Origin of the sequence: Phenylobacterium sp., assembly GCF_020402505.1 — a bacterium.
Classification (GTDB): Bacteria; Pseudomonadota; Alphaproteobacteria; order Caulobacterales; family Caulobacteraceae; genus Phenylobacterium.
In genome coordinates this window covers 1-41,412 of the sequence record NZ_JADBZL010000024.1, presented here as the reverse complement: position 1 = coordinate 41,412, position 41,412 = coordinate 1, and the positions used below count along the sequence as shown (strand labels likewise).

The following is a 41,412-nucleotide window of genomic DNA, read 5'->3' as shown; positions in this document are numbered from 1 at the left end:
TTGTGCTGGGGTCGGCTCTTGGGCGGGCGAAGTCAAGATGTCGCCCTTGCGCGGTCCCCCGCGGGCTTTGCTGTGCGGCGCCGGCGCCCTAGATAGGGCTCACACGCAGGAGCCCCGACGTGGAGGAATACGACCTCACGACGCCGAATGGGCGGCGCAGAGCATAGTTCGAGTATCTGTTGAATGACCATGCCTTCCTGCGCCTGCGGTTTTCCAACGCCCATGCGGTGTCAGAAGAGCTGTTCCGAGCCAACCAGCCCTGGCCGTTCCAGCTCGAGGCCTGGAAGGCGAAGGGGATCCGCACCATCGTCAACCTGCGGGGGGGCTTCGACGCCAGCTTCTACCCCCTGGAAAAGGACGCCTGCGCGCGCCTGGGCCTCAACCTGGTGGACTTTACCATCACCTCCCGTGAGGTCCCCAGCCGCGCCCGGGTGCATGGCGCCAAGGCCCTCTTCGAGCGCCTGGAGTACCCCGCCCTCATGCACTGCAAGTCCGGGGCGGATCGGGCGGGGATCATGAGCGTCCTCTACCTGCACTTCCGGAAAGGCGTCCCGATCCGCCAGGCCCTGTCCCAGCTCAGCCTGAAGTACCTGCACATCAAGGCCGGCAAGACGGGGGTGCTTGACTACACCTTCGAGCGCTACCTGGCCGAGGGAGAGCCGGTCGGCCTGACCTTTCTGGAATGGGTCGATAGCCCGGCCTACGACCCCGACGCGATCAAGGCGGACTTTCAGTCCAACATGTGGGGTCGGGCCCTGACCGAGACCCTCCTCCGCCGAGAGTAGGTCACGGCTCGTGGCTGTCGGTGTCGGGGTTCAGCAGCTTGTGCGCGTGGATGATGAAGTACCGCATCAGGGCGTTGTCCACCGTTGACTGGGCCTTGGCGCGCCAGGCGTCCACCGCCTCCTGGTAGCTGGCGTAGGCGCCTACCAGGTCGATCTTGGACAGGTCTCTGAATTCGACCGTGTCGACATCGACGAGCTCGCCGCCGATGACGAGGTGAAGAAGCTGACGATGGGGCATGTCTACGCCTCCTGGAATTCACACCTGGACCGAGGCGATAGTCCCCGGGAGGTTAAGGATCAATGGACCCTGCCCATCTGCGCGCCAAACCGGGGCGACTCCGTGCTATATTGGGCCTGATCGGGCAAGGACCACCTCGAGAACAGCCAATGCCTGGGGACTACTTGCCGGCGATGGACAGGCTGTCGACCAGCAGGGAGGGCGAATTGGCCGAGCCCCGAGACTCCAGGTCCGAACCGGGGACCAGACGGGCGTAGATGTCGGGCAACGCACCCGCCACGGTGATCTCCGAGACCGGATAGGCGATCTCCCCGTTCTCGAACCAGAAGCCCGAGCAACCGACGGACCAGTCGCCCGTGTTGGCGTTCAGCGAGGGACCAAACATGGAGGTCACCAGGAGCCCGGTCCCGGCGTCTGACATCAGGCCGGCCAGGTCCCGGTCCCCGGGCTCGAGGGTCAGGTTGGAGGTCCCCACGCCTGCGGGTCCAGCGGAGCCACGGGAGGCATGCCCGGTGAGCGCCATCCCCAGCTGCCGCGCCGAGGCGGCGTTGTGCAGCCAGGTGGTCACGACGCCCTTGTCCACCAGGGCGATGCGGCGGTTGACCGCGCCCTCGTCGTCAAAGGGGGAGGAGCCGAGTCCCCGTGGCCGGTGGGGGTCATCCACCAGGGTCACGCAGGAAGAGAAGACGGCCTCGCCCAGACGATCCTTCAGGAAGGACACCCCGCGGGCCACAGAGGGGCCGCTGATGGCCCCGAGGAAGGGGCCGATGAGTGAAGTGGCGATCCGGTTCTCGAAGATGACGGGCGCCATGGTCGAGGCGATCTTGCGGGCGCCGAGGCGGGACGCGGCCCGGCGGGCGGCCTCCCGGCCGACCTTTTCAGGTGCGGGCAGGTCTGCGAACCAGCGACGGGACAGGCCGTCATAGCCGCTCTCCATGCCTTCGCCCTCGCCGGCGATGACGGCGGCGCCGACGTGGAAGCCGGTCGCGCGATGCTCGCCAAAGAAACCGTTAGACGTCGCCAGACGCCAGGCGGACCTCGACGAAGAGGCCGATCCCCCATCGGAATTGGCGATGCGGGGCATGTCCAGGGCGGCCGCCTCGGCCTCTCGGGCCAGGGCCTCGAGTGTCTCGGGATCGGGGTCGGCGGGATCGAACAGGTCAAGGACCGGGCGGGGTCCGCCCGCCAGGGCGTCCGCCTCGACAAGCCCCGACCAGGGATCCTCCGGCGCCAGACGCGCCATGGCGACCGCCCGCTCCACCAGCCGGGCCCGGCCGTCGGCGGTGATATCCGAGCCGGAGACCGTGGCGTGGCGCTTGCCGATGAAGACCCGCAGGCTGAGGTCCCGGGACTCCTCGCGCTCGACCTCTTCCAGACCGCCATGTCTGACGGTGACCGACAAGGACTGATGTTCGGCTTCGATGGCCTCGGCGGCGTCCGCACCCGCCCTGAGGGCGGCGGCGACGAGGTCTGCAGACATTTCGGTGCTCATTCACACCATATGGCCGCCCGGCGCCGTGGGGGCAAGCCGCCGGGGCCCGGCGTCACGGCAGGGCGTCAGGGCAGGGCGTAGAAGAGGAGCGCAACCGCCAGGTAGATGTAGGCGCCCCAGGTGACCGCCACTCCGGCGGCCCTCAGGGGGGAGGCCTCTCCGGACCGGGACAGGACGATGGCGTGGGTCAGCCGGCCACCGAACAGGACGAGGCCCGCCGGATGGACCGCAAGGGCCGGGGCGCCGGCCAGGGTCAGGGCGGCAAGACCGACCAGCCCCATCGGGATGTACTCCGTGGCGTTGCCGAAGGCGCGGATGGCGCAGGCCAGTTCCGGCACGCCGCCGTCGCCGAGGGCCACGCCGTGGCGACGGCGTTGGCGCACCACAAGAAGGGACAGGCCCAGCAGCAACAAGAGATGCAGAGCGGTCCAGAGGGCCAGGGCGTGGCCGGCGGGGATCGGGTCCATGAGCATCGCCTCCGGGTTCACCACCGATGATTGTCGCCTCTTCCCGCCTCCGCGTCCACGTCCGAAGCGACGATCGCCCGGCCGGGGTGCACGGTCCTGCCCCGACCTGCCGTCTTGCCGACGGCCCGGGCCGGTCTAGAGTGGGGTGCGATGAAGCAGATCGACCTCGACGACCTGCCGCCCCGGGCGGCCCAGATTCTCGCCGGCCTCGCCGCCGGAGAGCCCCTGCTGCTCGTCCAGAACGGCCTGGTCATGGGTCGGCTGACCGGCGGCGGGGCGGAGCCTGGCGTCGACGCGGACGCCGCCGCTGGGCCGCCCCCCGCCGGAGAGGCCCGGGCGGCTGAGATCTTCGAGCATTTCCGCTCGCTTATGGAAGACGACTTCTAGGCAAGGAAAGCCCCGGAACCGCTACCAGGCCAGGGCGACCCCGTCCTTGCGCATCTCGGTGGCCGCAGCGTACCGGCCGGGCCAGCGCTCGATGGCCTGATAGCCCCCGAACCCGCCGTCGCTCTCGCCGATCGACCAGCCCAGGCCGGCGAGCGCAGCGCGGGTCGCCTGCGGGACGCCGCGCTCCAGCCGAAGCAGCCCCGCGCCGGGGCGAGCGGCCTCGCCGGTGGGTTCAGGGGAGCCCTCATGGCGCCAGCGTGGGGCGTCGCCGGCCTCCTGCACGCCGAGGCCGAAGTCGACCATGTTGGAGATGATCTGGGCCTGTCCCTGGGGCTGCATGTCCCCGCCCATGACGCCGAAGGCCAGCCAGGGCGCGCCCTCGCGCACCGCAAAGCCGGGAATGATGGTCTGGAAGGGCCGCTTGCCCGGGGCGTAGAGGTTGGGGTGGCCGTCCTGGAGGGCGAAGAGCTCGCCGCGGTTCTGGAACATGAAGCCGAGGCCGTCGGGCGCCAGTCCGGATCCCATGCCCCGGTAGTTGGACTGGATGAAGGAGACCATCATCCCGTCAGAGTCGGCGGTGCAGAAGTAGGTGGTGTCGCCTCGGGAAGGCGCCTGGCCCGGGTGCAGGTCGGAGAGGATGGCGTCGGGCCGGATGCGCCGCGCCCGCTCTGCGGCATAGGTCTTGGACAGGAGCCAGTCAGTGGGAATCCTGGCGAAGTCCGGATCGGCGAAGTACCGGGCGCGATCCTCGAACGCCAGGCGCTTGGCCTCGACCCCATGATGGATGGCGGCGGCGGACTGGAAGCCCATGCCGGCGATGTCGAAGGTCTCCATCATGTTGAGAATCTGCAGGGTGGACAGGCCCTGGCTGTTGGGCGACAGGCCGAAGACTTCGACCCCGCGGTAGAGGGTCTTGCGGGGCGGATCCCAACGGGTGCGATGTGTGGCGAGGTCGGACCGGGTCATCCAGCCGCCGATCCGCTTGAAGTAGCCTTCGATCCGTTCGGCGATTTCGCCCTCGTAGAAGGCCTCGCGCCCGCCTGCGGCGATGAGGTCGTAGGTCCGGGCCAGGTCCGGATTGGCGAAGATCTCGCCTTCCACGGGCGTCCGCCCTCCAGGCGCCCAGGTCCGGCGGAAGTTCTCGACTTCCTCGATGCCGGCGCCGGGCCGGGTGAAACCCCTCAGCGATCTGGCCAGGTAGTAGGCGACGTTCTGGCTGACCGGGGCGCCTTCCCGGGCGAGGGTTGCGGCCGGCGCCAGAAGGTCCTTCCAGGGCAGCTTCCCGTAGCGCTGGTGCAGGGTCCACCAGGCGTCCACCGCGCCGGGGACGCTGACGGAGATCGCGCCGAAGGAGGGGATCAGTCCCTTGACCGCCCGGGAGCGCACGGTCTCCAGGCTCAGCCCCTTCGGGCTGCGCCCCGATCCATTCAGGCCCTCGACCCGTCGCGTCCGCGGGTCCCAGAGCATGGCGAAGGCGTCGCCGCCGATTCCGCAGGCGATGGGCTCGACGAACCCCAGGACGGCGTTCGCAGCGATGGCGGCGTCCACGGCCGAGCCCCCCCGGCGGAGGATGTCTATGGCGGTCTGGGTGGCCAGGGGATGGGCTGTCGCCGCTGCGCCATGGACGCCCCAGGCCGCGCTCCGGCTGGCGAAGGTGGCGCCGTCGATCCGGTCCCCGGGGCCGACGTCCGGGCGGTTACGGTTGGGATTGGCCTCCCGGCTCTGGGCGATGGCGCCGCCAGCGGCGGCCAGGCCGGGCAGGGTGGCGAGGAAGGTGCGTCTCAGCATGGGCCGGGTTCCGGGTCTCAATGCGGGCAGGCAGGCCCGGCGGCGTCGCCTGAGGACTAGCGCGGCTCGAAGGTCAGGGCCAGAAAGCTGAGGGCGTCGTCGATGGGAATGAAGAAGTTCAGGCCCTGGGTGCGGTCCGCGGGTTCCGAGGCGTACCTCGACACCGTCACGGCCACGACCCTGCCGGATTCGTCGAGGAGGGGGCCGCCGCTATTGCCGGGATTGACCGCCGTATCGCTCTGTATGAACCGGTATCCGGCCAGGGTCCGGCTGGCCGAGATCACGCCGCGGGTCAGAGTGCCCTGAAGCCGCGTCTCCATGGGCGTACCGATGGCGAAGACGGTTTCGCCCTGCCGCACCGGCTCGCTCCGCAGGCGCAGGACGGGCCCCGTCCGGGGGTCGGTGCGGATCAGGGCCACATCGCGCCCGGCGTCCGAGCGGATGACCTCGCCGATGCTTTCCGAGCCATCGGACCAGCGAAGTTTGAGGAGGCGGGTGGAGCCCACCACGTGGCGGTTGGTCAGCAGATACCCCTGCTCCGAGACCAGGAAGGCGGTGCCCAGGCTGGCGCCGGTCACTACAGCGGCCACCGCCTGATGCGCCTCGGGCACGCTCGCCAGCGTCTTGCCTGACGTGAGCCGGAGGGGTTCGCCGGGCTGGGGCTCCACAAGGCCCGAAGCGGCTCGGATGGGGGTGGTGACCGCCTTCCGGAAACCGTCGTCGGCGGCGAGGGCGCGCAGGCTGTCCCGCATGAGGGCCTGGTGGATCGCCTCGGGAACATTGATGACCGGGGTGGCGGTCTCGACCCTGACCGTGGTGCGAATCCTGGCGATGGTCCGGGACAGGGCCGGGACGTAGATCTGCCATTCCACGGTCATCTGCCCCACCCCGGTGCCGATGGCCGTCTCCATGTCCAGTTTCTGCTCGCCCGGCATGAAGCCGCCGCAGGCCGAGAAACTGTAGTCGGTGATCAGGCCGCCGACCTGGAGGTCGCCTGCCGGGGCCTCGGCGTCCCGGAACAGGTCGGTGGGATCCCCCGCCACACGGAAGCCGAGGCCGGTCAAAGTCTCGTGGAAGATCCGGTCATCCACCTCGGTCTTCTCGAACGCGTCATTGGCTTCGTCCCAGGTCACAAGGCTGTCCGGGGCGCACTTCCTGCCCCAGAGCACGAGTGCGTATGAGGCGCCATGCCGGATCGACGAGGAGATCCGGGCCAGGCCGAGGGTCTGGCTGGGCCTGTCCGCCTCCAGGGGCCGGTCGACGACGGCCGCCGGCGGCGGCTTGGAGAACACCGACAGGTCGGGCAGTTCGGCGGCGATGACGGGCCCTGCAAGGCTGAAGGTTGCAATGGCGAGGAAGGCGCCGAGCCAGGACGGACGCATCGGAGGGGAGGCTGCCGGCGCGCGCCGCCCACAGGGCTGGTCCGGGGCAGTGGGCAGGAGGTTCATGGCGGCATGCCTTCCGATTGTTCCTTTTATGTTCACACTGGATCAGCCGGGCGGGAATGTCCAGACCGCTGTGCGCTTCACTTCCATGTCTTCGAGTTCGCGGGTCGTGTGCACCTGGTACTCGGCCAGGCGGACCAAACCCTCTCGTGGAAAGTAGGATCGCCCCGGGTCGCCGATCAGCACTCGGGCCCCGCGCCGTGCGCGCGCTTCCAGCCAGGCCATGACCCGGGCCGCCAGCGGTTTCTCGTAGCAGATGTCCCCCGCGAGGATGACGTCGGCCTCTGGCGGCGGGTGATTCAGCAGGTCCTGATCGGTGAAGTCTGCGGAGACGCCGTTGGCCTCGGCGTTGAGGGCCAGGGCCGCGCCGCAGAACCCGTCGATGTCCGCCGCCAGGACGCTTCGGGCGCCCGCCCGCGCCGCGGCGATGGCGACGATCCCCGACCCGGAGGCGAAGTCCACCACTCGAAGTCCGGCGACGGTCTGCGGCGCATCAAGGATATAGCGGGCCAGGGCCTGCCCCCCTGCCCAGGCGAAGGCCCAGAAGGGCGGCGGCAGGCCGATCTCCTCCAGGGCCTCCTCCGTCATGCGCCAGATGGGCGTGATCTCGTCGGCGAGGTGCAGAGACAGTTCGGGGGTGTGGGGTGGGGACTGGAGCCGGGTGTTCGTCAGGATGAAGGCCCGTCGGCTTTCGGGATCTGCGCCGATCATCAGACGGCTGCGGCGGTCGCGGCGGGCGTCTCCGGGCGGGAGGTGGCGCGGGCCAGGACGACACGGTAGCCGCCCGGCTCATGCAGCATGGCGTCCAGCACGCCCTTCTGCGCCAGCAGGCGGTGCGCCCGGGGCAGGTTGTAGCAGGGCAGGTGCATGAACATGTGGTGCTCGCAGTGATAGTTGACCCAGTAGGGGGCGAGCACCGCCCGCGCGACCCAGCCGGCCCGGGTGGTCCGCGCGTGGCGCAGGGGATCAGGCTCGCCTCGGGCGATGCAGGCATGTTCGGCGATGTTGCGCAGCCGGGTGATGACCGGGAACCAGGTCGCCTGGGGCAGGACCCAGAAGACCGGCCAGGCCCACCAGACGCCGAACGCCCCGCCTATGAGGGTGATGATCAGGCCGCCGAGCAGCCACCGGCGCTTGCGCCGAACCTCTTCGACCAGGATCGGCAGGACCGGCTGGCCCGGCGCGCGGTCCTTCAGTCTCCGGACGAGGTCCCCGAACCTCTGTTTGAAGAAGGTCTGTCCGGTAAGGTCCCGCCACATCTTCCGCTTCAGGGAGGTGCGGGTGATGGGGAAGGGCGCCGAAAGGCCGATATCCGGATCCTCGTCCTGCTGGGCGTACTTGTGGTGACCCAGGTGATAGGTCCTGTAGCGGACCAGGCCGCCGCCGGTCAGCCACTCGCCCGCCAGGTCGTTGACCTTCGGGTCCGGATGCAGGGCGCCGTGGGCGGCGTCGTGCATCAGGATCGACAGTCCCAGCTGGCGCCCGCCGATGGTCATCACCGCGAGGGGAAGGGTCAAAGGCCAGATCACCGCCATCGCCGCGGCCGCGAAGATCACGCCCCAGGCGTGCGCCATGAGGGCCAGGCCCTTCCAGCGCGAGCGGCGGGCGAGGGCCGCCCATTCCGGGGGGCTGAAATAGGCCTTGGGGTCGACGCGGGCGGCGGCGGGCATGACAGACAGGCCCGGATCAGCCGGTGATCGGCTTCAGGATGACCTCGACCCGGCGGTTCTTGGCCCGGCCGTCCGGTGTGCTGTTATCGGCGATGGGCGCGCTGGAGCCCCGGCCCATGACGAAAAGGCGCTCACGCATCACGCCACCGGCGGTGACGAGATACTCAGCGACCGACCCGGCGCGCCGCTCGGAGAGTCCCTGATTGTAGTCAGCGGCCCCTGTGGAGTCTGCGTGCCCGATCACGTCCACGGTCGTCTGGGGATACTTGTTGAGGGTGCCGGCCACATCGTTCAGCACGACGTAGAACTGCGGTTTGATCTCCGAGCGGTTGGTGTCGAAGGTCACGTCGCCGGGCATCTGCAGGACGATGTTGTCGCCCTGACGCTCGACGTTGACGCCGGTGCCGGCCAGCTCCCGGCGGAGCTCGGCCTGCTGCCTGTCCATGTAGCTGCCGACCGCTGTGCCGGCCAAGGCCCCGAGGCCGGCGCCGATCAGGGCGTTCTTCCGACCCTGATCGGCGTTGTTGGTGTTGGTCAGGTAGCCAAGGGCGGCCCCGGCGAGGGCTCCGGTCAGGGCGCCCGTCTTGGTGTTGCTGCGCACCGTCTCGCCGGTGGTGGCGTCGATGGTGGTGCAGGCGGTGAGAGCCAGGGCGCCGGCGAGGCAGGCGGCGAGAGAGAGGACCTTGCGCATGAAACGGTCTCCGGTTGCGATGAGGCGGGGTTGCCGCGGGAGAGGTCGAGTGTGGCGGTCGGGTGTGACGGGATTCAGGCGCCGGTCCGGACGCGAAGGGTTTCCAGTCCACGGAAGAAGGGCAGCTTCCTCCAGGCCGGTTCCTCCGTCGGGTCGGCGAGGGCGAGGTCCGGGTAGCGGGCGAACAGGCGCGGCAGGGCGACCTGGGCCTCCAGGCGGGCAAGAGGCGCGCCGATGCAGATGTGCGCGCCGCCGCCGAAGGACATGTGCGGAACCTTCTTCCGGGTGATGTCGAAGACGTCCGGGTTCTCGAAGGCGTCAGGATCTCGGTTGGCCCCCCTCAGGAGGAGGTTGACGCTTCGGGTCTTCGCGATGGGGCAGCCGCTGATCTCGAGGTCGCGGGAGGCGACCCTGGAGGTGGCGTCGACGGGCGGGTCAAAGCGGAGCACCTCCTCCACCAGGGCGGCGGCGAGACCGGGATCGGCCATCAGCTTGGCCTTCTCCGACGGGTTCAGCATCAGAAGCCGGGCGCCGTTGCCGATCAGGTCGGTGGTGGTCAGGTTGCCGCCCACAAGAAGGGCAGTGAGGTTGATCCGCAGTTCGGTGTCGCTGATCGGCGTTCCTTCGCCCTGCAGGCGGACCATGTCCGAGATCAGGTCGTCGCGCGGGTGGGCGCGCCGGTCGGCGAGGGCCTCGGTGAAGTAGGCGGTGAGGGCCAGGCTGGACCGCTCCATGTGGGCGGTCTGGTCGGGGTTGCGGAAGGGATTCAGGCCCTGGATCAGTCCCTCTGACCAGTCCCGAAAGTCCTCCAGCCGGTCATGCGGCACGCCCAGGATGGAGGCGATCACGTCGATGGGGATGGGCACGCAGAACAGGTCCATCAGGTCGACCTCGGCCTGGTCGCCGATGCGGTCGAGGGCCTCGTCGACGATCCGCTCGACCTCGGGCTTGAACTTGGCGACCCGGGCGTAGAGGGCCCGGGAAAGGGGCCCGCGGATCCGCGCGTGGTCCGGGTCATCCAGGGTCAGGATGCTGAAGGTCTCGCTGCGCGGCAGGTTCAGGTCCGGCGGATCGAAGCGCTGGAGGCGACGGCTCTCGGGATCGGCGCGCAAGGGATCGCGCCAGAGAGTCAGGTCAGTGGCCACGCCCCGGACGTCGGAATAGCGCGATACGAAGGTGGCTCCGCTGAAGGCGTCATGGTGGACGGGGCAGGCGCTGCGCAGCTTGGCCAGGACCGCCGCCGGGTCGCGGCGGTAGTCCTCGTCCAGAGGCGTCAACTGCAGGATCGTCGGAAGAGCGTCGTCGGCCATGTCTGCCTCCCTGGCGTGTCCAGAGACTATCGGGTTCCGCCGGCTGGTCTACAAGCCCCCGCCGCCCCAAAGTCCCTGGCCGAACTGACCGGCGACCAGGGCCGCAAACAGGATCAGGCCGGCAAGGGCGTTGGAGCGGAAGAGGCTGAGGGCGCCGGCCGGGTCGTCGAGGTCAAGCCGGGCGGCCTGCCGGGACAGCTGCACGCCGTAGCCGGCGGCCAGGGGCAGGAACAGGGGGCCCAGGCGCGCGGCGAAGGCGCAGGCCAGGGTGAGGGCGAAGGCCAGGACATAGAAGCCCAGAACCGCCCGGGGCGCCCGTCGCCCGAGCCTGCGCGCCGAGGACCGAATGCCGGCCAGGGCGTCGTCCTCCATGTCCTGCACGGCGTAGATGGTGTCGTAGCCGAGGGTCCAGAACAGGCCTGCCGCATAGAGCAGGTAGGCCGGGAGTTCGAGACTTCCAGTCGCCGCGGCGAAGCCGAGGAGGGCGCCCCAGTTGAAGGTCAGGCCCAGCCAGGCCTGCGGCCACCAGGTGATCCGCTTCATGAAGGGATAGGCCGCCACGAGCAGAAGGGAGGCGATCCCCAGGGCGATCGCCAGGGGCGGCAGGGTGAAGAGGATCAGGGCCGCCGCCAGGCTGCAGGCGACGACGAAGGCCCAGGCCTGCCGCACGGAGATCCGCCCCGAGGCGACGGGCCGGCCAGCCGTGCGGGCGACCTTGGCGTCCAGGTCACGGTCGACGATGTCGTTGTAGGCGCACCCCGCCGCCCGCATCAGGGCGGCGCCGGCGAAGATCTTGGCCAGCAGAAGGAGGTCCGGCCACGTCCCCGCCATCGAGGCGGCCAGGGCGGCGCCCTGCCAACCGGGCAGCATGAGCAGCCAGATTCCTGTCGGCCGGTCAAAGCGTCCCAGCTTCAGCCAGGGCCGCATGCGGTCCGGGGCGTAACGGTCCACCCAGTTGTCGGGCCGGGCGTCCGGCAGGATGTCGTTGGCGCGCGCATCGGGCATGGCCGGGTTTTACCAGACTGTGACCGGCTCGCATCAGTCGAAAAGGATAAGCCTGCACACCTGTTGACCGAGGCGTTCCCCTCGGTCATGACCGCGTCTTCCCCAGCAGCAGGAAAGGAGGGGCAGAATGACAGCATCAGTCGCCAAACCCCTCCGCAAGCCGAAGCGCCAGAGGGGCTGAGCCCCGAACGCCTCCGCGTCCCTCCGGCGATCACCGCCGGACTCCTTCCCTGATCCCGCCGCGCCCCTTCGCGGGCCCGCGCCGACCCTGCTGCAGACATGACCGAACACTATGAAGACGAGGACGAGGCGCCTCGTGAGCGCGCCCTGAGCAATCTCCAGGTGATGGGCTTCATCGCCGGCTACTGGCGGCGTCGGCCCTGGAGGCTGGCCTGGGTCATCGCATTTGGGTTGATCGCCATCGGGCTGGACATGGCCATGCCCTGGGCAGCCGGACGCCTGGTCGACACCCTGACGCGCGGCGCCGACGCTGCGCCCGACGCCTGGCGGTGGTGGGGGGTCTTTGTCGGCGTCAGCGTGGCGCTCGCCTTTGTCCGGAACATCCGCGACAAGCCATGGTGCCGCCTGGCCGCCTTCAACATGAAGGAGATGACGGATGAAGGGTTCGCCCGCGTCCAGGCCTATTCGGCCGACTGGCACGCCGACTCCTTCGCGGGGGCGACGGTCCGCAAGCTGAGCCGGGCCATGTGGGCCTATGACCAGGTCTCGGACGCGATCTTCATGTGGATTGGCCCCGCCCTCCTTGTCCTGCTGGGCCTGACGGTGATGATGCTGCTCAGATGGCCTGCTGTCGGCCTGTTCGCACTGTTCGCCGTCGTCCTCTTCATCGCCTCGAACATGTATCTGATCGCCCGCTTCGCCCGGCCGCTGAACCAGAGGTCCGTGGCCCTGGACACCCGGGTCGGCGGCGCCCTGGCCGACTCGGTCACCGGCAACGCCGCCGTCCGCAGTTTCGGCGCGGAGGCGAGGGAGGAGGCCCGGATCGCGGGTGTCACCGCCCTCTGGCGGGACGCCGCCATGCGGACCTGGTACCGGTTCACCGACCTGTGGCTGGTGCAGAGCCTGATCCTGGCCTTCCTCCAGGCCGGGCTGACCGGTCTCCTGATCCATCTGTGGATGCAGGGGCGCGCCACTCCCGGGGACGTGGTGTTCGGCGTCACCGCCTTCATGGTGATGAGCGGCTATCTGCGGAACCTGGGCGAGAACATCCGCATGCTTCAGAAGGGCCTCGACGACGCCGAGGACCTGGCCCGCTACATGCGCACCGAGCCCCAGGTTCCGGATCGCCCGGACGCCCGGCCTTTTGCGCCCGGCGCGGGGGAGATAGTCTTCGACCGGGCGGGCTTCGGATACGCCAAGGCGGGGCGTCGGCTCTTCAGCGACTTCTCCCTGCGGATCCAGCCCGGAGAGCGGGTGGCCCTGGTCGGCCCCACGGGCTCGGGCAAGTCGACCTTCGTCAAGCTGATCCAGCGGCTCTACGACGTGGACTCCGGCGTGATCCGGGTGGACGGGCAGGACGTGGGCGAAGTGACCCAGGCCAGCCTGCGCCGAGCCATCGCCGTGGTTCCGCAGGATCCGGCCCTGTTCCACCGCAGCATTGCCGAGAACATCGCCTACGGCCGGCCGGATGCGACCCTCGAAGAAATCCGGACGGCGGCCCGGCGGGCTCGCGCCCACGACTTCATCGCCCGCCTGCCCCTGGGGTATGACACCCTTGTGGGTGAGCGGGGGGTCAAGCTCTCGGGCGGCGAGCGCCAGCGCGTGGCCATCGCCCGCGCCTTCCTGGCGGATGCGCCCATCCTGGTCCTCGACGAGGCCACTTCGTCCCTCGACGTGGAGACCGAGCGCGAGGTTCAGGCGGCCATGGAAGAGCTGATGGCGGGTCGCACCACCGTGATCATCGCCCACCGGCTTTCGACCGTGCGCACCGCCGACCGGATCCTTGTCTTCGAGGATGGCCGCATCCTCGAGGAGGGAGCTCACGAGGAGCTGGTCCGGCGGGGAGGAGCCTATGCCCGGCTTCACGCCGTGACCCTTGGCGCCGCGTGAGGAGAGCTTGAGCCCACCCGTCCAGGGGAGCAAGGTGACTCCAAAGCCCCGGAGGGCGGATGGCCAGTTATCTTGAGACGGTCCGGGAATGGTTCCGCGCCCGGCTGGACGGACCCGGCGGCCTGTCGACGCCGGAGGGCGCGACCCTGGGCTTGCGGGTTCTGGCCATCTGGCGTTCCCGGATGATCGCCCAGGCGCTCAGGGCCCAGTCCGGGGGTCTGGTCCTGGGCGGGCCCTTCGCGGGCATGGCCTACCTGGAGTCCGCCACCGAGGGCGCCCTCGCCCCGCGGCTGATCGGGACCTACGAGGACGAGCTGCATCCCCACCTGAGCACCGCCTTGGCGGAGGAGCCCGAGGTCATCCTCGATATCGGCTGTGCGGAAGGCTATTACGCCGTCGGCCTGGCGCGGATCGCGCCGCGGGCCGAGGTCTTCGCGCACGACACGGCTGCAGCCGCCCTGCAGGCCTGCCGCACAATGGCGGAGATGAACGGCGTCTCAGAGAGGGTCCACACGGGCGGCCTCTTCCAGCCGGTAGACTTCCAGCGCTTCCAGGGGCGCCGCTGCCTGGTCATTATCGACATCGAGGGCGCGGAGGATGACCTTCTGCGTCCCGACCTCGCTCCGGCCCTGGCGGGCATGCGGTTGATCGTCGAGACCCATGACGTCTACCGTCCGGGGGTGATGGACCGGGTCCGGGAGCGCTTCGAGGCGACCCATGAGATCACCGAGGTCCACCCGGCCCCGAAGACGGCGCCGCTGCCCGACATTCTGCGCAACCGCAGCCACCTGGACCAGCTGCTCGCCGTCTGGGAGTTCCGCGCCGCGCCGACCCCCTGGCTGGTGATGAAGCCCAGGCGGTCAGCCTAGCTGGGCCACCTCACCCGCCAGGCGACTGGCCAGGTCGCCCCGCGGTGCGACGACCACCGTGTCCAGGCCCAGCCATCCCGCCATGCGCTTCAGAGACCGGGCGAGGGCCTCCGGGGTCTGCCGGCCCGCGGCGGGCTCGGCATGGGCGGCCTGGACGAGGAGCCTGCCGCCCTGCCTGTCGGCCTTCAGGTCCACCCGGGCGGTGATCGCCTCGCCCTCCAGGAAGGGCAGGACATAGTAGCCGTGCACCCTGCGGTGGGCGGGGGTGTAGATCTCCAGCCGGATGCGCACGCCAAACAGGCGCTCTGCACGCTCGCGGAACCAGATCAGGTTGTCGAATGGGCTGAGGAGGGCCTCGGCCTCGGCCTTTCGCGGCGCGCCCGCGTCTGGCGACAGGTAGGCCTGCGCCCGCCAGCCCTCGACCCGAACGGGGGTCAGGTCGCCCAGCTCCACGAGTTCCGCCACCCGCAGCCGGGCGTCGGCGGCGGTCAGGCGGAAATAGTCCCTCAGGTCCGCCTCGGTCGCCACGCCCTGGGCCCGGGCGGCGATCCGGACCAGTTCCCGCTGGGCCTCGGCCCTGGCCGGGGTCGGCGCCGTCAGGAGCCCGGACGGATGCACCTGGTCCGGCAGACCGTAGATGCGCTCGAAGGCGCCGCTGCGGGTAGAGGTGGTCAGCCTTCCCGTCCAGAACAGGCACTCCAAGGCCCGCTTGCCCTCGCTCCAGCCCCACCAGCCGCCGGCCCCCCGCGCGCCCATGCCGAGTTCTGAAGCCGGGAGGGGGCCCCGTCGCGCGATCTCCTCCAGGACCTGGTCGATGAAGTCGCCGTGGCTCCGCAGGAAGGTCGCCACGCCGCGCCAGACACCGACGCCCTCGGCCGCGTCCTGCATCCGCCAGCGCAGAAGGGGCTGGAGCTCCAGCGGCGCCAGCGAAGCCTCGTGCATCCAGTACTCGAAGAGCTCCGGCCGGGCGCCCCAGGCGAGGTCTTCAAGCCGTTCCCGGGGATAGGCGCCGAGGCGGGAGAAGAGCGGAAGGTAGTGTGAGCGGGCGAGGACATTGACCGAGTCCATCTGCACGACGCCCAGCCGGCGCACCGTCTGCAAAACGTCCCGACGCGTCGGGGCGGCGGGGGGCGCGCGCCCGAACCCCTGGGCGCGAAGCGCCAGCCGGCGGGCCTGGGCGGCGGAAAGGTCAGCCCTCACCGGGCGAGGCGACCGTCCGAAAGGGCGCCCAGGTCAAATTCGAACAGCACGTCCGGGTCCGGCGCCTCGATCTCCCGAGCGATGGATTGCGGCGCCAGGGTGCGGACCAGGTGGCGCAGGATGGCCAGCCGGGCGGGCTTCTTCTGGTCCGACCGAACGCAGGTCCAAGGCGCCTTGTCGGAATGGGTGCGCCGGAGCATGCCGTCCCGGGCGGCGGTGTAGTCGTCGAAGCGCGACTGGGCGGCCTCGTCGAGGGGGCTGGACTTGAGAACCTTCAGGGGATCGGTGCGGCGCTCCTCGAGCCGCTTTTTCTGCTCCTTCCGGCTGACATCAAGCCAGAGCTTGACCAGCCGGACGCCGCTGTCGACCAGCATGCCCTCGAAGGCCGGGACCTCGCGCAGGAAGTGCTCATGCTCGTCGGCGGTGCAGAAGCCCATGACCGGTTCCACCCCGCCCCGGTTGTACCAGGAACGGTTGAAGATGACGGTCTCGCCGGCCGCCGGAAGCCACTGGACGTAGCGCTGGAAGAACCACTGGCTCCGCTCGCGATCCGATGGTTTGGGCGGGGCGATGACCCGGGTCGCCCGGGTAGACAGGTGCTCGGTGATCCTCTGAATCGAACCATCCTTGCCGGCCGCATCGCGACCCTCGAAGATGATCAGCACCTTTTCGCCGGCGGCGATGGCGTGCTGCTGGTAGCGGACCAGGGCCAGCTGGAGCCTCTGGAGGTCCTGCTCATAGGCGTCGCCTGTCGGGGTCTTTCCACTCATCCTTAGAGCCTAGGCGGGGGGCGGCTTCGGGTCTAGGAGGAAGCATGATCCGCCTCCATGTCGAAGTTGATCTCGCTGATGACCAGGACCTGGTCCTTCCTGATGCTCAGGCCCGCTACCTGACCCAGGTCATGCGGCGCGGCCCGGGGGAGGAGCTCCTGGTTTTCAACGGCCGCGACGGGGAGTGGCTCGCGGCTGTCGCGGAAGCGAGCCGCCGTGCGACGCGGTTAACGCTCCTGCGCAGGACCCGGTCCCAGCCCCCCCGTGGGAACCTGGTCCTCGTCATGGCGCTTGTGAAGCGGACGGCCCTGGAGACCGTGGTCGCCAAGGCCGTCGAGCTGGGGGTCAGCGAGATTCACCTGGTCACGACCGAAAGGACCAATTCGGACCACACCCGAATCGACCGGCTCGAGGCTATCGCGACAGAGGCCGCCGAGCAGACAGGACGGCTTGATGTCCCGGAGATTCATGCGCCGGAGCCCCTCTCCCGGGCGCTGGACGCCCGGCTGGGCGAAGGACGGCTGGTCTTCTGTGATGAGGCCGGTGACGCGCCGCCTCTGCTGGAGGCCCTCGACGGCCAGCCCCCCGGCCCCCTGGCCGTACTCATTGGTCCGGAGGGCGGATTCTCGACCTCCGAAAGGGCGAGTCTGAGATCGCGGAAGGGCGTCATCGCCGTGTCGCTTGGGCCCCGCATTCTGAGGGCGGATACGGCCGCCCTCTCCGCCCTGACCGTCGTCCAGGCGGTGCTCGGGGACTGGCGGACCTGAATTCCTGACAGTGATCGAGAATTCCTGATTTGCGCGCGGGTGACTTAACGGCGTAAAGATCGCCCCCGCCGGAATGCGGGGCCGGGAAGGGAACCTACGGGAAGAGTGGCATGGCCGACTCCAAGGTCGATGATCGACCGCTGGATTTCTCCGACATCGTCGGTTGGCTGCAGGCGGGCGAGACGCCCCCAGCCGACTGGCGCGTGGGTGCGGAGCACGAGAAGTTCGTCTTTCGCAAGGCCGATCACGCCCCCGTAGCCTATGACGGCGACACAGGCATCCTGGCCCTCATGGAGGGCCTGAAGGCCTACGGCTGGAGCGGAGTCTTCGAAGGGGAGACCCTGATCGGACTGGAGCGAGGCAAGGCGAATGTGAGCCTCGAGCCCGGCGGACAGTTCGAACTGTCGGGCGCCCCCCTCGCCGACATGCACCAGATCGCCGCAGAGACCGCGGGCCACCTGGACGAAGTCCGGGCCGTTGGCGAGCGTCTCGGCCTGGGGTTCCTCGGCCTGGGCTTCACCCCGGAATGGACGCGCGCTCAGGTCCCGGTCATGCCCAAGGGCCGCTACAGGATCATGCGCGCCTACATGCCGAAGGTCGGCGGCCTGGGCCTGGACATGATGTTCCGCACCTGCACCGTGCAGGCCAACCTCGACTTCGCCGACGAAGACGACATGCGGCTGAAGTTCCGCACCAGCCTGGCCCTGCAGCCTGTGGTCACCGCCCTCTTCGCCAATTCCCCGTTTGTTGAGGGGCGACCCTCAGGCTTCCTCACCGCCCGGGCCAATGTCTGGACCGACACGGACCCCGACCGGACAGGGATGCTGGGCTTTGTCTTCGACAAGGGGTTCGGCTATGAGGCGTATGCGAACTATCTTCTTGATGTTCCTATGTATTTCGTCAAGCGGAAGGGCGCTTATGTGGATCTTTCCGGGCGTTCCTTCCGGCAGTTCCTGACCCGGGGCTTCGATGATCTGCCCGGCGACCGCCCGAGCCTGAAGGACTTCGCAGATCACGCCACGACCGCCTTCCCGGAGGTGCGGCTCAAGCAGTACCTGGAGATGCGCGGGGCCGATGTCGGTCCTCAGCCCATGCTGGACGCCCTGCCGTCGCTCTGGACCGGCGTGCTTTACGATGCCGCAGCGCTCGCCGCGGCCTGGGACCTGTGTCGTGACTGGCCGCTGGAGTCGCACGAGCGCCTGCGAGCGGACGTGACCCGTCTGGGCCTGAAGGCGAGGATCGGCTCGCGAACCGTCCAGGATGTGGCCCGGGACCTGGTGGCGATCGCCGCGGGCGGCCTTCGGCGACGGGCGCGCCTCGACGCGTCGGGCGCCGACGAAAGCCGCTACCTGGAGCCCCTGGCTGAGATCGCCGAGAGCGGCCTGACCCGCGCCGACCGGTTGCTGGAGCGCTTCCACGGCGAATGGGGCGGCCGGATTGATCCCGTCTGGCGGGAACTGGCCTTCTGAACCCCGGTGCGGGCCTGCTTGCCTGAACCCGCGGCGCATGGTCTGTTGTGATCACTGGCTCTATGCGGGTGCGTTGCGCCCGCCCCGCGACGGGACTCCCCTTAGATGAACATTGTCATTCTGCTTGGTCTTCTCGTCACCCTGGCCACAGGCATACCGGTTCTGCGCCAGTTACTGAGCGGGCATCCTCGCGGACTGCTTGTCCTCTTCTTCACGGAGATGTGGGAGCGTTTTTCCTATTATGGAATGCGCGGTATCCTGATCTTCTATCTGACCCAGCACCTGATGTTCGACAGGAGCGAGGCGAGCGCCCTCTACGCGTCCTACACCGCCCTGGTGTACCTCCTCCCCCTGTTGGGGGGGTTCATCGCCGACCGCTGGCTGGGGTCACGCAAGGCGGTGGCGTTCGGGGCCCTGCTTCTGGTCGCCGGCCACATCTCCATGGGCTTCGAGGGGCGGCCTTCACAGCAGGACCTGATCTACGGCGGCGCCGTCTATCCCATTGTTTCCGAGGGCCGGATGGACGACCGGGTGGCCCACATCCTGGTCGACGACAAGAAATATGAGTTCCAGGCCCGTGAAGGCGGCGGGATTGAGATACCCGGCGTACCGATCGCCTCCGGCCTTCCGACGTCCATTCCCGCAGGAGACTATGAGCTCCGCACCCTCATCGACAACGGCTCGGCGAGCATGTTCTATTTCGCCGTGTCCCTGATCATCCTGGGGGTCGGTTTCCTCAAGCCCAACATCTCCGCCGTGGTGGGCGACCTCTACGCCCAGGGCGATCCGCGAAGGGATTCCGGCTTCACCCTCTACTATTACGGGATCAACCTCGGCGCCTTCTGGGCGGCCATCCTGTGCGGCCTGCTGGGCCAGCACTTCGGCTGGTGGGCGGGCTTCGGTCTCGCCGGGGTCGGCATGTTCGTCGGCTGGATCGTCTTCGTGCTGGGCAAGCCCCTGCTGCAAGGCAAGGGCGAGCCGCCCGATCCCGTCATGCTGAGCGAACCCTTCGCCGGGTCCATCAGCCGTGAGTGGATGACCTATTTCATGTCGATCCTGGCTATCGGCATCGTCTTCCTGACCGTCCAGAACAGCCGGCTCGTGGGCATAGCCCTCATCGCCGCGATTGCGCTGTCCCTCCTGGCCCTGGCCTGGATCATCGTCCGCGTCTGTCAGACCCGGGTGGAACGTCAGCGCATGGGGCTGGCGGTGATTCTGATCCTGGGGTCGGTCATCTTCTTCACCCTGTTCGAACAGGCCGGCTCGTCCCTCAACCTGTTCGCCTCGACCAATGTCGATCTGTCGCTGACGCCAGAGGCCGGGCGCTTCCTTGGTATTCCCTACGGGACGCCGGAGCAGCTCGCCGCCGCCGGGATCCAACCTTCGGCCTGGTGGAGCTGGATCGATACCTCAGTGGGCGCTGCGCAGACCCAGTCTTTCAACGCCGGCTTCATCCTGATCTTCGCGCCGCTCCTGGCGGCCCTCTGGACCTGGCTGGGGCGTCGCGGGAAGGATCCGAACCCGACCCTGAAGTTCGGTCTCGGCCTGATTCAGGTGGGACTGGGCTTCCTGATCGTGGTCTGGGGCGCTGGCCTGCATGACAGCGCCTTCCGCGTACCCCTGGTCCTCCTGGGACTGCTCTACCTGCTCCACACCACGGGTGAGCTCTTCCTCTCTCCCGTGGGCCTGTCGGAGATCACCAAGCTGACCCTGCCCGGCGTCGTCTCGTTTATGATGGCGGTCTGGTTCCTGGCCTCTTCCATCGCCCAGTATGTGGGCGGCTGGATCGCCGGCTTCCTGGTCACGGAATCGGTGGGTGGAGAGGTGCTGGACCCGGAGCTCGCGCTGAACACGGCGATCAACGGCTTCCGGACACTGGGTTGGGCCGGCGTGGTCTGCGGGGTCGCTTACATCGGGATCAGCTTCCTCGTCCGCACCTGGGCGCACGCGGACAAGCCGGTACGTGGCGAGCCCGAGACGCCAGCCGCCTGATCCGGGTCGCCGGGGTCAGCCGCCGGCGCCGCCCACCGTAAGGCCGGTGATCTTGAGTGAGGGCTGGCCGACGCCGACAGGGACCGACTGGCCGGACTTGCCGCAGACCCCGACGCCGGGGTCGAAGTCGAAATCGTCGCCGATCATGGTGACCCGGGTCAGGGCCGTAGGACCGTCGCCGATGAGGGTTGCGCCCTTCACCGGGCGGGTGATCCGACCGTCCTCGATCAGGTAGGCCTCGGTGCACTGGAAGACGAACTTGCCATTGGTGATGTCCACCTGACCGCCGCCGAAGTTGGCGCAGTAGAGGCCGCGCTTGGTGGAGGCGATCATCTCCTCGCGCGGCGTGTTCCCGCCCTCCATCGCGGTATTGGTCATGCGCGGCATGGGAATGTGGGCGTAGGACTGGCGGCGGCCGTTGCCCGTGGCGGTCAGGCCCATGAGCCGGGCGCTCATCCGGTCGTGCATGTAGCCCACCAGGACGCCATCCTCGATCAGGACGGTGCGGCTCGTGGGGGTGCCCTCGTCGTCCACGGTCAGCGAGCCCCTGCGCCCCGGCAGGGCGCCGTCGTCATAGACCGTGACGCCCCGCGCGGCGACCTGCTCGCCGATGCGGCCGGCGAAGGCGGACGAACCCTTCCGGTTGAAGTCGCCCTCGAGCCCGTGGCCCACCGCCTCGTGGAGCAGCACGCCGTTCCAGCCCGGACCCAGGACCACGTCCATTTCACCGGCGGGGCAGGGACCCGCCTCCAGGTTGACCAGGGCCTGGCGAAGGGCCTCCTCCGCCTGGGCGCGCCAGCGGTCCGGGGCGATCCAGGCCTCGAATCCGGCCCGTCCGCCGGCGCCGGCGAAGCCGGTCTCGCGCCGCCCGTCGCGCTCGACGGTGATCTGGACGTTGATTCGCGCCAGCGGGCGCACGTCGCGGATGAGCCGGCCGTCGGCCCGCAGAATCTCGACCGTCCTCTGCTCGCCGGAGAGGGACGCCATAACCTGGACGACCCGGGGGTCCCGCTCACGGCACCAGGCGTCGATCTCCTGCAGCAGGGCGACCTTGGCCTCGAAGTCGGGGGAGTCGGTGGGGTCGATGTCGTCGTAGAGGCGCAGGTTGGTCGGGCGTGGCCCCTCATCGGCCGTGCCGGAATAGCCGCGGCGGGCCAGGGCTGCAGACCCCGCGGCGCGCTTCAGGGCCGCTTCCGAAACTTCGCTGGAGTGCGCGTAGCCCGCCGACTCGCCGGCCACGACGCGCAGACCGAACCCGTCGGAGGTGTCAAAGGCGGCGGACTTCAGCCGTCCGTCGTCGAAGAGGAAGGACTCGCTGCGTGACCGCTCCAGGAAGATCTCGCCGTCGTCGGCGTCCCCGATCGCCTCGGCGAGCACGCGCCTGGCGGTTTCCGGGGCCAGGCCGTGGGTCTCAAGGAGGGCGGCGGATTCGGGGGGGCGGGACATGAAGGACTCCGGCTGAGAGCGTCGGGAGACAGATAGGACCTGCAGGCCCTTACGTCACCCTGTGGAGGGGCCTTCGAAAGGCGTTCGGGGCGCTTGGCAAGTCGGACGCGAGCGCGTATGGACGCCTCCGAGGGACCCGCTTTCGGCCATCCGGCGGCGCGGCCCACGAAGACGTCGGCGGGGCCGCCCTCCCGGGTCGGAGCCGCCCGTAAGCAATGACCGAGGGGACATGCAGTCTAGGGTTCAAGGCATTCGGGCGTGGCTGGCAGGCGCCGCCGCAGCCGCCATGGCGACGGTCTGGGCGCTTCCCGCCCTGGCCGACGAGGTTCTGGTCGGGCAACCGACGCCCGGGGCCATCGGGCTTCAGCCGGGGGTCACCCCGCTGAAACATGACGCCGCCTTCTTCCATGACGTCATCCTGCTGCCGATCATCACGGTCATCACGCTCTTCGTGCTGGCCCTGCTGGTCTGGGTCATGGTGCGCTACAACAAGAAGGCGAACCCCACGCCAGCGAAGTGGAGCCACAACACGACGATCGAGGTGATCTGGACCGTCGTGCCGGTCCTGATCCTGATGTTCATCGCCATCTTCTCGTTCCGGCTTCTTTACGCCTACCACGACATGCCCAAGCCCTACATGACCGTGAAGGCCACGGGCTATCAGTGGTACTGGGGTTACGAGTACCCCGACAACGGGATCAGCGAATTCATCTCCAACGTACTTCCCGAGGACCAGGCCAAGGCAAAGAACGTGCCCTATCTCCTTGCCGCCACCGAGCCCTTGGTGGTGCCTGTCGGAAAGCCCGTGCGGGTGATCGTCACGGGCGCCGACGTTATCCATGCCTTCGCCGTGCCAGCCTTCGGCATCATTAGCGACGCCATCCCCGGTCGGTTGAATGAGACCTGGTTCAAGGTTGAGAAACCGGGCGTCTACTACGGGAATTGCCGGGAACTCTGCGGCGTGGACCACGCCTACATGCCGATCGAGGTTCACGCTGTGAGCCAGGCCGAGTTTGACGCCTGGGTCGCCTCCAAGGGCGGCTACAAGGTGGGCGCCGCCCCGGCGCCGGCCCCCGCCGCGGCTCCCGCCCCTGCAGTCCTTCCGGCCGCGGCGTCCGACGCTGCGGTCCCGCCTTCCGCCACGCCTGCGCCAGCCTCGGCGCCGGCGTCGAATTGAGGTCAGGATAAGTTCAATGGCCCACGCTTCCACCGCTGATCACGATCACGATCACAAGCCCCCCTTCCTGGTTCGCTGGCTCTTTTCCACAAACCACAAGGACATCGGCACCCTCTACATCCTCTTCGCCATCATGGCGGGGCTGGTGGGCGGCGCCCTTTCGGGCCTCATCAGGCTCGAACTCGCTGAACCGGGCCTGCAGATCTTCGTCAAGGGCGGCTGGCTCGACCAGCTTGGCGTGGTTGAGGCCTCCAAGCACGGTTACAATGTGGTGGTCACTGCCCACGCCCTGATCATGATCTTCTTCATGGTCATGCCCGCCATGATTGGCGGCTTCGGCAACTGGTTCGTCCCGATCATGATCGGCGCGCCGGACATGGCCTTCCCGCGGATGAACAACATCTCGTTCTGGCTGCTCGTGGCGGCCTGGGTCCTTCTTTGCCTGTCCTTGTTCGTCGATGGCGGTCCCGGCAAGGGTTTCGGCGGGGGCTGGACGATCTATCCCCCGCTCTCGACCTCTGGACATGTCGGCCCGTCCATGGACCTGGCCATTCTGTCCCTGCACCTGGCTGGCGCGAGCTCGATCCTGGGCGCGATCAATTTCATCACCACCATCTTCAACATGCGTGCGCCGGGCATGACCCTGCACAATATGCCGCTGTTCGCCTGGTCGGTGCTGGTGACCGCCTTCCTCCTGCTCCTGTCCCTGCCGGTTCTGGCCGGGGCCATCACCATGTTGCTGACGGACCGGAACTTTAACACCCACTTCTTCGATCCGGCCGGTGGCGGCGATCCGGTGATGTTCCAGCACCTGTTCTGGTTCTTCGGGCACCCCGAGGTGTACATCCTGATCCTGCCGGGCTTCGGCATCATCAGCCACATCGTTTCGACCTTCTCTCGCAAGCCTGTGTTCGGCTACCTCGCCATGGCCTACGCCATGGTGGCCATCGGCTTCGTCGGCTTCATCGTCTGGGCCCACCACATGTACACCGTGGGCATGCCGGTCGACTTGAGGGCCTATTTCGTGGCGGCCACCATGGTGATCGCCGTGCCGACGGGCGTGAAGGTCTTTTCCTGGATCGCCACCATGTGGGGCGGCTCCCTGGACTTCAAGACGCCCATGCTCTGGGCGATCGGCTTCATCTTCCTCTTCACGGTAGGCGGCGTCACCGGGGTGGTTCTGGCCAATGCGGGCATCGACTACACCCTGCATGACACCTACTACGTGGTGGCCCACTTCCACTATGTGCTGAGCCTGGGCGCTGTGTTCGCTATCTTCGCGGGCTTCTACTACTGGTTCGAGAAGATGTGGGGCGTGAAGTACAACGAGTTCCTCGGCGTGGTGCACTTCTGGATCACCTTCGTCGGCGTGAACCTGATCTTCTTCCCGCAGCACTTCCTGGGCCTGCAGGGGATGCCCCGCCGCTATGTCGACTACCCTGAGGCGCTGACCTTCTGGAACCAGGTGTCCACCCAGGGCTACCTGATCACTGTGGTTGGCGTCGGGGTCTTCCTCCTGATCCTGGTCGAGGCCGCTGTGCGCCGTCGCAAGGCCGAGGCCAATCCGTGGGGCGAGGGCGCCACGACCCTGGAGTGGACACTTTCGTCTCCCCCGCCCTTCCACCAGTTCAGCGATCCCCCGGTCTTCAAGCCGGATTCGCACCGCTAATCGCGCCGGCCTGGTTCAACAGGCCGGACTTCGTAACCAAATGGGGGGCGCGGGCCGGTCTGATCCGGTGCGCGCCCCTCTCTGTGTCAGGTAACCCGGTCAGATGACCCCGCCCGCCGCCGTTCCGACCGCAACGCCCGCCCGGTGGCAGGACTTCGTCCAGCTGCTGAAGCCCCGGGTCATGTCCCTGGTGGTCTTTACAGCAGCGACCGGGCTGATCTGCGCCGGGGCGCCTATCCACCCCGTCATGGGTGCGATCGCGATCCTGTGCATCGCGGTGGGGGCGGGCGCCTCAGCGTCGCTGAACATGTGGTACGACGCCGATATCGACGCCCGGATGCGCCGGACCCGCGGTCGTCCGGTTCCGGCCGGTCGGGTCCAGTCCGCGGATGCGCTCGCGCTCGGGATCGTCCTCTCCCTGTTCTCCGTCATGCTTCTGGGCCTGGCCCTCAACTGGCTGGCCGCAGGCCTCCTCGCCTTCACCATCTTCTTCTATGCGGTGGTCTACACCATCTGGCTGAAGCGCTGGACGGCGCAGAACATCGTGATCGGCGGCCTCGCCGGCGCCCTCCCGCCGGTGATCGGCTGGGCCGCTGCAACGGGACAGGCGCCCTTGGACGCCTGGATCCTCTGCGCCATCATCTTCATGTGGACGCCGCCCCACTTCTGGGCACTGTCCCTCTACACCAGCGAGGACTACGCCGCCGCCGGGGTGCCCATGCTTCCGGTGACCGCCGGCGCCGCCGTCACCCGCCGTCAGATCTGGATCTACAGTCTTTTTCTGATCCCCGTCTGCCTCGCGCCCGTCGCCACCGGACTGGGTGGAGCCGCCTATCTGGCGGTCGCCGCCCTGGGGGGAGCCGTTTTCCTTTTGCTCGCCTGGCGGGTCCGTCAGGGGCGCGCCGGAGACGCCGCCGATCCCCGGGTGACAGACGGCCTCTACGACGTGAAGGCGGCGGCGCGGGACGCCCGCAACCTCTTCGCCTACTCCATCCTTTACCTGACCCTTCTCTTCGCCACCCTCCTTGGGGAACACCTCCTCGGCGGGGCGGCCCCCGGACTCCCAGGAGGTCTGACATGACAGAGCCTGACGCCGAAACGACGCCCTTGGCGCCGGTTGCGGACGATGCCGCTAACCGGGCCCGCCGCGGAAGGAATCTGGCCATCGCCCTGGGGCTGGTCGGGTTTGTAGTGCTGGTCTACCTCGTTACAGTCTTCAGGATGGGTGGAAATGTCCTCGACCGACCCCTTTGACGTCTCCCGCCGCAACGCCCGGGTGGCCGCCTGGTGCGCTGCGGGCTTCGTGGCCATGATCGGCGCCGCTTATGCGTCGGTGCCCCTCTACCGGGCCTTCTGCCAGCTGACCGGCTTCGACGGGACGCCCCGGCGGGCCGAGCAGGCGTCCACGACGACCCTCGAGCGGAGCCTTGTTGTGCGCTTCGACGCCAATGTCCGGGATCTGCCCTGGAGCTTCCGGGCGCAGCAGACCTCCCAGACCCTCCGGATCGGCCAGACCGGCCTTGCCTATTTCACGGTGACCAACAATAGCGACCGTCCGGTCACCGGCCATGCGGTCTACAACGTGACCCCCCAACTCGCGGGGGCCTACTTCCAGAAGCTGGAGTGCTTCTGCTTCTCGAACCAGACCATTCCCGCGGGCAAGACGATCGAGTTCCCGGTGGTCTACTTCGTCGATCCGAAGTTCGCGGAGGACTTCGACACCCGGGGCAAGTCGGAGGTGACCCTGTCGTACACCTTCTTCCCGGCCCAGGACGCAGCGCCCAAGTCGGCTCAGGCGCCATCCGCGCTTGGCGGAACGCCGAAAGCAGGGCTATAGGGACACAACCAGAAGGGCCTGCCGGGTCTGCGACTCACCGGGCGGGCTGAGGCAGTAAGAGGAACAGGGGCGCAATGTCTGCGGGCGACGTCAAACACGACTACCATCTCGTCAATCCCAGCCCCTGGCCGCTGGTGGGCTCCATCGCCGCCTGCGTCATGGCGGTCGGAGGCGTCATCGCCATGAGGGGGCTGTTCGGCCTGCCCAAGGGCGACCTGACGGTTCTGCTGGCGGGCTTTGCCGGCGTACTCCTGACCATGGCGGGCTGGTGGCGCGATGTCACCGTCGAGGCCAATCAGGGAGACCACACCCCGGTGGTGGGGATCGGCCTCCGCTACGGCATGATCATGTTCATCGCCTCCGAAGTGATGTTCTTCGTGGCCTGGTTCTGGATCTTCTTCGAGATGGCCCTCTTCAATGATGTCCGGACGCAATCGGGCATCGAGGAGGTGCGGAACGCCTGGGCGACCTGGCCGCCGAAGGGCGTGGAGACGATCCCCGCCTGGAACCTCCCCCTCCTCAACACCCTGATCCTGCTGCTCTCAGGCACCACCGTGACCTGGGCCCATCACGCCCTACAGGCCGGAGACCGGCGCGGCGCCAAGATCGGCCTGCTGCTGACGGTGATCCTCGGCGCGATCTTCACCGCCGTTCAGGTCTATGAGTACGACCACATTCTCAAGCACAATTACTTCTTCGGCGGCGAGGGTGCGGAGAACTCAGGCCTTTATGGCTCCGCCTTCTTCATGGCCACGGGCTTCCACGGCTTCCACGTCCTGATCGGAACCATCTTCCTGCTGGTCTGCCTTGCGCGTCTGATGGGGACAGGCTTCACGCCCAAGCAGCACTTCGGCTTCGAATCTGCGGCCTGGTACTGGCACTTCGTGGACGTGGTGTGGCTGTTCCTCTTCGCCTTCATCTACGTGGTGTTCGGCGCCTCCGGCGGACACTGACCTTCGGTGGCCGGCGTGAACCCCCTCCTGGCGGGGCTCGCCGGCCGCTGTCCCAACTGCGGGGAGGGCGCCCTGTTCCGCGGTTTCCTCACTGTGGCGGATCGCTGCGAGGCCTGTAACTACGATCTCAGCCGGGCGGACTCCGGTGACGGCCCCGCCGTCTTCGTCATGCTGATCGGCGGGTTTATCGTCGCCTTCGCCGCCCTCTTCACCGAAATCGCCTATCGCCCGCCCGTCTGGGTGCACCTGGTCGTCTTCCTGCCCCTGACTGTGGTGGTGTGCATGGGGCTCCTGCGTCCCATGAAGGGCGTGCTCCTGGCGGCGCAGTTCGCCAACCGGGCGGGGGAAACCCGCCATGAGGACTGATCCCGCCCGGCGGCGCCGTTTTCCGCTTGGCCTGACCCTCGCCACAACGGTCGGTCTCGCCATTCTTGTGGCGCTGGGCATGTGGCAACTCCAGCGCCTGACCTGGAAGGAGGCCCTCCTTGCCCGGATCGCCCGGCTGGAGACCGCGGCCCCCGTCCCCGCTGCGCAGGCCCTGGACCAGGCCGCCTCGCCTGCGGACCTCGACATGGTCCGGGTCCGGGTGGACTGCCCAGGCCTGTCCCGCGCCGCCTTCGTAGAACTCTTCGGCCTGACGGACGGGACGCCCGGTCGACGGCTGATCTCCGCCTGCCCGGTGGCTTCCAGCCGTTACGGGAGTCTCCTGGTCGACCGGGGCTTCGTCCCCGAGGACATTTCGGCGCGGCCCGGGACGGAAGGTCAGCCGGGGCCTGTTTCGGTGACCGGGGTGCTGAGGGTTCCTGACCGGCCCAGCCTCTTTACGCCTAAGCCGGATTCGGCGGGCAGGCTCTGGTTCAACCGCGACATCCCGGCGATGGCCTCGACCCTTGGCGCGCCCCGGCCCGCGCCGGTCATGCTCATGGCCGAAACCGCCTCTAACCCTGAGTTCACCGCCCTGACGCCCGCACCCCTTCCGGCGGCGATCTCCAATCGACACCTGGAGTACGCCCTGACCTGGTTCGGCCTTGCCGCGGCCCTGCTCGGCGTTTATGGCGCGCTCCTCCGCAAGCAATACAGACCCTGATGCGTTACATCTCCACCCGTGGCGGCTCGCCCCCTGTCGGCTTCGTCGAGGCCGTCCTCGCCGGCCTGGCGCCGGACGGCGGTCTGTATATTCCCGAGACCTGGCCCGGTTTCACCCGGGAGGAGATCGCCGCCTTCGCCGGTCGGCCCTACGCCGAGGTGGCTGCGGCCGTCCTGGGCCGGTTCGCCGGCGACGAGATTGCACAGGGCGACCTCGCCCGCATGTGCCGCGAGGCCTACGCCGCCTTCGACCACCCGGCGGTCGTCCCCCTGGTCCAGCTGGGGTCGGACGTCTTCCTCGCCGAGCTGTTCCACGGACCGAGCCTGGCCTTCAAGGACGTGGCCATGCAACTCCTGGCCCGGCTGTCCGATCACGTCCTCGAGCGCGCTGGGCGTACCCAGACCATCCTCTGTGCAACGTCCGGAGACACGGGCGGGGCGGCGGTGGAGGCCTTCCGGGGCCGCGCCAACACGCGGATCGTCGCCATGTTCCCAGACGGGCGCATCTCTGAGGTTCAGCGCCGGTTCATGACCACAGCCGTCGAGGACAATGTCCGGTGCCTGGCTGTGGCCGGGGACTTCGACGCCTGCCAGGCCATCCTGAAGACGGCCCTTGCGGATGCGGAGCTGCAGCGGTCGGTGGGCCTGTCCGCGGTGAACTCCATCAACTTCGCCCGGATCGTCGCCCAGTCGGTCTACTACTTCACCACGGCGGTCGCCCTGGGCGCACCTCATCGTCCGGTTTCCTTCGCCGTGCCCTCCGGCAACTTCGGGGACGGGTTCGCTGGCTACGTGGCCCATCGCCTGGGCCTTCCTGTCGGGCGGATTCTCATCGCCACCAACGCCAACGACATCCTGGCCCGCACCTTCCGCACGGGCCTGTACGCCCGCGGGACCGTGGCCGAGACCCAGTCGCCGGCCATGGACATCCAGTCGGCGTCCAACTTCGAGCGACTCTTCTTCGAGGCGACGGGCCGCGATGGGCCAGGGACCGCGACGGCCTTCTCCGGGTTCGCGTCGGGGCGGGACATCGTCACGCCTCCCGACGCCCTGGTCGCCATGACCGCCATCTTCGCAGGCGCCTCCACGGACGAGGCGGCCACCACCCGGGAGATGCAACTCACCCTGTCCGAGACGGGCGAGATGGTGGATCCCCATACAGCGGTGGCTCTGTCCGCCCTCAGGCGCCACCCGGCGCCCGGCCCGACCGTGGTCCTGGCCACGGCCCATCCGGCCAAGTTCCCCGAAGCCGTCCAGGCCGCCACGGGCCGCGTGCCCGAGACGCCTGCACGGGCCCGCGCCCTAGCGGAGCGCCCCGAGCGCTTCGAGCCCATCGCCGCCGACGCCGGAAAGGTCTCCGACTATGTCCGGACCTTTGCAGGGGGCTGATCCGCCGCGGATTCACACCCTCGCCAATGGCGTCAGGGTGATCTGCGATCCCGTACCGGGCCTGCAGACCGTCGCCCTGGTGGTGGCCGCCGGGCGCGGCGCCCGCTGGGAGAGCCGGCGGGAATCCGGCTGGTCCCACCTTCTCGAGCACATGGTCTTCAAGGGTGCGGCGGGGCGCTCCGCCCGCCAGCTGGCCGAGGCCATCGAGGCCGGGGGCGGCCAGATGAACGCCGAGACGGGTTTCGAGCGGACGGTGTTCCACGTCCGGACCCTTCCGGAGGGACTGGATGGGGCGTCCAGCCTTCTCTCCGACATCCTGCTGCGCCCCACCCTCGATCCCGAGGACCTGAAGCGGGAGCGCCGCGTGGTGCTGCAGGAGATCGCCGAAGCCGAGGACGCCCCCGATGACCTCGTCTTCGAGATGGCCCAGGAGGCCGCCTTCGCGGACCAGGCCCTCGGGCGCAACATCCTGGGGAACACCGCCAGCCTGAAGAGGGCGGATGTGGCGGCCCTCCGCGACTGGCGCCGAGCGCTGTATGCGCCGGACCGGCTGGTGGTGGTGGCCTCGGGGGCCATAGACGAGGACGACCTGCTTCGCCTGGCCGAACGGGACTTCGCCGCTGCGAAGCCCGAGCCTTCTCCATTGCCAGCGCCGGCGTCCTTCACAGGAGGGATCCGCACGGACGACAGGGATCTCGAGCAGGCCAACCTGGTCTTCCTGTGTCCCGGCCTCGCGGCGACCGACCCTGACGCCTGGGCGGCGCAGGTCTTCGTAGAATGCCTGGGCGGCGGCATGGCTTCGCGGCTCTTCCAGGAGGCCCGAGAGGCCCGGGGCCTGGCCTATGCCGTGGACGCCTGGGGCGAGTTCTGGTCCGACTGCGGCATGGTCGGGGTGTTTGCCGGCTGCGAGGCGGCAAGCGCGACGGAGCTCGCGGTCCTGGCCGCCGGCCAGATGCAGGACCTGGCCGAGTCTCCCCGTGAAGCTGAGCTCGCCCGGGCCCGGGCCCAGCTCAAGGCCGGTCAGTTCATGGCCGCGGAGTCGCTCCTGACCCGGGCGGAACAGGCGGTCCATCAGGTCCTGACCCATGGACGCCTCATCCCGATCTCGGAGATCGCGGCGCGGATCGACGCCTGCGACGCCGCCGCAGTGCGCCGGGCGGGCGCCCGCCTTCTGGAGCCGGGCCTGGCCGCGGCGGCGGTCCTTGGGCCCGGCGCCGCCCATCCTGCGGCCCAGCGCTTCTGCGAGACGATGAAGGCGGGGACTTCGCCGGGCCCTGCAATGGCTTGACGGACGGGAAAAACCCCGGAGTTTGCCCGAATGGCGCTTCTGGACTGGATCACGCCGGGCGACAGCCTCAGGCTGCAGGGGGAGGGGATCGAGATCCGCCCGCCCCGGCCCTCCGACTATCCGGAATGGAGCGAGCTGCGACGCGCTTCCCGGGCGTTCCTTCAGCCCTGGGAGCCTACCTGGCCGGACGATGACCTGACCCGCGGCGCCTGGCGGCGTCGACTGGCCTCCTACGCCCGGGATATCGACCTGGGCGCCGCCTATCCCTTCCTGGTCTTCCGGAAGAGTGACGGCGCCCTCACCGGAGGCATTACCCTGTCCAATGTCCGGCGCGGCGTCGCCCAGATGGGGACGGTGGGCTACTGGTGCGGCGTCGGCTTCACGCGGCAGGGTCACACCCTGGCGGCGGTGCGCACCCTCTCCCTCTTCGCTTTCCGGACCTTGGCCCTTCACCGGCTTGAGGCCGCCTGTCTGCCGGGAAACACGCCCTCTCGGCGACTGCTGGGACAGGCGGGATTTCGGGAGGAGGGCCTGGCCCAGGCCTATCTGAAGATTAACGGCGAGTGGCGGGACCATGTCCTGTTCGGACGGGTTGCGCCGTCACCTCGCGACGAGAGTTCGCAGGCGCCGCTCTCTGTCTGATCCAGTCGATGAACCCCGGGAAATCGGCGGCGCGGCGGTGACGCCGGAGGGCCCGGTGGCTGGAGCGGAAGCCTTCAGGCCTCCCCGGCATCGGCGGTGAGGAAGGACGGGTCCACGCCCAGTCGGCCGAGAGATGCGGTCCAGATTTCCTCCGGGGGCGTCTCGAAGACGATCGCCTCGTCGGCCGGACAGGTCAGCCAGACATTCCGGCGGAGTTCCTGCTCCAGCTGGCCGGGCCCCCAGCCGGCGTAACCCAGGGCCAGGCGTGAACGGCGCGGGGTCCCGTCGTCTCGCGACATCGCCTCCAGAGCCTCCCGGGTCGGGGTGCAGGCCAGGCCCGCCGGCGTGCGCAGGGTGGCGCCGTCCGCCGCCTGGAAGTCGTCGCTGTGCAGCACAAAACCCCGCTCGGTCTGGACCGGGCCGCCCAGGAGCACCCCTTCTGTCCGGCGCGCTTCGGGGCAGGGGATGGAGAGCTGCTCGAAGACCTCGCCCAGCGCCAGGCCCCGCAAGGGATGATTCAGGATCAGGCCCATGGCGTGCTCGGCGTCATGGGCGAAAATGAGGGCCACCGCGCGCTCGAAGCGCGGGTCGCCGATCGCCGGAAGAGCGATCAGGAGCTGGCCGGACAGATAGGACGCAGGATCCATGCTCGGTTTGTCCGACGCTCTTGGGGCGGATTCAAGACGCGGAATCCAACTTGGCCATTGCAGGCCCCGGCCAAGGGGTTATCTCTGCGGCTTCCTCTCAGAACAGAGCCCGGAGACAGGCCCATGACGCTCAAGGTCGGAGACACGCTTCCCGCCGCCAACCTCATCGCCGGCACGGCGGAGGGCCCCAAGCCCACCACGGTCGATGAGATCTTCAAGGGCCGGAAGGTGGCCTTCTTCGCCGTGCCGGGAGCCTTCACCCCCACCTGCTCGGCCCGGCATCTGCCCGGCTACAAGGACCTGGCCGCCGACCTGAAGGCCAAGGGCGTCGACGCCATCGTCTGCCTGTCGGTCAACGACGCCTTCGTCATGAAGGCCTGGGGTGAAAACCAGGGCGTGCTGGGCGAGATCGAGATGATCGCCGACCCTGCGGGCGACTTCACCAAGGCGGTCGACCTGACCATGGACGGCTCCAAGTTCGGGCTCGGCCTGCGCTCCCAGCGCTACTCCATGTACGTCGTGGACGGCGTGGTGAAGCAGCTCAACGTCGAGGCCGCCGGCGAGTTCAAGGTCTCGGCCGCCGACTACCTCCTGGCCCAGATCTGATCCTGGGCCAGGCCCCGCCGCTCGCGGCGGGGCTTGACCGTTCTGCCCCCCAGGTCTGAAGTATCGTCTGACAACAGACGGGGGAGGGCGGCTCATGCCCTATGTCGAGGGTTTCACGGTCCATGATGCGGACTCGCACGTCATGGAGCTGCCCGGAGAGATCGAACGCTATGTCGAGCCGGGCCTGAGGGCGGCCTTCTCCGAGGCCATCCGCAAGCCCAACGACCTGACAGGCTGGGCCGAAAAGGCCCGCGCCCAGCAGGACGACCCGGACTTCCGCGCCGGCGACGAGGACAACCTGCTCCTGCGGAAGAATTACCGGGCCCTGGGGGCCTTCCGCCGGGAGGACCGCCCCCGCACCCTCGACCTCCTCGGCTTCGCCAGCCAGCTGGTCTTCACCACCCACGCCCTCGGCAACTACGGGCTGGAGGAGGCGGGCAGGGTCGAGCTCGCCGTGGCCGGCGCCCGGGCCCACAACCGGATGATGGCGGACTTCTGTTCGGTGGACCGCCGGTTGCTGGCGACAGGCTACGTGCCCCTCGTCGACATCGAGGCCGCGCCCCGGATCGCCCGCGAGGCGATCGAGCTGGGATGCCGGGGCCTGATGATCCCCTCGCGGTGCCCCCCCGGTCACAGTCCCAGCCATGTGGGCCTTGATCCTCTCTGGGCCCTGATCCAGGAGGCGGGCCTGCCGGTCCTCTTCCACGTGGGCGGCGAGGAGAAGATGAACCCCGCCTACTTCGAGAACGGCCTGCCCAGGGTCCTCGACTTCCACGGCGGCGCGGAGAACTTCACCTCGCTGTCCTTCATGACCATCCCCGTCGCCGTCTGGCAGACCCTTTCGGCCCTGGTCTTCGACGGCGTCTTCGACCGGTTCCCCAGCCTGAAGTTCGGGGCCATCGAACTGGGCGCCTCGTGGATCCCGAGCCTGATGAAGTTCATGGACTCCGGGGCGGCCGCCTTCGGTCGAGAAGAGCGGCTCCAGAGGTTATCCGCCCGTCCCAGCGAAATCCTGCAACGCCAGTTCCGCGCCACGCCCTATCCCCACGAGGACGTCGCCTGGATCATCGCCAACGCCGGCGAGGAGGTCTGCATGTTCTCGTCCGACTTCCCCCACATCGAAGGCGGGCGGAATCCCCTCAAGCGGTTCGGGGAGTCCCTGGAGGGCGTCGGGGAGACGGCCCGCCAGAGGTTCTGGCGCGACAACTTCATCGACCTGATGGGCGCCGGCCTGCCGGCCGACCTGCACGATACTCCGGGTCTCCAGGCCGCCTGACGCTGCCTCGGACGAAGGCGGTCTCGGGGGTACAGACGCCCCGCGCCTTGAAACTCCGTCTCCACGCCGCCAGATCACAGGTCCGACGCGGCATCAAAGGAGACGGCTTCCGAATGTTCTCGACGCTCCAGCGTGACCTCCGGTTCGCCTCCGGCCTGTTCCGGACGCTTCGCCGGGTGAAGGGGATCCATCCTGGAAGTCCGCGCCGCATCTGTGACGACCTCGACGCGGCGGCGGCGCGATGGCCCGACCGCGAGGCCCTGCGTTTCGAGGGGCGAAGCCTCACCTACGCAGGAATGGAGGCCCTGGCCAACCGCTTCGCGCGATGGGCGCTTGAGATCGGTCTGCGGCCCGGGGACCGGGTGGCCCTCTTCCTGCCCAACCGGATCGAGTACCTGCCCGCCTGGTATGGCCTGTCCAAGGTCGGGGTGGTCTCGGCCCTCATCAATAACCAGCTCACAGGCCAGGCCCTGGCCCACTGCCTCTCCCTGTCCGGCGCTCATGAGGTGATTGTGGATGGGGAGACCTCTCCGGCCTTGCAGGACATACTGGGCGACCTGGACCACACGCCGCGTCTCTGGAGCCTGGATGCGCCCCTGCCGGGAGAAGGCGACCTGGCCGCCGCCCTTGCCGAGCGACCGCCCGAGCCGCCTCCCGCCTCCGTGCGGGAGGGTCTGACCGCCGGGGACACCGCCCTCCTTATCTACACTTCCGGGACCACCGGCCTGCCCAAGGCGGCGCGGGTCACCCATGTCCGGGTTCAGCTCTACATGCGGGGCTTTGCAGGCTCGACGGGAGCGCGTTCCGACGACCGGATCTATGTCGCCCTGCCCCTCTACCACGCCACTGGCGGGCTCTGCGGCATGGGGGCGGCCCTCCTCAATGGCGCCTGCGTGGTCCTGAAGCGACGATTCTCGGCCACCCAGTTCTGGGAGGACATACGTCGGGAGGGCTGCACCCAGTTCGTCTACATCGGCGAGCTCTGCCGGTACCTCGCCAACCAGCCCCCACACCCGGACGAGCGGTCCCACAGGTTGCGCCTGGCCTTCGGCAACGGCCTCAGGCCTGACGTCTGGGACTCGGTCACCGGCCGCTTTGGCGTTCCCCGGGTCCTGGAGTTCTACGGCTCCACCGAGGGCAATGTCTCCTTCTTCAACTTCGATGGCCGTCCCGGCGCCATCGGCCGTATCCCCGCCTTCCTGCGGCGGAGGTTCAACGGTCGGATCGTGCGCTTCGACTATGAGGCCGAGGCGCCCCTGCGTGGGCCGGACGGTTTCTGCCAGGAAGTAGCTCCCGGAGAGGCGGGGGAATGCCTAGGCCGCATCGACTCCTCTGACCCCCGGGCGGATTTCACCGGCTATCTCGACAAGGCCGCCTCGGAGAAAAAGGTGCTGAGGGACGTCTTCGCGCCGGGAGACGCCTGGTTCCGGACCGGTGACCTTCTGCGCCAGGATGAGGATGGCTACGTCTTCTTCGTGGACCGGGTCGGCGACACCTTCCGTTGGAAGGGGGAGAACGTCTCCACCGCCGAGGTGGCCTTGCGTCTCCAGGCTGTGCCGGGCGTGGTCGAGGCCAATGTCTACGGGGTGGAGGTGCCCAGGGCCGACGGGCGGGCCGGCATGGCGGCCCTGGTCACCGGCGAGGGCTTTGACCTTGGCATCCTGGCGGCGCGAATCGCCGCCGACCTGCCGGAGTATGCCCGCCCGGCCTTCATCAGACTCCAGCCCGAGATGGAGGTCACCGGCACCTTCAAGCAGCGCAAGGTGGAGCTGGTGGCCGAAGGGTTTGATCCGGCGAAGGTGGCTGGGCCACTGTTCCACCGCGCCGCGGACGGCGGCTACCGCCCCCTCGACACCGTGGCCCACGAGGGGATCGTCAGCGGGCAGATCCGGATCTGAGCCCCTGGGGTCCCCAGCGGGACTGGAGTCGCCTATAGGTGGGGCATGTCCTCGGACGCCGAAACATACCCCATGGTCGAAGGCGCGCCCCTCGCTGGGGCCGAGCTGATCCGCGACCAGGTCCGCCGCCTGCCGGATGCGCCGGGGGTCTACCGGATGATCGGGGAAGGGGACGAGGTCCTCTATGTCGGCAAGGCCCGGTCGCTGAAGAAGCGGGTGCTGCAGTACGCCCAGGGCCGCTTCCACACCCAGCGCATTGCCCTGATGGTCGACCTGACACGGGCCATGGAGTTCGTCACCACCCGCACGGAGACCGACGCCCTCCTGCTTGAGATCAACCTGATCAAGCAGATGAAGCCGCGCTTCAACGTCCTGCTACGGGACGACAAGAGCTTTCCCGAGATCGTCATCCGGCGCGACCACCCCGCCGCCCAGCTGCGCAAGCACCGGGGCGCCCATACGCTGAAGGGCGACTATTTCGGCCCCTTCGCCTCGGCGAACGCCGTGAACCGCACCCTCAACACCCTGCAGAAGGCCTTCCTCCTGCGGTCCTGCACCGACAGCGTCTACGAGAGCCGGACCCGGCCCTGCATGCTGCACCAGATCCGCCGCTGCGCCGCCCCCTGCACGGGGGCCATCTCCCTGCCGGACTACGCGGCCCTTGTGGACCAGGCCGAGGACTTCCTGCGCGGGCGCAGCCGGGCGGTCATGACCCGGCTCTCCGACGAGATGCAGGCCGCCTCCGATGACCTCGAGTTCGAGCGCGCCGCCCGCCTGCGCGACCGGATCCGGGCCCTGTCCGCTGTCAGCCAGGAGACCCTGGTCAATCCCGAGAGCCTGGAGGAGGCGGACGTCTTCGCCCTGCACAGCGATGGCGGGCAGGCCTGCGTCCAGGTCTTCTTCTTCCGCGCTGGCCAGAACTGGGGCAACCGGGCCTACTTCCCGCGGATCGACCGCAGCGACGAGGACCCCGCCATCCTCGCAGCCTTCATCGGCCAGTTCTACGACGACCGGCCGATCCCCAAGCTCATCCTCGTCAGCTGCGAGCCGGACGACCGGGACCTCCTCGCCGAGGCCTTCAGCCTGAAGTCGGGGCGCAGGGTGGAGATCCGCCGGCCGGAGCGGGGCGAGAAGCGGTCCCTGGTGGACGAGGCCCTGACCAACGCCCGGGAGGCCCTGGGGCGCCGCCTGGCCGAAGGATCGGCCCAGTCCCGGCTGCTGGCCGGCGTGGCGGAGTCCTTCGGCCTTGACGCCCCGCCGGAGCGGATCGAGGTCTATGACAACAGCCACATCATGGGGACCCACGCCGTCGGCGGCATGATCGTCGCGGGGCCGGACGGCTTCCAGAAGGCCCAGTACCGCAAGTTCAACATCCGCAGCGCCGACCTGACCCCCGGCGACGACTACGGCATGATGCGCGAGGTCCTGCGACGCCGCTTCGGGCGGCTGGTGCGGGAAGGCGGATCGGGTGAGACCACCGTGCGGCCCGACCTGGTCCTGATCGATGGCGGGGCCGGCCAGCTGGCGGCGGCCCTCGAGGTGCTGACCGAACTGGGGGTGGACGACATCCCGGTGGTGGGCGTCGCCAAGGGACCGGACCGGGACGCCGGCCTCGAGCGCTTCTTCCTGCCTGACAAGCCGCCCTTCATGCTGGAGCCCAAGAGCCCGGTCCTCTACTTCCTCCAGAGGCTGAGGGACGAGGCCCACCGCTACGCCATCGGCAGCCATCGCGCCCGCAGGGCCGCGGACATGAAGCGCAACCCGCTGGACGAGATCGACGGGATCGGCCCGGCCCGGAAACGGGCGCTTCTGCACGCCTTCGGTTCCGCTGCGGGCGTCGCCCGGGCCTCCGCCGACGACCTAGAGAAGGTGGAGGGCGTCAGCCGCCCCCTTGCCGAACGCATATTCGCCGCCTTCCATAAGGAGCGTTGATGAAGGCTCTGCCCAACATCCTGTCCGTTATCCGCATCTTCCTGACCCTGGCCATGTTCGCCGCCCTGGTGGCTGTGGGCGCCGGCCGTGATCCGGATGGAGGGCTGATGCACTTCGCCTTCTGGGCCTTCGTCATCGCTGCGGCGACGGACTTCCTCGACGGATGGTTGGCCCGCCGGTTCGACGCGGTCACCGTCTGGGGAACCATTCTCGACCCGATCGGGGACAAGATCCTGGTCTGCGGCGCGGTGGTGGGACTGATGGCCAGCGGCGCCGGCCCGGCCTTCGCCCTGCCGGCCGGCCTGATCCTGTTCCGCGAGTTCGCCGTGAGCGCCCTGCGGGAAGTGGGCGCCGCGAAGGGCCTGAAGCTGCCGGTCACCGGCCTCGCCAAGTGGAAAACGGCGGTCCAGTTGGTCGCTCTGGCGGCGATGCTGGGAACAGGCCTGGTGCCCGCCCTGCCGGCCCTCTTGCCCATCGCCCTGGTCTGGCTCGCCGCTGTCCTGACGGTTTGGACGGGAGTGGAATACCTGTTCCAGACCCGCCGGGGGCTCGCCGAAAGGACCTGACCTAGCTGGCGATATGCGGGGTGATGAGTCCCAGGGGCGAGGCGGTGGTGTTCTTCACCGAACGCACAACGATCCGGCTCTCAATGTTCGAGACCAGGCCCAGGGAGAGGAGTTTTTCCCTGAGGAAGGAATCGAAGGCGGGCATGTCGCGGGTGACGATCCGCAGCTCATAATCTGCCGCCCCCGTGACCGTGGCGCACTGGACGACCTCCGGCATGTCTGAAATCGCCCGGTCGAAGGCGTCCAGGTTGTCCTTGGTCGGCAGGGCCAGCTTCACCGTGCAATAGACCTCGAAAGACAGGCCCAGCTTCTGGCGGTCAAGGATGGTCACCCGCTTCTGAATGATCCCTGCGTCCTCCAGGCGCTTGATCCGACGCCAGCAGGGGCTGGAGGACAGGCCCACCCGATCGGCGATCTCCGCGACGGAGAGGCTGGCGTCGTTCTGGATCAGCTCCAGGATGCGGGCGTCGATGGCGTCCAGGATTTCTGCCACGCATGCTCCTTGCATCGTTGGCGCATGGATCTGCCACAGGATGTGTGATCTGCGCCTTTCAGCGCAGGCTTCTGCCCCAGAATGTCGGTGGCGCGCAATAGCCGACCACATCCCCCAGGCCTCGGCCGACCGCTTGCTTTCCAGCCGGACTGGTTTAGGCGTCAGACATGTCTGAATTCGACTTCGACGCCGTTGTCGTCGGGGCGGGCGCCGTAGGACTCGCCTGCGGCTTCGCCCTGTCCCGCCGTGGTCTGGCCACAGTCGTGCTTGAGGCCGGTCCCCGGATCGGCGAGGGCGTCTCGGCGCGGAACTCCGAGGTCATCCATGGCGGGCTGTACTACCCGACAGGTTCCCTGAAGGCGAGGCTCTGCGTCCAGGGCCGACGCGCCCTCTACGCCTTCCTGTCCGAACGAGGCATCGCCTTCGACCGCTGTGGCAAGCTCGTGGTCTTCAACGGCCCGGAGGAGCTGGAACGGCTGGACGCCATTCTCAACCAGGCCCGGACCAATGACGTCGAGGGCATCGAGGTTCTTACCGCCGCCCAGGCCCGGGCCATGGAACCCGACCTGCGCTGCGACGCCGCCCTCCTGTCGCCACAGAGCGGCGTCTTCGACAGCCATGGCTACATGCTGGCGCTCCAGGGCGAGATCGAGGCCCGCGGCGGCGCCGTGGTCCTTTCGACCCCCTTCGAGGGCGCTGAACCCCTCGCGATGGGCGGTTGGCGGATCTCCACAGGCGGAGATGATCCCGCCGTCCTGACCGCAGCCCGACTGGTCACGGCGCCCGGCCTCGACGCTCAGGCGGTCGCGAACCGGATCGCGGGTCTGCCGCCCGGGACCATCCCGCCTGGCTTCTTCGGCAAGGGGGTCTACTTCCGCCTCTCCGGCCGGGCGCCCTTCTCCCGGCTGGTCTATCCGCCCCCGATTCCCGGCGCCCTGGGAACTCACTACCGCAGGGATCTCGGTGGTCAGGCGGTCTTCGGGCCGGACCTCGAGTTCGTTCCCGCACCGGACTACGCGGTCGATCCTAGCCGCGCCGGGGCCTTCTACGATTGCATCCGCAAGTTCTGGCCCGGCCTGCCCGACGGCGCCCTCCAGCCTGACTACGCCGGGGTTCGTCCCAAGCTGCATGGTCCGGGCCAGCCGCAGCCCGACTTCCGGATCGACGGGCCCGAGGCCCATGGACTTGAGGGGCTGGTGGTCCTGTTCGGCATCGAGAGCCCGGGCCTGACCAGTTCGCTCGCCATCGGTGAGGAGGTCGCCGGCCGGCTCGGTCTCTAGGCGGCCCAGCCTGCGATCCAGTCCGCCAGGGCCTGAGGGGACATGCCCCGGGCATTGGAAAGAGCCGAGAAGTTACCAGGGTTGAGGAGGCGGTCGGATTTGGGATCGATCACCATCAGAGCGGGCACGCCGGGCAGCCGCGACGTGACGCCGTAGCGCGCAGGAATCTGCAGGTTGCGGTCGAAACGGCCGACATCGACCATCACGGTCACGAAGTGCGCCTTCATGAACCGGTCAAGTTCCGGAAGGGCCATGGTCGCCGCCAGGATGCGGCAATCCGGACACCAGTTGCCGCCCAGATCGATCAGCAACCGCTTGCCCTGGCGGCGCGCCTGGGTCCGGGCCCGGTCCACGACGGCGTCGGCGTCGGCGGCCTCGTCGTAGGGCAGGGGCAGAGGGGTCTTCAGCTCTGCGAAGGTCTTGATCGAGAGCCGGGGCGCTGGCCGTGCGGCAAGGGCGGGCGGGGCCGCCGTCGCGGCGGCGGCGGTCAGGAGGAGGCGTCGACGGTTCATGGGTTCGAGGTTCCGGTTCGGCTGAACACATCCAGCGCCGCAGAGGTCGCGTCAAGGTCGGCGCCCAGCCGCGGCCAGTCGATCTGTCCTGACGCCGACCGGGCCTGCAGTTCGAGGGTCTCCGGGGTGGCGTCCGAAGCGTCTCCCGTTCGGGCGGCAAGACGGGCCTTGAGGACCTCGGTGGGGCCTTCCAGCCAGACTGCGGACAAGGACCGGCCGGACAAGCCGGCCAGTTGCGAAGCCCTGGCCCTGTGGCCGGGGTCGAGGAAGGTGGCGTCCAGGATCACGCTGCGCCCGGCG

General features: G+C 68.7%; 41 protein-coding genes. 24 read left to right on the top strand and 17 right to left on the bottom strand.

All coding sequences use genetic code 11. The features are described 5' to 3' along the window. Positions 1 to 176: 176 nt before the first annotated feature. Positions 177 to 785, top strand: coding sequence for a tyrosine-protein phosphatase (locus IM632_RS02280; RefSeq protein WP_296551968.1), 609 nt, complete (start codon positions 177 to 179; stop codon positions 783 to 785). 1 nt (position 786) lies between these two features. On the opposite strand, the gene IM632_RS02275 is transcribed toward IM632_RS02280, so the two are convergent. From IM632_RS02275 to IM632_RS02265, 3 genes are all read right to left on the bottom strand, one after another. Then, positions 787 to 1,023, bottom strand: a complete 237-nt coding sequence (locus tag IM632_RS02275; protein WP_296480151.1) for a DUF4170 domain-containing protein — start codon at positions 1,021 to 1,023, stop codon at positions 787 to 789. A gap of 160 nt (positions 1,024 to 1,183) precedes the next feature. Further along, positions 1,184 to 2,515 (bottom strand): TldD/PmbA family protein, encoded by a 1,332-nt coding sequence (locus IM632_RS02270; RefSeq protein WP_296499045.1) that lies wholly within the window; start codon positions 2,513 to 2,515, stop codon positions 1,184 to 1,186. 65 nt (positions 2,516 to 2,580) lie between these two features. Beyond that, positions 2,581 to 2,982: an MAPEG family protein gene (locus IM632_RS02265; protein ID WP_296479840.1), complete on the bottom strand. Its 402-nt coding sequence runs from the start codon at positions 2,980 to 2,982 to the stop codon at positions 2,581 to 2,583. A 150-nt stretch (positions 2,983 to 3,132) separates the two neighbouring features. Between IM632_RS02265 and IM632_RS02260 the strand changes: the two genes are divergently transcribed. Then, positions 3,133 to 3,369 (top strand): hypothetical protein, encoded by a 237-nt coding sequence (locus IM632_RS02260; protein WP_293514507.1) that lies wholly within the window; start codon positions 3,133 to 3,135, stop codon positions 3,367 to 3,369. Positions 3,370 to 3,390: 21 nt separating this feature from the next. Here the strand turns inward: IM632_RS02260 and IM632_RS02255 are convergent, their stop codons facing one another. The 7 genes from IM632_RS02255 to ubiA form a co-directional block, all read right to left on the bottom strand. Beyond that, on the bottom strand, positions 3,391 to 5,157 hold the full coding sequence (locus IM632_RS02255; RefSeq protein WP_296479839.1) for a gamma-glutamyltransferase family protein: 1,767 nt from the start codon (positions 5,155 to 5,157) through the stop codon (positions 3,391 to 3,393). A 56-nt stretch (positions 5,158 to 5,213) separates the two neighbouring features. Then, positions 5,214 to 6,539, bottom strand: coding sequence for a trypsin-like peptidase domain-containing protein (locus IM632_RS02250; RefSeq protein ID WP_296479838.1), 1,326 nt, complete (start codon positions 6,537 to 6,539; stop codon positions 5,214 to 5,216). 108 nt (positions 6,540 to 6,647) lie between these two features. Then, the gene (locus tag IM632_RS02245) at positions 6,648 to 7,313 is read right to left on the bottom strand and encodes a methyltransferase (RefSeq protein ID WP_296482932.1); all 666 of its coding nucleotides are present in this window, start codon (positions 7,311 to 7,313) and stop codon (positions 6,648 to 6,650) included. Further along, entirely contained in the window at positions 7,313 to 8,272 is a 960-nt protein-coding gene (locus IM632_RS02240; RefSeq protein WP_296538896.1) for a fatty acid desaturase family protein, read from the bottom strand. Before IM632_RS02240 ends, IM632_RS02245 begins: the two co-directional genes overlap by 1 nt. 16 nt (positions 8,273 to 8,288) lie before the next feature. Next, complete coding sequence (locus IM632_RS02235) at positions 8,289 to 8,963, bottom strand: OmpA family protein (protein WP_293514615.1); 675 nt, start codon at positions 8,961 to 8,963, stop codon at positions 8,289 to 8,291. Positions 8,964 to 9,037: 74 nt separating this feature from the next. Further along, positions 9,038 to 10,273 (bottom strand): cytochrome P450, encoded by a 1,236-nt coding sequence (locus IM632_RS02230; RefSeq protein WP_296482937.1) that lies wholly within the window; start codon positions 10,271 to 10,273, stop codon positions 9,038 to 9,040. Between the two features lie 48 nt (positions 10,274 to 10,321). Continuing rightward, positions 10,322 to 11,278 carry a 4-hydroxybenzoate octaprenyltransferase gene (gene ubiA / locus IM632_RS02225; protein WP_296482938.1) on the bottom strand — a complete coding sequence of 319 codons (957 nt, stop codon included), beginning with the start codon at positions 11,276 to 11,278 and terminating at the stop codon, positions 10,322 to 10,324. A 279-nt stretch (positions 11,279 to 11,557) separates the two neighbouring features. Here ubiA and IM632_RS02220 point away from each other — a divergent pair, with 279 nt between their 5' ends. Beyond that, entirely contained in the window at positions 11,558 to 13,348 is a 1,791-nt protein-coding gene (locus IM632_RS02220; protein WP_296482940.1) for an ABC transporter ATP-binding protein, read from the top strand. Between the two features lie 59 nt (positions 13,349 to 13,407). Next, positions 13,408 to 14,217: a class I SAM-dependent methyltransferase gene (locus tag IM632_RS02215; RefSeq protein ID WP_296482942.1), complete on the top strand. Its 810-nt coding sequence runs from the start codon at positions 13,408 to 13,410 to the stop codon at positions 14,215 to 14,217. Here the strand turns inward: IM632_RS02215 and IM632_RS02210 are convergent. Together IM632_RS02210 and ppk2 are read right to left on the bottom strand one after the other, a co-directional pair. Continuing rightward, a complete protein-coding gene (locus IM632_RS02210; protein ID WP_296482945.1) occupies positions 14,209 to 15,417 on the bottom strand; it encodes a crosslink repair DNA glycosylase YcaQ family protein in 1,209 nt (402 codons plus the stop codon). The genes IM632_RS02215 and IM632_RS02210 overlap by 9 nt on opposite strands. After that, positions 15,414 to 16,187, bottom strand: a complete 774-nt coding sequence (gene ppk2 / locus IM632_RS02205) for a polyphosphate kinase 2 (RefSeq protein ID WP_296482947.1) — start codon at positions 16,185 to 16,187, stop codon at positions 15,414 to 15,416. Before ppk2 ends, IM632_RS02210 begins: the two co-directional genes overlap by 4 nt. Positions 16,188 to 16,231: 44 nt before the next feature. On the opposite strand from ppk2, the gene IM632_RS02200 reads away from it, so the two are divergent. The 3 genes from IM632_RS02200 to IM632_RS02190 all read left to right on the top strand — a co-directional run bounded on the left by IM632_RS02200 (position 16,232) and on the right by IM632_RS02190 (position 20,415). Beyond that, the gene (locus IM632_RS02200; RefSeq protein ID WP_296482949.1) at positions 16,232 to 16,954 is read left to right on the top strand and encodes a 16S rRNA (uracil(1498)-N(3))-methyltransferase; all 723 of its coding nucleotides are present in this window, start codon (positions 16,232 to 16,234) and stop codon (positions 16,952 to 16,954) included. 110 nt (positions 16,955 to 17,064) lie between these two features. Next, positions 17,065 to 18,423, top strand: a complete 1,359-nt coding sequence (locus IM632_RS02195) for a glutamate--cysteine ligase (RefSeq protein ID WP_296482952.1) — start codon at positions 17,065 to 17,067, stop codon at positions 18,421 to 18,423. A gap of 105 nt (positions 18,424 to 18,528) precedes the next feature. Continuing rightward, entirely contained in the window at positions 18,529 to 20,415 is a 1,887-nt protein-coding gene (locus IM632_RS02190; RefSeq protein WP_296482955.1) for a peptide MFS transporter, read from the top strand. Positions 20,416 to 20,430: 15 nt separating this feature from the next. Here the strand turns inward: IM632_RS02190 and tldD are convergent, their stop codons facing one another. Then, on the bottom strand, positions 20,431 to 21,861 hold the full coding sequence (gene tldD / locus IM632_RS02185; protein WP_293517069.1) for a metalloprotease TldD: 1,431 nt from the start codon (positions 21,859 to 21,861) through the stop codon (positions 20,431 to 20,433). 229 nt (positions 21,862 to 22,090) lie between these two features. Here tldD and coxB point away from each other — a divergent pair, with 229 nt between their 5' ends. The 11 genes from coxB (at position 22,091) to IM632_RS02130 (ending at position 31,902) form a co-directional block, all read left to right on the top strand. Then, on the top strand, positions 22,091 to 23,038 hold the full coding sequence (gene coxB, locus IM632_RS02180; protein WP_296482958.1) for a cytochrome c oxidase subunit II: 948 nt from the start codon (positions 22,091 to 22,093) through the stop codon (positions 23,036 to 23,038). Positions 23,039 to 23,054: 16 nt separating this feature from the next. Next, entirely contained in the window at positions 23,055 to 24,707 is a 1,653-nt protein-coding gene (gene ctaD, locus IM632_RS02175; RefSeq protein WP_293514593.1) for a cytochrome c oxidase subunit I, read from the top strand. 103 nt (positions 24,708 to 24,810) lie between these two features. Further along, complete coding sequence (gene cyoE, locus IM632_RS02170) at positions 24,811 to 25,788, top strand: heme o synthase (RefSeq protein WP_296482960.1); 978 nt, start codon at positions 24,811 to 24,813, stop codon at positions 25,786 to 25,788. Next, positions 25,785 to 25,961, top strand: a complete 177-nt coding sequence (locus IM632_RS02165; RefSeq protein WP_293517063.1) for a hypothetical protein — start codon at positions 25,785 to 25,787, stop codon at positions 25,959 to 25,961. Before cyoE ends, IM632_RS02165 begins: the two co-directional genes overlap by 4 nt. After that, positions 25,939 to 26,544 carry a cytochrome c oxidase assembly protein gene (locus IM632_RS02160; protein WP_293520814.1) on the top strand — a complete coding sequence of 202 codons (606 nt, stop codon included), beginning with the start codon at positions 25,939 to 25,941 and terminating at the stop codon, positions 26,542 to 26,544. Before IM632_RS02165 ends, IM632_RS02160 begins: the two co-directional genes overlap by 23 nt. Positions 26,545 to 26,618: 74 nt before the next feature. Then, positions 26,619 to 27,497 carry a cytochrome c oxidase subunit 3 gene (locus IM632_RS02155; RefSeq protein ID WP_296482963.1) on the top strand — a complete coding sequence of 293 codons (879 nt, stop codon included), beginning with the start codon at positions 26,619 to 26,621 and terminating at the stop codon, positions 27,495 to 27,497. Between the two features lie 6 nt (positions 27,498 to 27,503). Beyond that, on the top strand, positions 27,504 to 27,863 hold the full coding sequence (locus tag IM632_RS02150) for a DUF983 domain-containing protein (protein ID WP_293514584.1): 360 nt from the start codon (positions 27,504 to 27,506) through the stop codon (positions 27,861 to 27,863). After that, positions 27,853 to 28,584, top strand: coding sequence for an SURF1 family cytochrome oxidase biogenesis protein (locus IM632_RS02145; RefSeq protein WP_296482965.1), 732 nt, complete (start codon positions 27,853 to 27,855; stop codon positions 28,582 to 28,584). Before IM632_RS02150 ends, IM632_RS02145 begins: the two co-directional genes overlap by 11 nt. Then, positions 28,584 to 29,972 carry a threonine synthase gene (thrC, locus tag IM632_RS02140; RefSeq protein WP_296482972.1) on the top strand — a complete coding sequence of 463 codons (1,389 nt, stop codon included), beginning with the start codon at positions 28,584 to 28,586 and terminating at the stop codon, positions 29,970 to 29,972. Before IM632_RS02145 ends, thrC begins: the two co-directional genes overlap by 1 nt. After that, the gene (locus tag IM632_RS02135; protein ID WP_296482974.1) at positions 29,947 to 31,260 is read left to right on the top strand and encodes a pitrilysin family protein; all 1,314 of its coding nucleotides are present in this window, start codon (positions 29,947 to 29,949) and stop codon (positions 31,258 to 31,260) included. The genes thrC and IM632_RS02135 overlap by 26 nt, the downstream gene beginning before the upstream one ends. Positions 31,261 to 31,290: 30 nt before the next feature. After that, positions 31,291 to 31,902 carry a GNAT family protein gene (locus tag IM632_RS02130; protein WP_296482977.1) on the top strand — a complete coding sequence of 204 codons (612 nt, stop codon included), beginning with the start codon at positions 31,291 to 31,293 and terminating at the stop codon, positions 31,900 to 31,902. Between the two features lie 74 nt (positions 31,903 to 31,976). Here IM632_RS02130 and IM632_RS02125 read toward each other — a convergent pair whose 3' ends face one another. Continuing rightward, positions 31,977 to 32,549 (bottom strand): YqgE/AlgH family protein, encoded by a 573-nt coding sequence (locus IM632_RS02125; RefSeq protein ID WP_296482980.1) that lies wholly within the window; start codon positions 32,547 to 32,549, stop codon positions 31,977 to 31,979. A 123-nt stretch (positions 32,550 to 32,672) separates the two neighbouring features. On the opposite strand from IM632_RS02125, the gene IM632_RS02120 reads away from it, so the two are divergent. From IM632_RS02120 to pgsA, 5 genes are all read left to right on the top strand, one after another. Continuing rightward, complete coding sequence (locus IM632_RS02120; protein ID WP_296482983.1) at positions 32,673 to 33,155, top strand: peroxiredoxin; 483 nt, start codon at positions 32,673 to 32,675, stop codon at positions 33,153 to 33,155. 94 nt (positions 33,156 to 33,249) lie between these two features. Continuing rightward, complete coding sequence (locus IM632_RS02115; RefSeq protein WP_296498623.1) at positions 33,250 to 34,431, top strand: amidohydrolase family protein; 1,182 nt, start codon at positions 33,250 to 33,252, stop codon at positions 34,429 to 34,431. Positions 34,432 to 34,544: 113 nt separating this feature from the next. Next, on the top strand, positions 34,545 to 36,329 hold the full coding sequence (locus IM632_RS02110; protein WP_296551967.1) for a long-chain-acyl-CoA synthetase: 1,785 nt from the start codon (positions 34,545 to 34,547) through the stop codon (positions 36,327 to 36,329). Positions 36,330 to 36,374: 45 nt separating this feature from the next. Beyond that, on the top strand, positions 36,375 to 38,261 hold the full coding sequence (gene uvrC, locus IM632_RS02105) for an excinuclease ABC subunit UvrC (RefSeq protein ID WP_296518594.1): 1,887 nt from the start codon (positions 36,375 to 36,377) through the stop codon (positions 38,259 to 38,261). Then, positions 38,261 to 38,827 carry a CDP-diacylglycerol--glycerol-3-phosphate 3-phosphatidyltransferase gene (gene pgsA, locus IM632_RS02100; protein ID WP_296479810.1) on the top strand — a complete coding sequence of 189 codons (567 nt, stop codon included), beginning with the start codon at positions 38,261 to 38,263 and terminating at the stop codon, positions 38,825 to 38,827. Before uvrC ends, pgsA begins: the two co-directional genes overlap by 1 nt. A 1-nt stretch (position 38,828) precedes the next feature. Here the strand turns inward: pgsA and IM632_RS02095 are convergent, their stop codons facing one another. Further along, positions 38,829 to 39,320: an Lrp/AsnC family transcriptional regulator gene (locus IM632_RS02095; protein ID WP_293512713.1), complete on the bottom strand. Its 492-nt coding sequence runs from the start codon at positions 39,318 to 39,320 to the stop codon at positions 38,829 to 38,831. A 167-nt stretch (positions 39,321 to 39,487) separates the two neighbouring features. On the opposite strand from IM632_RS02095, the gene IM632_RS02090 reads away from it, so the two are divergent. Further along, positions 39,488 to 40,600, top strand: a complete 1,113-nt coding sequence (locus tag IM632_RS02090; protein WP_296479811.1) for an NAD(P)/FAD-dependent oxidoreductase — start codon at positions 39,488 to 39,490, stop codon at positions 40,598 to 40,600. On the opposite strand, the gene IM632_RS02085 is transcribed toward IM632_RS02090, so the two are convergent. Further along, the gene (locus tag IM632_RS02085) at positions 40,597 to 41,112 is read right to left on the bottom strand and encodes a thioredoxin family protein (protein WP_293518117.1); all 516 of its coding nucleotides are present in this window, start codon (positions 41,110 to 41,112) and stop codon (positions 40,597 to 40,599) included. The genes IM632_RS02090 and IM632_RS02085 overlap by 4 nt on opposite strands. After that, positions 41,109 to 41,412: AAA family ATPase (locus IM632_RS02080; RefSeq protein WP_296551965.1), on the bottom strand; the 304-nt coding region annotated here is incomplete at its 5' end. The genes IM632_RS02085 and IM632_RS02080, both read right to left, overlap by 4 nt.

Coding starts and splice junctions, on each gene's coding strand:
- IM632_RS02275 (WP_296480151.1), bottom strand. CDS start 1,023: ATGCCCCATCGTCAGCTTCTTCACCTCGTCATCGGCGGCGAGCTCGTC.
- IM632_RS02270 (WP_296499045.1), bottom strand. CDS start 2,515: ATGAGCACCGAAATGTCTGCAGACCTCGTCGCCGCCGCCCTCAGGGCG.
- IM632_RS02265 (WP_296479840.1), bottom strand. CDS start 2,982: ATGGACCCGATCCCCGCCGGCCACGCCCTGGCCCTCTGGACCGCTCTG.
- IM632_RS02260 (WP_293514507.1), top strand. CDS start 3,133: ATGAAGCAGATCGACCTCGACGACCTGCCGCCCCGGGCGGCCCAGATT.
- IM632_RS02255 (WP_296479839.1), bottom strand. CDS start 5,157: ATGCTGAGACGCACCTTCCTCGCCACCCTGCCCGGCCTGGCCGCCGCT.
- IM632_RS02250 (WP_296479838.1), bottom strand. CDS start 6,539: ATGCGTCCGTCCTGGCTCGGCGCCTTCCTCGCCATTGCAACCTTCAGC.
- IM632_RS02245 (WP_296482932.1), bottom strand. CDS start 7,313: ATGATCGGCGCAGATCCCGAAAGCCGACGGGCCTTCATCCTGACGAAC.
- IM632_RS02240 (WP_296538896.1), bottom strand. CDS start 8,272: ATGCCCGCCGCCGCCCGCGTCGACCCCAAGGCCTATTTCAGCCCCCCG.
- IM632_RS02235 (WP_293514615.1), bottom strand. CDS start 8,963: ATGCGCAAGGTCCTCTCTCTCGCCGCCTGCCTCGCCGGCGCCCTGGCT.
- IM632_RS02230 (WP_296482937.1), bottom strand. CDS start 10,273: ATGGCCGACGACGCTCTTCCGACGATCCTGCAGTTGACGCCTCTGGAC.
- ubiA (WP_296482938.1), bottom strand. CDS start 11,278: ATGCCCGATGCGCGCGCCAACGACATCCTGCCGGACGCCCGGCCCGAC.
- IM632_RS02220 (WP_296482940.1), top strand. CDS start 11,558: ATGACCGAACACTATGAAGACGAGGACGAGGCGCCTCGTGAGCGCGCC.
- IM632_RS02215 (WP_296482942.1), top strand. CDS start 13,408: ATGGCCAGTTATCTTGAGACGGTCCGGGAATGGTTCCGCGCCCGGCTG.
- ppk2 (WP_296482947.1), bottom strand. CDS start 16,187: ATGAGTGGAAAGACCCCGACAGGCGACGCCTATGAGCAGGACCTCCAG.
- IM632_RS02200 (WP_296482949.1), top strand. CDS start 16,232: ATGATCCGCCTCCATGTCGAAGTTGATCTCGCTGATGACCAGGACCTG.
- IM632_RS02195 (WP_296482952.1), top strand. CDS start 17,065: ATGGCCGACTCCAAGGTCGATGATCGACCGCTGGATTTCTCCGACATC.
- IM632_RS02190 (WP_296482955.1), top strand. CDS start 18,529: ATGAACATTGTCATTCTGCTTGGTCTTCTCGTCACCCTGGCCACAGGC.
- tldD (WP_293517069.1), bottom strand. CDS start 21,861: ATGTCCCGCCCCCCCGAATCCGCCGCCCTCCTTGAGACCCACGGCCTG.
- coxB (WP_296482958.1), top strand. CDS start 22,091: ATGCAGTCTAGGGTTCAAGGCATTCGGGCGTGGCTGGCAGGCGCCGCC.
- ctaD (WP_293514593.1), top strand. CDS start 23,055: ATGGCCCACGCTTCCACCGCTGATCACGATCACGATCACAAGCCCCCC.
- cyoE (WP_296482960.1), top strand. CDS start 24,811: ATGACCCCGCCCGCCGCCGTTCCGACCGCAACGCCCGCCCGGTGGCAG.
- IM632_RS02165 (WP_293517063.1), top strand. CDS start 25,785: ATGACAGAGCCTGACGCCGAAACGACGCCCTTGGCGCCGGTTGCGGAC.
- IM632_RS02160 (WP_293520814.1), top strand. CDS start 25,939: ATGTCCTCGACCGACCCCTTTGACGTCTCCCGCCGCAACGCCCGGGTG.
- IM632_RS02155 (WP_296482963.1), top strand. CDS start 26,619: ATGTCTGCGGGCGACGTCAAACACGACTACCATCTCGTCAATCCCAGC.
- IM632_RS02145 (WP_296482965.1), top strand. CDS start 27,853: ATGAGGACTGATCCCGCCCGGCGGCGCCGTTTTCCGCTTGGCCTGACC.
- thrC (WP_296482972.1), top strand. CDS start 28,584: ATGCGTTACATCTCCACCCGTGGCGGCTCGCCCCCTGTCGGCTTCGTC.
- IM632_RS02135 (WP_296482974.1), top strand. CDS start 29,947: ATGTCCGGACCTTTGCAGGGGGCTGATCCGCCGCGGATTCACACCCTC.
- IM632_RS02130 (WP_296482977.1), top strand. CDS start 31,291: ATGGCGCTTCTGGACTGGATCACGCCGGGCGACAGCCTCAGGCTGCAG.
- IM632_RS02125 (WP_296482980.1), bottom strand. CDS start 32,549: ATGGATCCTGCGTCCTATCTGTCCGGCCAGCTCCTGATCGCTCTTCCG.
- IM632_RS02120 (WP_296482983.1), top strand. CDS start 32,673: ATGACGCTCAAGGTCGGAGACACGCTTCCCGCCGCCAACCTCATCGCC.
- IM632_RS02115 (WP_296498623.1), top strand. CDS start 33,250: ATGCCCTATGTCGAGGGTTTCACGGTCCATGATGCGGACTCGCACGTC.
- IM632_RS02110 (WP_296551967.1), top strand. CDS start 34,545: ATGTTCTCGACGCTCCAGCGTGACCTCCGGTTCGCCTCCGGCCTGTTC.
- uvrC (WP_296518594.1), top strand. CDS start 36,375: ATGTCCTCGGACGCCGAAACATACCCCATGGTCGAAGGCGCGCCCCTC.
- pgsA (WP_296479810.1), top strand. CDS start 38,261: ATGAAGGCTCTGCCCAACATCCTGTCCGTTATCCGCATCTTCCTGACC.
- IM632_RS02090 (WP_296479811.1), top strand. CDS start 39,488: ATGTCTGAATTCGACTTCGACGCCGTTGTCGTCGGGGCGGGCGCCGTA.
- IM632_RS02085 (WP_293518117.1), bottom strand. CDS start 41,112: ATGAACCGTCGACGCCTCCTCCTGACCGCCGCCGCCGCGACGGCGGCC.